This is a genomic window from Haloactinopolyspora sp., from assembly GCF_027324685.1.
In the GTDB taxonomy this organism is placed as follows: domain Bacteria; phylum Actinomycetota; class Actinomycetes; order Jiangellales; family Jiangellaceae; genus Haloactinopolyspora.
In genome coordinates, this window is record NZ_DAHVSH010000026.1 from 1 (window position 1) to 55251 (window position 55251).

Consider the following 55251-nt stretch of genomic DNA (forward strand, 5'->3'; position numbering starts at 1 on the left):
TGAGCAAGACGATGAGGTCGATGTCGACGAGCACGACCCGGATTGGGGGACGGAGTCCGTCCGTAATGCTGACGTTCCACGAAGCCCATCGCCGTATCTCCGTGACCGGGTCTTTGCTTGGTCCGCCAGAAGCGTCCTCGCACATCGTGCCCGGTCGGTGAGCTGGGTTGTTGGCCCGATCTGCTATCTCGTGTGCGTTGCCGTGTTGGTCTTTCCCGACTTGATCCGGCCCGCAGCGGCCGAGTCTGATGCCTTCAGTTGGCTGTTGCAGTTGCCGCCGCTTACATTGCTTGTCGTCGCGGCGTATTCAGCATTCGTCAAGCCCTTGATCGTTGTCGTTCTCGAGGCGCTAGTCGTTCCGCATGGTTTGGCACTACTGGGATTTGCTGTGTGGCCCGTGGCGTACTGGGACATCGCGACTGGTGGGGAGCGGGTGACCTACGGAGCGTTCTTTGCGGTGTTCCTGCTCTACCTCGTTGCCCTGTCGATCATCTGCATCGTCAACGAGGCCGATATGGAAGCTAGCCCGGCCTGAGCTCGCCATCGAGTGACGTGCTTGGCACGGCGGATGCATTGCCTGGCACGCTGAATGGTCGTGATCCGGTCCGGAATGCCGGAATTGTGGAACCATTCAGCGTGCCAGGCAACTGACGGCCGTAACAGCGTGCTCCGAGCCAAGGCGCAAGGCCGCCCGACCACAGCCCGCCGGCCGGCCAAAGTACTACGAGTCGAGGTACACGCCCACCTCCCAGAGCGAGAACGCTTGCGGCGTCCAGGTGGACGACCCGGCCTTGACGCCGCTGGCGGCGGGCCGTTCGGTTGCTGAGATCCGTACGTGCTGGGCGGTCACCGGTTCGTCGAGAACGATCTGCTCGACGGGTTGAGGCTCTGGCTCCAGACGGACGGCGTCGGTGGCGTCGGCCACCGCACGCCAGTTCTCGCCGTCGTCGGAGACCTCGACCGTGTAGTCGGCGGCCCAGTACTCCCAGTTCAGCTCGATTCGGTCGAAGGGTTGCGACTGACCCAGGTCGACGGCGAACCACTCCGGATCATCGATGAAGATCGCCGAGGCCCACCGGGTGCTGTCGTCACCGTCGACGGCTCGACTGGCGAGGTAGTCGTCGGTTTGCCAGTCGACGTCCTCGGTGGCGAAAGCTTCCGACGAGGCGAAGGCGCGCTGGTCGATGGCCAGGTTCGGCGCGGGCGCCAGCTCGGCCTGGCTGCCGGCGACGGGGATCTCCAGCGCCACCGCCGAGTACGACGGCACGGTCCAGGTGAACTCACCGGACACGTCGTCCAACAGCTGCCGGCGCAAGCCGTAGTCACTGAGGTGGTTCGGCTCGACGGCACCGTCCAGAAGCCATGCCGCAGCATCGCCGCGCGGCCGGAAGCGCCCGAGGTCGAAGTCGACGGTCAGGTCGGCGTCGCGGCGCTTGTTCACCAGCAGGACGTACATCGTCCGGCGATCCTTCGACAGGCTGGCGTACGTGGACAGCTCGTCGGTGCTGGAGGAGGACTCGATCAGGTTCTCGCCGAAGTGGTTCGCCCACAGCGCCGCGGCCTCGCCGATCACGTAAGGCTTCATCTCCGGACTGAACAAGCCGTAGTCACCACGACCGGGCGGGTAGGGGTTCATCATCGCCCAGCTCGCCGCGGCGTCCACACCGGCGGTGGCCATGGTGCCGTACATGTCGGCCGCCCACAGCCCGGCGGGGAGCGCGTTCACCGTCCAGTCCTCGGGCCCGGACCACACTGGCGCCCACGACCCCAGGTGGTACTCGTAGGTTCCGCCAGGATGCCGCTCATCCACCCAGCCGCGCACGTCGGCGAATTGGGCAGCCATGTCGTCGGGGGTGTTCAGCAGGTCTGCGTAGAACGCTTCCTTGTCGTCCGGGCTGTACGGCGACGACGGATTGATGGCCTGCGATGGCGGCAGTGGCAGGAAATGAATGGACCACACGTCGGTGAGGTCACCGACGGCCTCGATGACCTGATGGCTCCAGTCAGGGTTGACCGCGGAGATGTTGGTGACGATCTTGATGCTGGGGTCGGCTTGCTTCATCACCGGAACGAACTCGCGCATCGTGGCGATGAAATCGTCGGCGCTCATGTGCAGGTACGGCTCGTCCACGACCTCCCAGTACCGCACGTCGGCGCCGAGTTTGCCGTTGACGTGGCGGATCCAGTCGGCCGCGAGGGTGGGCGACTCGTTCGGATTCACCGAGATCTTCGCGGTGGCGTCCAGCGAATCGACGATCTGCAGGAACTGCTCGGTGGTCATCTCGTTCTCGGAGTTCGGGTCGTTCCAGACCCAGTCCAGCCCGAAGGCGCCGCCGGGGAACACCAGGAACGACGACCCGGAGCGTTCGAGGTTGCGCTGCAGCCGCGGATCGATTCCGCCATCGGTGAAGGCGATCTCGTTCCAAGCGGGCACGTGTACCCCGCTGAGCCGTGAGTCGATCCGGTCGACGACCTGCCGCGGATTAACCTGGACCGTGGCCTGCTCGAGCTTCGCCGCCTCGGGAGGATCGTCCGCTGGAGCCGGCCCGGCCCCGGCGGATCCGGCCGCGAAGACCAGAGCCACGCCGAGCAGGGCGGGTGTGAGTCGTTTCATTTCCACCTCCGTGGAAAGTCAGTTCTCAAACTATGCTCACCCGGGACCGGGCAGCGATGAGCGGCGTTGATCTCAGCGCATGACGCCGTTCTTTTGGTCGACGGCAGGCTAGCGCCACTCAAGAATTACCTTGTCCCGAGAGCATGTGCCATATTCTTCGGGTTCTCCTGTATCGCTGCCCAGCGACACCTCGTAACCCTTGTATACGTTTTCTCTCTTCATCGGGTCACCTTGCCCGTGGCAGAAAAGGAGAGTCTCGAAATCTGGTGACACAATCACCCAGCTGGGAAGATTCTTATCTGCGGCCAACGGCACCAATGGTTCAAGATCCACGGATTTCTTGGTGGGGTCGATTGTCATCCGCAGTACTGCACCCGTTTCTTGCGCACCCTGGCCATGCTCAGCCGCCATATCACCGATGGCAGCCATGATGAATTCAGTCTTGCTGACCCTCTTGATCACATCGTATTCATTACCCCTGCCATCGGCGTTGAAAGTCGCCAAGGAGGGCAAGACGACGCCGCCAACTTCATCAGGTCGGTAACCGAACCTATAGTCCCCTGCTCCTGGTTCACCGTCCTCCCAGCTGCTGCTGACGATCCTCTCGCTGTCCTTGAACAGCATCGGCTCGCCCGCTGTGTCGAACGTCCATTGATTCTTGCCAGCGTAGTCCTTTTCGAAAGTTAACTCGCTGTCGGTCAGTTCACTCGGGTCGGTCTCGGATGTGATGTCGATTGATGCGAGGCGACTCGTCCCATCGCTGACTTTCTCGACCCACAAGGTGGAGGTATCAGGAGCAAACCTAGGGTTCTCCAAAGAGTAGCCGACTTCGGAGTACCCTCCTTCTTCCGGGCTTAGTGCGATGAAGTCGACATATTCATTGGTCGCTTCATCGAACTGATCGATCTGGATGTTTTCCTCGCCGTATGCGATGAACATCCAGTCGCCGGAGAACGATGATCGTGTGATCTTTTTGTGGCTCGTGTTATCGGGCAATGAAACCGTTGTGTCCTCGGTTTCGTGATCCCCTAGTGAATCTTCGTCCTCGATTTTCAATTTCTGGACATCCGAGTTTAGGTAGAGGGAAATGATTCCGTCGAAGCTCGCGGTTGGCTGATCCGGCGTGGGTTCATCCGTCGGGGTCTCCGTGTGAAAGTCAGTGCTACCGATTGTGCTGTCAGCGGTTGGGCCGTCCTCCGCGACTTGTTCGTCAGTCGATCCACAGGCTGCCAATGACGTTGCCAACGACAACACTGTGAAAGCCGATGCTTTGCGGATAAGTCGCTTGCCAAGAGTCAGGTTTTTCACGACGGTCATGGTGTCATCTATTGCCGGGGTCATGCGTTGAACTCCAGGAATTCGGTGAACCGGTGGGCAGTGGGCGGGTGGTGGGGTCGAAGACGGGGCGGCGCATCTCGACGATCGTCCACGGGTCCGACGCCGACGGGCGCTCCATGTGCACGTACCATGTCGCGTCCTCGAGCTGACCGTTCCAGCCGTCGCGGCCCAAGGGGGTGAAGCTGACGGCGATCTTGCGCATCGCCGTCGTCTCGGTGTCGCCGCGTTCCTGCGGAGACACGGCGTCATTGGAGATGACGTCCTGGATCACGTTGATCGAGGCATAGCCGTCGTGATCGGCCCAGTCGTTCCAGTCGTCTTCGACTTCGTCTTCGAGGTCCTTGAGGTCGTACTCGCGCGATTTCCAGGTGTCGGCCAGCCACGGCTCCACGCGCTGCATGGCGTCGGCCGGTGACTCGTCGGTGGTCGTGTCCATCGAGTAGGCCGCCGTCAAGGCCGCGAGTGCGATCTGCGACGGCGACTGGTGGTCGACGGTGGCCGGATCGGGCGCTTCCGTCGGCCCGGGGCGTTCCATACCAGGTGGCAGCGGAGGCGGGGAGGTTTCGTCGTCGGCGGTCGTCGACGGTTCGGGAGATGACGTGACGTCGGGAGCACTGTTGGCATCATCGCCGTCACCGCCGTCATCGTCAGCGCCATCCGCATCGTCACCGTCGGCCTGGCTCGAGGGCTGTGACGTGCCGGGCTCGTCCGAGTCGTCGCCACCGAACCCGAAGATGAGGACCAGCCCGACGACGGCGAGCGCCGCGGCTGCGAGCACCAGTTGCGCGACGGTGAACTTCTCACGCTGGGGCGCCTCGTCAGGCATCGCCGTTACTCCTAGTCGGCCGGCTCGGCGTTGATGCGGCCGTATCCTACGAGTCCGGAACTCGTGCCTGCCGAGAACGTTCCACTGGTCTGCTGAACGGTGTCGGACTCGTTACCGCCGATGGTGACGAGCATGTCCCGCGATGGGTCCACGGCCACCACGATGTTGACGTGACCCGTGTAGATCGCGACGTCGCCCGGGCGGGGATCCTTCTGGTCGGGGGTGAAGAACTCGCTGCCGTGCGAGCCGAGGCGGAACCACCGTTGCATCCCGATGACGGCGGGGATCTGCCAGTCGTGGCGCCAGAAGTACATCCGCGTCATCGGCGTCGGTTTGAACGGCACGCCGGCCTCGCGGAAGACCCAGCTGACGAAGTCCGCGCACCAGGCTTCGTCGCCGTCGTCGATGTACTCGTCGCAGACGAAACCACACCCGGGTTCTTCCCGGGCACCGCGCTCGAACTCCCGACGGGCCACCTCGACGACAGCGTTGAGATCGCCGTCCGGTACGTCACAGTCGTCCCCGGAGCCACCGTCCTCGCCGTCGTCACCGTCGGTACCGCCGACGCCCAGGCCATGCGGATCGCTCCACTCGCGGAGGTAATGGCCGACGTGATCGGTGCGGCCTCCGGACAACCCGGTGTAGCCGTTCTCGCTGGTGACACCACTTTTGGTCAGGTTGGAATCCAGCAAGGCGTGGATGTTGTGCAGATAGCGGCGGACCTCCCACACCCGGGTCCACTGCGGATCGTCGAGGCCGTCGTCAGCACTGGTGTACTTCGTGATGGTGCCAGGACCGGCGTTGTAGCTCGCCGCGGCGTAGAGCAACGTGCCTGGCAGCCACGGCTTGCCGATCGACCCGGTCGCCATGTCCGGGGACGTGGAGCCGTAGATCGGCGGGCCTTTGTGGGGCGAAGCCGAGAACAGGCTGGCCGCGGTGTGGACGGCGTCGGTGGGGTCGGAGATGTCAGCGGTGCCGTCACCGTCGCCGTCGATGCCGTAATCGCTCCACGTCCCAGGCATGAACTGCATCGGCCCGGTGGCACCGGCAGGTGAGCTGGCCCAGTTCGAGTCGAGGGGCCGCCACGTGTTGCCGTTCTCCGTCAGGTAGATCGCTGCGAGGAAGTTCGGGTTGACGTGGAACTTGTCGGCGGCTTCAGCGAAAATTTCTCGCCACTCGTCCGGGATGTTGCCGGAGACCTCCACGGGCACCTCACCGCACTGATCTCCGTCCAGGCCTCCCTCGAGCAGGAACTCGCATTCGACGAACGGTATGTCGTCCATGGCTTCGCACGCGGCCGCCGAGACGATGCCGAGCGCGGCGGCGAACAGCACCATCGGTGCCACCAGCATGAGGAGTCCGCCACCGATGGCGACCTTCTTCCACATGGCGGCTACCTCGCTCGGGTCGAGGGCGGACTTGTCCTCGTGTCTGCTGGTGTAAGTGCGCGCAACGTCCGGTCTGTGACGTCTGGGGGGTGATGAACTCCCGGCCGACCTGTCACAGCGCGCCCCCTTACGGGACTTTCAGACGGTGAGGCCGAAGTAGCCGAGGCCGAAGGAGCGGAGGAGGTGTGCCGTGGCCCGACACGAACCGGCGGAAGCGTCGACCGCAACCGAGCACGAACCTGACGAGGCCGGCGCGCACGACCGTCGATTCGACGCCGCGAAACCGGCCGCCCCCACGCACAACGGTTTCAGCGCAGCCGGGCTGGCTCGCAGCGCCATGGCCATCGCCCTGCTCGGCGCAGCGATCTGGGCCATCCTCGCCGTGCTCGATCAGCCGGCCGTGGGCTTGGTCCTCGCCCTGCCGGTGGTGGCCGCTGCGGTCGGCCTGTACGTGCTGTCGGTGCGGCGCCGGTTGCGCGACGCTGTGGTCCAGGCGCTGGCCGATGCGTTGGCCAGCCACCTTCAGGTTCCTGGTGCGGAGTACCTCGAGATCGACACCCGGCAGTGGCGCGGCGGCTGGGTCGGCGTGCCACATCTTCTCAATGTGAGGTATCCGGCTGCGGTGGACGACTCGTCCGCCGATTGGGCCGAGCAGGTGGCTACGGCGGTCCACGCTGAGTTGGGCGAGCAGTACGTCGTCGCCCGGCACAATGTCCGCGACCGTCGTTTGACGCTTCGCGACCCCACGCGCTCGCCGGGGCAGTTGAGCCCGGAATCGGGCCCGGTGTCTTCGCGCCGAGCCGCTGCCGCCCGCCGCCTGCCTGACCACGTCAGTCGGACGGCGCCCTCAGCTGACGACCTCGCGGGGCAGGTGATCCCGCTGGGCGTCGACTCGTCCGGGACTCGCGTCGCGTGGGATCCGCTTGCGCCGCAGGGGCATCTGCTCGCGCTGGGCCGGTCCGGGTCCGGCAAGCGGGTTCTGCTGACCGGGCTGATCCTCGAGGCCGCCGCGCGTGGCTGGCCGGTCTGGGTCATCGACCATCGTCGAGTCGACCTGCTCGGCGTGCGCGACTGGCCCAACGTGCAGATCGTCGCGTCCACATTGGACGACCAGATCGTCGTGCTCAATCAGGCGTGGCGCGAGATGGAGGGCCGAGTCGCGCTCGTCGAGTCCGGCGCCGACCGGTCCGAACTGGAGCCGATGATGGTCGTCATCCATCACTTCCGCGAGTTCGCGACGGCCGCTGCCGAGGCCGCCGCCCGTGCCGGACAGGCTTCCGCCGGTGCCCCCACCGCGGCCGACCGGGTCGCCGACCTGCTCCGGCACGGTCGGCGCGTCAACATGATCATCGTGCTCAGCGTCCAGCGCTCCGACGACCCTCTGCTGCGCGACGAGTACGCCGACGACCTCGGCGCGGTCGTGGCCCTGGGACGCATGGATGCGCACTCGACGCCCGCACTGCGATCCTCAGCCGATGACGACGAAGACGGCACCGAAGCGGTCCCCGGGCGGGCCAAGCTGCGCCTCGGCGACGCGCCTCCCGTGACGCTGCAGTGTTACTGGACGCCCGACCCCCGCGAGGCCCGTCGCTCCGGCGATGCCGACGACGCCACGCTCGTCGAGGCGTTCCGCCCACACGTCGTGACCCACCCGGTGTTGCACGTGCAGCGCCCGCGGGTGTGGAACGACACCCCGGCCGCTGCGTGGAAGTCGCTCATGGAGGCCGACCTCGCCGAAGGGTTCTCCCACGGGGCGAGCGGGCTGGTGGACTGGAGCCGGGCGCGCTCATCCGGGTCGGCAGGAGCGTCCGGGTCGGCAGGACCGTCCGGGACGCGCGGCAAGGACGTCGAAGGCTGGTCCGAGGTCGTGATGGTGTCGCAGCTCGAACCCGGCCATCTGGCCCGTCTCGACGACGAGACCGGCTGGGTCGTCGTCGAGCAGGTCGAGGCCGTCGAGAACGACGGCACCAAGGTCTCGATCGGATGGCGCGGAACGGACGGAGCCGGATCGCTCGTCGTTTCACGGACCCGGACGGTACGCATCCGGCACATGAACGACGGGGTCTACTGACGATGGGCAGGTGAAGTGAACCGTGGCCGACTCGATGTCCGACAACGACGCGTTCATCATGTTGCTGGCCGTGCCACTCGCGCTGCCGATCCTCGCCCCACTGGGTTTCGGAGCGTGGGACGAAGGCCGGGAGTGGATGATCGAACGAGGCTTCATCGCCTCGGCCGACGACGCCACCTGGTCGGTTCCCGGGTGGGACGGCGCCGGGATCGGCAGCGCTCACGTGGTGCTGCTCGTCTGCCTCGTGGTGTTGATCCTGGTCATCGGGTCGGTGATCAGTCGCCACCAGCGCGAGCGGCAGATCAACACCGAAGGCTGGGGTAGCGACTGAACATCACTGCGGCTCACGGCGGGCGTACTCCGCCCCACCGGCCCAATCAAGCAGAACACAGGGTTCGGCACCGACCACCCAGCCGTCGTGGCCCGGCGACACCACGAAGATGTCGCCAGGACCGGCCACCGCCTCGCGCCCGTCGTCCATCCGAATGGCCAACCTGCCGGACAGGACGTATCCGGTATGGGCCACCTCGCATGACGCGGTCCCGGCCAACGGACGTACATGCTCCGACCAGCGCCATCCGGGTTCGAAGACCACCCGGCCCACGCTCACCCCGGCGACGTTCACGACGGCGACGGAACCGTGGTCGAACCGTCTGACATCGTCCGGCTGGTCGTGTGACTTCGCCGCCAGCGTCATGGTCATCACAGTCCTCCGGTGACCGGGTCGTGGAGTCCGGGGCCCAGCTCGTCGATGACGGCGTTGGACTTGGCCGAGATGCTCTCCAGTTCCGCAGCGGACATCCCGCCCACGCCGGGTAACTCTCGTTCGATCACGAACTTCGGCATGGTGCCTCCTCGATTCGGGCGGTCTTGCGACCGCGATCTGCGCGTTGCCCCGACCATGCCCAGTCGCGATGTTCGCCGTCATGAGGCATTCACCTCAGATTTCGAGTCCGTCACTCGATGGGTGTGAGCGTGGTCAGCAGACCGTGCTCCATCGCGAACAACGTCGCCGCCGACCGAGTGGTGACGCCCGCCTTGACGTAGATCCGTTCGACGTGGTTGCCGACGGTTTTCGGGGCGATCCCGAGAGCTCGAGCGATGTGGCGGTTGGAGGCGCCCCGAGCCAGAAGCATCAGCACCTCCAACTCACGTGCGGTGAGTCCGGCGGGGCCGGCCACTCGCCGTCGCCGGGGGCGGCCCGCGGCGGTGAGCACTGCGTCGACGGCCACCGGGTCGAGCCGGCCCGCTCTGGCGTCCTCTTGCAGAACCCGCTCGGCCTGTTGCGGCTGCAGCGCCTGGCGATGTGGACGCGCCTCCAACTTGGTGTGGTAGCGCTCCGCCGCGCCGAGAATCCGCGCGCCGAACGGGATGCTGGATCCCGCGAGACCACGGTGGTAGCCCGACCCGTCCAACCTCTCGTGCGCCAGCCCAGCGATCTGGCCGATCTCGGCGAGCGCCTCGGGTCGGGCCAGCATGCGCTCGGTGTAGTACGAGTGCAGCCGAACGCGCTCGGCTTCGCCTGAGGTCAACGGGCCGGGCTTGTCCCAGATCGAGTTCGGCACGCCGGTACGTCCGAGGTCGTGCACCAGTCCAGCCCGGCGCACGAGCCGCTGCTCGTCTTCGGTCATCCCGACGCGATGGGCCGCGGCAGCTGCCAGGTCGGCGACGCCGCGCGAATGGCCACCGAAGTACGGCGACTTGATGTCCACCCAGTCGGCGACGGTCTCGAGTGCGGCATCGAGCTCGTCCTCGGCCAGCGGTGGGCGCAGCGCCGGCTCGCTGGCGATCATGTCGTCCCAGCCGGTGTCGTCAGTCAATCCATCGAAGAGATCGTGGGCGTGCGTGACGAAGGCATCGACGACGTCGGCGTCGAACTGCGTTCCGCTCCGCTCTCGCGTCACCGCGATCGCTGCCGCGACGCCACTACGACGAAAATGCACCTCGGCGACGTCACATACGTGCCACAGCCGGACCGGGAACGCGATGTCGGTACCGCCGAAACCCTTCGGCAGGCCCTTGCCGTCCCAGCGGGTGAAGATGTGCTGAAGGGGCTGCCACACACTGGGCCCCAGCCCGAGCCGCCGGGCCACGTTGGTGGTGACCTGGCAGTGCGCGCGCAGCGCGTCCTGAACCCCGCGTGCACCCGTGGCGAGCACGGCACCGCGCTTGGCGAGGCGCCGCGGCACCGCCTCTCCGGACCCCGCACGGTGCAGGAGATATCCCAGGAACGGCAGCGGCTTCAGGTCGACGTCGTACACGCCGGCCCGATAGTCGATGTCGTCACCGAACCACGCTGCGGCCTCGTAGGAGTCTGCGATACATCCGACCCAGCCCAGCAGTGTGATGTAGAACAACGACGAGCGTTCGGCTTGGTCCAGATTCAGCCGGTCCCCGAGCCGGCCTGCGACGACACACGACCGGGCGACGTGTCCCATGGGTTGTCCGAGGCCGAGGTCGACGGCCAACGACAGGGTTCCTACCAGCTCGCACAGCCGGACCCCGCTCGGCACGGACTGAGCCATGCCGGTGATCCTATCGCCGCCGGCTCAGCTCCAGTTCGAGTTGTCGCAGTACACGACGCTTTTCGTGTAGTTCGGCCGTGACGCGCTTCAGGGCTCGGAGCAAGATGTCGCGGATCTGCTGCCAGTGCTCACGTAACGACTTGTCCGCAGCGGTGAAAGCCGTCGTGACCGCGTCGGTGATCCGCCGAGCGATGGCGGCATCGTCGGCCGAGGGCACGCATTGCTCGGTGGCGGCGACGATCCGTTTGCGGGTGGCCGCGAGGTGCTCGGCGCTGCGCTCGGTCGCCTGGCCGGCCTGAGAGACGCTCCGTTCGAGTGACTGGCAAGCCCGCTCGAGTTCGCGTACTTCGGTCTGGACCAGCTGGAGCCGGCGGTGCGGAGCCACGGACACCGTCGCTCACCTCCCTTCAATGGCGCGAGCTGCGAGGTGGCATTACCGCCGTGCGGCGTGGACGACCTCGCGGCCCCGGTCGCCGACGGTCTTGGCCGCGGTGGGGATCACCTGGCCCAGCTGTTTGCGGGCCTGTCCCAGCCCGGAGCTGACCTGGGTGGCGCTCTTGCCGACCTGCTGGCCGCCGGCCTGGAGCTGCTCGGTGTTGCTGCCGATGTGGTCGGCGCCGTCGATCAGACCGTCGACGGCCTGTTGCAGCTTGACCGCGGTCTCGCGCAGGCTGTCGGTGAACGTGGTGACCTGCGCGGCAATCGGCCGGATGCGTGGCTCGAACGTCGCGGCCAGGTCGGCGTCTCCACGTTGCAGGTTGCTGCAGGCCGTGTTCAGGACTTTCGCCGCCTCCTCGGCCGTGGATGCGGAGCGAAGCAGGTCGTCGAACGTGGCCCGCACCTCGGTGGCCTTCGCCTTCAGTCGAGCCGCGGCGGCCTTGGCCTCCTCGGCCGGCGCCTGTAGCCCGTTGAGCGCCTCGACCGCCGCGTCGGCCTTGCGTTGCAACTCCGCGAGACCGCGGGACGTCTCGTCACCGCCACGGACGAGGTCGTTCGAGACGCCGATGAGGATCTCACCGGACTCCTTGATGCTCGGCATTCGTCGCCCGTCCTTCCCAGGTCGATTCACTCCGTCCATGGCTGCATGGACGCCATTCCTCGGTGGTGCTTCTCGGTGATGTAGGTGCCCGGTCCGGTGTTTCTGTGACGCCGTCAGCGCAGGTCGTTCTCACAGCGCACCGGTGGCGACGGCGATGCCGATGAATCCGGCGGCCGCCACACCGGCCAACGCCGCGGCGAACCGGGACACCGCCGTGGCTTGTGGTTCACGGACCAAACTCGGCCCGGCACACAGCGCGGGCAGGCGGACGAGCACTCCGGTGGCCAGTCCGGCGGCGGTGACCACGACGACGCCGGCGAGCAACAGCGACAACGTCCACACCGGCGGAGCGGAGCCACCGACGATCACCATGGCGACGGCGCCGAGGACGCCGGCCGCACCCGCAGCGCCGAACACCACACGCTGCGCCTTCTGGTCGTGAGACTGCAGCCAGGTGTCGAACTCTGCCTCGGCGGCACGGAGTTCGTCGCGACGGCGAGCCAACGAGGTGAGCGCGATGCCGAGGTCGCCGCTGCTGGCCCGCCGGCGGATAGGCCGGCCGGTGGGGCCGTTGGAGTCGGCTCCGGTGACGCCGTGGGCCTCGCGAACCGTGGCGGTGTGCTCCAGACCCGCCTGCGCTTCGGCCCGGGCCCGCTCGACGCCTCGCAGCCGGGCGGCCGCGGCCTGGTCGACCTGGTCTGACTCGTCGGCGATGGTCGCTTCCTCGTGCCGCAGCATCAGCTCGGTGCTGTGGACCGACGAGGTGAACCGCGACAGGGTGGCACAGTACTCCTGCATCGCGGCAGCCCGCGGCGCGCGGTACCGGTCGGCGTCGGCACGGCTGGCCGATTCGACCCCGGCGTCGGCGGTCATCGCGCCGGCTCCGAGTCGACCGGCGTGCGCGGCAGCGGGATGTCGGCACCGATCGTCAACGGATCCACGAGGACCGGTTCGCCGTCACCGGCCAGATCGTGGAACCACATCCGGCCCCGAGTGGCCGGGAACGGCGGGCGCTGGCCCAGGAACGTCGCGGTGTCGATCAGATCCGAGCCGGCATCGGCCCGCAACTGCAGCCGTTCACCGTGCGGGCCCAGGGCGCGCTGCCGTTCGGGCGTGTCCAGCCAGATCAGCGGGAACACCGACTGGGACGGCGCGGTGCCGCACAACCAGCTCAACGGATGCACGTCGTCGTCGCCCGTGGAGTAATAGGGGACCTCGGTCGTGGCGTACTGCATCCCGAGGACCGCGACGAACGTCGGGCCGTCCGCGCGGGTGGCGACGTCGGGCAACGTGTCGAGGTCGGCTTCGGTCACCGTGCGTATCCGGCTCCCGAGCTGCGTGACCAAACGGTCCAGGACCCGACGGGCCGGTATGCCGTCAGGAAGCAGATCGACCACGACGAACCCGGCATCGCGGCAGCCTGGCTGGATGGCGAGGCCGGCCATGATGGCGCTGATCGCTGCGATGGCATGGCGCTCGTCGCGGCACGACATCAATAGCCCGCGCCCGTCGCCGGCGAGCGCCGGCACGCCGATCAACGGCGGATTCACCCCCACCGGTGCGCCCAGGTGGATGGTGGGCGTGGCGGTGGCAGTCAGGACGTCGGTGACGTCGCAGATGTCGACTGCGCCGGCGCCGCGGCTGACACGGATGCGCGAGTCCGGGCCGTACAACTCGAGAACGTCGGTGCGAATCCGCCGGCGCTCGTCCGGCCCCAGCATCCCCGCCTGGAAAAGTTGGTCGGCGTCTTTGTCGCCGCGGGCCTGGTTGAGGACGCCGGAACCGCGACGCCCGGTGTCGAGCCGCTCCCGCACGGTGCGGTCGAACAGGTTGGACAGTTCGTCGGGTTTGCAGCGTAGCCCGACGCGCAGCTCGAGTTGGTCGAAGACCGACGCCTTCTGCAGTCCGCGGCCGGTGCCGACCGAGTTGAGGCTCTGGGTGGCCAGCAGCAGGTGGATGCCCTGGCTGCGGCCTTGTTTGGCCAGGACGTCCAGGAGGTCCCAGGCGGCGTCTTCTGTGGGGCCGGTGAGCATGAGCTGGAATTCGTCGACGACGAACAGGATCCGCGGCAGTGTCTGGCCGGTGACATCGCGGTACTCGGCGATGTTCTTGATCTCCTGCCCATAGGTCAGCGACGCTTCCTTGAACAGCTGTTTGCGCTCGGCATCGACACCACTGAGATCCTTGAGCACACCGAGGGCGAACGTCGCGTCCGCTTCGATGCCGACCACCCGGACGTGCGGCATGGCCGGTCGGTCCGGCCGGGTCGCGTACTCGGCGAACTCGACCCCTGCTTTCATGTCCAGCAGGTACATCTCCAGCTCGTCGGGCGAGTAGCGGTGCGCCAACGCATGGATCAAGCCGTGCAGGAGCGTCGTCTTCCCCGACCCGGACGGCCCGACGATGATCCCGCCGATGGCCACGCTCTCGTCGTCGCCCACCCCGAGTTCCATCGTCGTGCCGTCGGCGCGCACACCGACTGGTGCCGAGATGGAGGTGAGGGTGCGTCCGGTCCCGGGTTCTTCGGTGGCGAGGATGTCGGCCAGGTGGACGGGGCGATTGGAGCCGCGCTGGGCCGCGGGAGCCACCGTGGTCGCCAGGAATCGATGCTGGGCTGAACCGGGTGGGTTCGGGCACCGGAGCCGGGCGTTGTGATGCAGGGTGGGCGGCGAGGACTCCCACGTCGCACCACCCTCGTGGTCGACGTGGATGTGTTCGGCGACGTCGGTGAGATCGGTGAGGTCGACGCCGGGCGGGAGATCGCGGCCGGTGTCGATGACGGCGACGACGCCGACGCCGCACCGGTTGCCGGTGCGGGCCAGTGCCCACAGTTGGGCTGCGTCGTCGGCGTGCATCCCGGTGTCGACACCGGCGGCGAAGACCAGCGTGCACGCGATGCCCTGAGCGGTGCCGGTTTGCCAACGCTTCACCAGGGAGTCGTCGTCGCCGAGCAGAACACGGCTGTTCAGCCGGTGCACATGGTCGCGCACCGCGGACAGCTCGGCCGAGATCTCTTCGTGGGTCGCCCGGACGCCACCGCTGACCAACGGCTCGGGCACGCGGCTGAGAATGCCGAGGTTCTGGCCCAGACCGCCGGCGTCGAGCAGGTGCACCCGAAGCGAACCGGGCAGCGCCGATGCCAAGGCCCGGGTCACGAACGCCTGCGCGAGGTTGTGCGCTGGGGCCCGGCCGCCGGTGGCGTGAGTGATGACGACGTTGGCGCCGAGCGTGGGCAGCACGAACGGCAGCTCGACGATGCTGTGCGGCGCCGCCAGGCCCAGTGTCGCCGCCTGGACCACACGTGGGGTCTCGACGGGTTCGTCGTACGGCTCGTCCCACACAGGAGCGTCCCAGGGGGCGTGCGAGTAGCGCGGACTGCGGCCGAGTAGGTCGGAGATGTCGAGGCGTACGCGATCGGTCGCGGCATCCAGCAGGGCGTTGGCGTGTGTCCGGCGACGTTCGGAGTCGCGCGTCAGCGCTTGCCGGTCCGCGTCGTGGCGCCGGTTTTCACCGTCGGCGGCGGCTTCGGCGAGATCGTAGAGGGCTCGCGCGGCATCCTCGGCCGCGCGCACCGCGTGGGCCAGTCGGGCGGGCGGGCCGGCGTCGCCTGCGCTGAGTTGCCCGATCCGTGGGGCGGAAACGCGCATGTGTGCTCTTCCTCCCGTCACAGCGGTACGTGTCGACTACGAAGGTGCGTCGAAGCGACGTTCTGTGACGCAGGTGAGCACACGGGTTCAGCGGGGCCCGTCGTCCCCGTCCGGCGGGACCCGAACGAAGCGTTCGAGTTGCTGGGCCTGAATCTCCCACTCGGGGTACTTGAACAAGATCGAGCTGGTGGTGGCGCCGGCCGCGAGCGCCACGGCGACGACCCACCATCCAGACGAGAACCAGCCGAGCAGCGCCACGACGCCGGCCGTGGTCAGCGCACCCTGCCCGGCGATCGTCGCCAGGCCGGCGACGTAGTCGTTGTCGCGGCGGCGGGCGATGAAGTCGATGGCACCGCAACCGAGGCCGACCGCGGCGACGGGTGCGAATCCGTCGTGCAATTCGGCTACCCCGAGAAGGTCGAGGACAGTGCCGGTCGCGGCCAACGCGATCGCCACGATCGAGGCCATCATCGTGGTGATGCCCAGCAACAGCAGCATCGTGTGCCGGACGGCCATGGAGGTGTAAGCCTCGATGGCCGCGCTCTCTGCGTTCGAGAAATCGTCTCTGTATTCCATGCATACCTCTTCGCGATGGCGATCACGCGTTTCAGCGAGCCGATGCCAACGTAGGTGTCCGTGCAAGGACTTCCGTGACGAGATGATCCGGTACAACGAGTTCATCGGCAAACGGAGTGGCTTGTTTGAGCGGATATGCCATTGAATGACTGATCGGCGTGATGAGCAAGAGGTCTGGACGATGTAGTTACGACGAAAGCTGGTCGCTTTGTCTAGATGACCCCGATTTGACCGCGACTGCACAGGCCCTCGACGCGCGACGCCCGCCGAAGGCTGGAGCCCTCGGCGGGCGTGCGAGAGATTGAACGTCCGTCGAAATCAGTTCACGTAGTCACCGAGCTCGTTGAGCAGAGCCGCCTTGGGCTTGGCTCCGATGATCTCCTTGACGACCTCACCGCGGTCGAAGACCTTCAAAGCGGGAATGGACGTGATGCCGTATTTGGCCGCGAGCTCGGGGTTCTCGTCCGTGTTGAGCTTGACGATGTCGAGTTTGTCCTGGTTGCTTGCGATTTCTTCGAGTACCGGGGCAATCATTCGGCAGGGTGTGCACCATTCGGCCCAGAAGTCGACAAGTACCGGTTTGTCGCTTTTCAGGACTTTCTCGTCGAAGTCGGCATCGGTGACGTGCTGGATGTTTCCCATATTCACTCCTTGTATGTGGCTCGAGGTGTCACGAGACGACGAGTTCGGCCTTGACGTTCTGCGCGACCTCGATGTCGGCGAGGTACCGCTCGGCATCGAGTGCCGCCTGGCAACCGGTGCCCGCAGCGGTGATCGCCTGCCGGTAGGTGTGGTCGACGAGATCTCCTGCCGCGAAGACCCCGGGGAGATTGGTTCGCGTGGACGGTGCGTCGACGAGCACGTACCCCTCGTCGTCGAGCTTGACCTGGTCCTTGAACAGCTCGGACCGGGGATCGTGGCCAATGGCGACGAACAGTCCCGTGACGTCGAGCGTGCGCTCTTCGCCGGTGACCGTGTCGCGCAGCACCAAGCCGTTCACCCTGTCGTCACCGATGATGTCGGTGACGACGGTGTTCCAGATGAACTCGATCTTCTCGTTCGCGAAGGCCCGTTCCTGCATGACCTTGGAGGCACGCAACTCGTCGCGACGGTGAATGACGTAGACCTTCCGCGCGAACCGAGTGAGGAACGTGGCCTCCTCCATGGCCGAGTCACCGCCGCCGACGACGGCGATGTCCTGGTCGCGGAAGAAGAAGCCGTCACAGGTGGCACACCAGGACACGCCGTGGCCGGAAAGCCGCTTCTCGTTCTCGAGTCCGATCTCGCGATAGCCGGAGCCGGTTGCGAGAATAACGGCGCGGGCATGGTGAACGTCACCGTTGCTGTCGGTGACGGACTTCACGTCGCCGGTGAGGTCGACCTCGGTGGCGTCGCGGGTGAGAATCTCGGCGCCGAACCGTTCGGCCTGTGCGCGCATCTCTTCCATCAGCGCCGGGCCCATGATGCCGTCCCGGAAGCCGGGGTAGTTCTCGACGTCCGTGGTGTTCATGAGTGCACCGCCCCACGTGACCTCGCCTTCGAGGACCAGTGGATCGAGCCGTGCTCGTGCCGCGTAGATGGCGGCGGTATACCCGGCCGGGCCGGAACCGATGATGATGAGATTCCTCGTGTCCGTCACGCTGGCGCCTTCCGTTACTCGCCTGTCACCTGCCACAACCGATCCTAGGCCGCCGACATTCCCCGAGCGCGGCGTGCTCGATCTCACTACGGCCGGGGAAGCGTGACCGGCACGGAAAGCTCCTCAGTCGTGGTCGAACCACACGTCGGGACCAAGTGACCGTGCAGTTGACCAGCTGCTTCGTCCTCCAACACGACGAGCACACCCGGTCCGGAATCGGTCGACCCGACCAGGCTCAGCCCGAGTTCGGCAGCGAGCGCCGCGCCACACTCGGGCGCGAGCTCGGCGTCGTTCTCCCACACGTCATTGACCGCGCTGCGGAGATCAGCGGGCGCGGGAGCCGCTGCGCCGGACCCCGCTGAATCGGGCTCCGCCGAATCGTCGTCCAGCACTTCTGATTCGTCCTGGGCCTGGTTGTGCTGTTTCGGCCCGGACTCGAGCTCGCTGGATTCGCCCGCCTGGCCCGAGCTCCCCGCGGACGTCATGTCGCCGCCGCCGTCGTCCGACGTCACGGCCACGTATCCGGCCAAACCGACGACGGCCACGCTCGCAGCCAAGGCCAGCGCGCGAGGGGCGCGTCGTCGGAACCACGCGACGGTGCCGGGGTCGGCGTCTCCGCCCGGGACCGACGCGCCGGAGGATTCGCCGCGACCGGCTGCCTCGGCCGAGATGGCGGCGGACAGCCGAGCCGACACGTGCTCCGGGACCGGCTGCTCTGCCGGAAGGTCGCGCAGTGCGACGCGCACGGCGTTCAGCTGCTCCATCACGTCCTGGCAGTCCGAGCAACGCTCCACGTGGGCGGCGACGGCCGTGGTGTCGTCAGTCAGGCTGCCTTCGACGTACTCGGCGAGCACCTCGGAGGACGGATGCGGTCCAGTCGTACTCATCGGTGCTCACCTCCTTGCCCATGCGTGGTCGAGGATGGGACGTCGGCCCCGGAAGGTTGGTTCCCCTCGGGAGCGGACCATCCGGGCGAAAGCAACGGCAACAGTTTGGCTCGGGCCCGTGCGCAGCGGCTCTTGATGGTGCCGACCGGCAGTCCGAGCAGTTCTGCGGCTTCGGCGACCGGGTAGCCCTCGACATCGACCAGCACGAGCGGGACTCGTTGGTCGTCGGGCAGTGTGGCCAGCGCTTGCTCCAAATCGAGTCGCAACGCGGTCTGCTCGGCAGGATCGGCCCGCGGTGCCGTCGTCGGCATCGCGCCGGGGACTTCGGTGCCGTCGAAGGCCACGGGGTCGGCCGGGCGAGCGGCGTTGTGCCGCACCCGGTCGAGGCAGGCGTTGACGACGATGCGGTGCAGCCACGTGGTGACCGCGGATTCCGAGCGGAACGAGCCCGCGCGGCGGAAGGCGTTGATCATGGCGTCCTGGAGTGCATCGGCGGCCTCATGGGGGTCGCCCAACGTGCGCAGGGCCACGGCCCACAATCGATCCTGATGTCGTCCGACCAACTCGCCGAAGGCTGCGGAATCGCCGTCGACGTGCCTGCGAAGCAGCTCTGCGTCACTGGCCGCTGGCGCGGACGAGGGTCCTGTCACCCCAGCACCTCCGCATTCGTGATGCCGCCACGATAGTTGTCGCCGTCCAGTGGCAACGCAGTGAACCACACGAGCACGTAGCGCGTCGTGACGGCCTCGTCCAGACCGTGCACGACATTTTGATCGGCTCCCTCGATCTCGTCGATGACGGTCCAGTCGTCGAGATCGTCAGGGGCGTCGTCGGCGTCTTCGGCGGCCACGCGAAGCTCGAGCGACGACCCCTCGTTGAGCAGATCGAGGCGGATCTCTCGTACGTCGACGGCTTCACCGAGGTCGAGGTAGAGCCCGACGCCGGCCTTCTGCGCCTCCATCGGGTCGTAGTAATTGACGGTGGTCCAAGCGGTCTCATCGTCACCGTCGAGAACGTTGCCGACGTCGCTGGGGTTCTCTTCGCCGTTGCCGTCGGGATCGAAGTCCTTCGCCTCGGCCACCTCGAGCGGTGTGGGATCGGCCGCGGGTGTCTCCTCGCCGGACGTGGTGTCGCCGGCCGAGGGCGTGTCAGCCGCCCCAGGATCGTCGTTGGTCGCATCGTCGATGGCGCCGAGCAAGAGCTGAAGACCCACGAGAGTCGAGCCCACGAGCAACAGCGTCGCGGCCATGACGCCGAGTACCCGGGACGCCCGTCCGGACTTGCGCCGTTCGCGGCGCGGTTCGACCCGCCCGACGGTGCCGGCCGCGCCGGGCTCGTCGAGAACAGCGGGTCGGTCGTCGGCGTACACGTTCGGCTCGGCCACCATCGGCCGCCAGCCCCGCGAGCCGGAACTCAACTCCGCTGCGACCGCCAACGGCGTCACCAACGGCGGGGCGTGATGGCGCCGGGCGTGCCCGATGGCCCGGTCGGTCACGGCGTCGAGCATCGTCGGAACTCCAGGCCGAACCTGGCGGGCCGAGCAGAGACGACCGTCGATATGCGGGGCCGGCGCCAAGCCGCCGCATGGGCCCGCCGGCCAGCGAGCCGTCAGCCCGGCGTAGAGCACACTGCCGATGCCGATCGCGTCGAGCTCCGCGGGATCGGGATGCGCCGGGTCGCTGGGCGGGTTCGGTACCGGGCTCGGTCCGCGCAGCGCATGTTCAGTCTCGAGGCCGGCGATCTTGATCGATCCGTCGGCTGTCACGAAGACCAGGGTGGGGTCGATGCGGCGGTGCGACATGCCCTGGGAATGGGCCGTGGCCAGCGCTTCGGCGACCTCGCGCCCGATGGCCGCGGCCTGGTCCGGCGCGAAGGCGCCGGCGCCGAGCAGCATGGCGAGGCTCTGCCCAGGGGTCCATTCGCGCACCACGTAGGCGACGTCGTCCGTCCCGACATCGAGCACGCGGAGAAAACGCGGGTCGGAGACGGTGGACGACACGCGCGCCGCGGTGACGAATCCCAGCGCACGCGGGTCGTTCGCGTCGACGGACTGGATGAACACGGCGCGGCGCAGGACGTCATCCACCGCCTGCCAGGAGTGCACGCCGTCGGAATCGTCGAGAAGTCGTTCGAACCGGTAGCGTCCGGCCAGCGTGCGGCGTTGACCAGGCTGGACGGTGCCGCCCGGTGGGGGCAGCGAGCCAGCATCGCCGGACCGGTTCGGCTGGGTGTCGGCCGGTGGCACGGCCGGCACGATCGGGCTCGGCGGAGCCGGGGGGTGGGTGCTCGCGGTGCGGATGCCCCCGGCCGCGGTGTCGAAGAAGCTGGGGACGCCGGGCAGGGTCTCGTCGAGGAAGAACTCCGAGGTCATGCCGGGGTCGACCGGTCGGCGGAAGATGCTCAGCGTGCCGGTTTCAGCTGGCAGCTGGTATTCCGCGGTGTCCTCGAGCAGGTCGCCGATGTCGACCTGCGCCGGGGCCACGGGCGGGGCTCCGCGCAGCTTCGCCATGATCATCGCGATGGCGCGCCGCACTTCGTCGACGCGGAAGGCGTAGGCGAGGCCGATGAACACGGTGACGCCGACGAGGCCGCCGATGACCAGTTCGATCAGGCGGACGATCAGCGTCGGCGCGCTGCTGAGCACGCCGAGACCGGTCCAGCCGCGCCACACCAGCCACGCGATCCCGGCGGCGATCAGCGAGTGCATCGTCAGCCGGACCGTGTGCTGGACGATCCGGCTGCCGCCCAGGGTCCCGATCCGTCGTTGCAAACGCAGGACGCCGATGGTCGATCCGACGATGTACGCGAGGCTGTAACCGCCGGCCAGGGCCATGGTGACGTACTGGGCGGCCGGCGCGACCACCGCGATGCCCACCGCCGCGGCGATCATCACCGCCGACACCCAGATCTGGGTGAAGAACGGGGTCTTGGTGTCCTGCAGCGCGTAGAACCCGCGCAACGCGAGATAGTGGACGGTGAAGCCGACGAGTCCCGGCATGAGCAGGATCAGAGTGAGCGCGAGCCGGCCGGTCTGCCCCTGCGCGGAGCCGTGGTCGAAGATCATCGCCGTGAGCGGGAAGGCCAAGGCGGCCATCAGCGCACCCAGCGGGATGATGATGGCCAGGCACATCCGGATCGCGGAGACGAGCTTGGTGCGGACGTCGTCGAGGTGGCCCTCCGAGGCGAGGTCCGACAACCGGGGGAGCAGTGCCGTGGCCAGCGACACCGTGATGACCGAATGCGGCACCATCATGATCAGCATGGCGTTGGCGTACACGGAGTAGCCGGCCCCGGCGTCGCCGGCCGCTGCACTGCTCGCACCCGAGGCGACGTTGACGACCACCAAGTACGCCAACTGGTTGGCCACGACGAAACCGAACGTCCACAGGCCCAGCCGGATCGGCTCGCCCAGCCCCTGGCCACGCCAGTCGGTCCGGAACCGTAACGAGAAGCCGGTCTTGCGCAGGACCGGCAGGAGGACCAGCGCCTGCGCCACGACCCCGAACGTGGAGCCCAGCCCGAGCAACAGGGTCTGATTCGTCGTGAACGGCTCGAAGCCCTGCTTCCCGTAGACGACCAGGAACGCGGCGAACACCGCGATGGCGACGACGTTGTTGAGGATCGGGGACCACATCATCGGTCCGAACCGACCCTTGGCGTTGAGCATCTGCCCGATCAGCACGTACAGGCCGTAGAAGAAGATCTGCGGCAGGCAGAAGCGCGCGAAGGCGACCATGTTGTCGAAGTACGGGCGCATCTCGGGTTCGAGATAGCGGTCGTCGACGATCACCTGCATGATCCACGGCGCCGCCAGGACGGCCGCGATCGTCGCCAGCCCGAGGACCGTCACCGCCAGGCTGAACAGCCGTTGAGAGAACGCCTGGCCGCCGTCCGCGTCGTTCTTGATCGCCCGAACCAGGACCGGGACGAGCACCGAGTTGAGAACGCCACCGCCGACCAGGATGTAGATCATGTTCGGGATGACGTTGGGCACGTTGAACACGTCCGCCGTGGTGGCGGTCAGGCCGATGGCGGCCGCGATGACCGCAGCCCGGGCGAAGCCGGTCAGCCGCGAGACCACGGTTCCGGCGGCCATGACGGCGCTCGAACCGAGCAGTCCCGGCGAGCGGGGCTCTTGGGTCGACGTCACCTGCTCGCCTCCTGAACCGGATCGGCGGCAGGGGTGTCTGCGTCGTGCTCGGCATCGGGTTCGTCCGGCGTTCGGCGGCTGCGCACGGCACGGCGGACGAGCGTCACGGCGAACAGCGCCCCGGCCCCGGCGACGATGACCCATCCGATGGTGCCGTAGTCGGTGGCGTTCACCACGGTCGGGCGCATCGGCCCGATGGCGACACCATCGCTGGTGGTCAGCTGGACATTGATCGGGACCTTGCCGTTGGCGGCGGCCTGAGCGGTCACCTGGACGAGTTCGCGGGCGCCAGGCTCTATCTGCTGAACCTCGACATCGTCGATCTGCAAGCGGTCGACGTTGGCCGAGTCGATGTCGAGGCCGACGGAGATCGCCTGCGGAAGGTCGTTGGTGACCGTCAACGGGAAAGTCCCGTTGCGGCTCGAGAGCGTGACGGACTCCGGCACGGTGACGCTCACGTCGTCGAGATGACGAGAGAGGTCGTCGTCGATGGTCTGCGCGTAGGCTTCGCCGGCGGCTGGGTCGTCGCGCCACCCGCTCGAGGTGGCGCGCACCGGCGCCAAGGGCAGGCCGTCGGGTGCGTCGTCCGGATCGGCGAGCAGGCTGGCGTACTGGCCGGCCCGCTCGTGAACGTCGGCTGCGGCGTCGACGTTGGTCGCGGGAAGCAGATTTGCGCTGTCGTCAGGTTGCGGCTCGACCGGCTGGGGCTCTCGGGCGTTCGCACCGGCGACAGCGTCGTCGAGCGACATCGGCTCCACCCACGGAATCGACGTCCAGGCGCGGACGACGGCCCGTGCGGTGGTGGCCTCCGGCCGCCAGCGCAGGGGAGGCGCAGCCACGACCGGGGCGGGACTGGCGTCGTCGTCGGTGGACATGGCGATGAACGCGGTCTCGGCGAACCACCGCTGCCGTACGTCGAGAGCGCCGGCCTGAGTGTCAGTGGCGGCCACGGCGTCGCTGATCGCGTCATCGAGCCCGACGTCGGTGACCACGGCGTCGAGGGCCGCCTCACCGAGGCTGAACGTGGCCGCGGTGGGTCCGGGCCGTGGAGACACGGCGTCCCCCGGCACGATGACGGTGTTCACCCCGGCGACGGCCAGCGCCCCGAGGGCCCGCCCGGTGACCGAGCTCCGGTCGAGCCACCCCACCGGCGCTTTCGTGGTGGCCAATGAACCGGGACGCAGCCCCTGGGCGGTCGATACGGCGATCGAGCGGCGCATGACCGTACCGGCCAGATCGGCGTTGGTGGCGGCTAGGGCTTCGATGTCGGGAACCGCATACGGCAGGTTCACCACCTGGTGGCCGGAGGCCGCCTGGCGCAGCGCCGACAGCCAGTCGCGCGCGGTGTCGCTGTCGGCTTGGGACCCTTCGATCGGGCCGGATGCCGACATGACCTGGTAACCCTGGGCCATCACCTCGGCGGTGTCGAGCAGGTCGGGGTCGATCGCCCAGGTCACCGGGGCGTCGGCGGCCGCCTTCACCAGTTCGGTCAGCGGCTCGCCGGCGCCGATCTGGGCCGCGAGAGAGTTATCGAGCAGGGTGGCGTCGGGCAGCATCGCCGGTCGGGCGGCCAGCGGCCACAGCATGCTCACCGGCACGCGCGGCAGTGTGTCGTCGTCAGGTAGCCAGGGCACGACGGTGCGTGCCGTGTCCAACCGCAGCCGGTCTTCGCTGTCCTGCGGTGAGCCCATGACGTCGACGCCGACGACATACACGCCGGTGTCGCCGAAGTCGAGAAGCTCAGTCGGGATGGTGAGGGAGAACGGCTGCGACTCACCTGGTTCGAGGGTGTCGTCGATGGGGTCGTAGACGTCGCTGTACCGTGCGCCCCAGTTGAGAGTGTCGTCGGTGCCGACACGGCTGATGTCGGCGCGCGCTTGGACGGGTACCCGGCTGAACCGGGGCAACACCTGTGCGTTCTGGATGGCTTCGTCGCCGGCGTTCTGCACCGTCCCGCTGAGCACCAGAGTCTCATCGGTGCTCGTCAAGGCGCTTGGCGCGACGGTGTGCAGTGCGGCGACGACCATCGGGCCGGGCGGTCCGGTAGCCGGATCTGCGGCACCGGCCGAGCCGGCCGCCGCGGGAAGGACCGTGGCACTGAGGAGTCCGGTGGCCAACACCGCCCGCCGGACGCGACCGAGCCACGTCATGGACAGTCCCTGCTCGAGTACGTGGACAGCAGGTCGGGGAGCCTACGGGCCAGCCGGCGCTCGGACGCGTAACGCATCCGCCCGGCCAACTCGCCCAGCGGCACCCAGGCCACTTCACTCACCTCCACGTCGTCGGTGCTCAGGCTCCCACCCGTGGCTTCGAGGAGAAAGTGATGCACCGTCTTGTGGATCCTCCGGTCGTCCGCCACGAACCAGTAGTCGATGTCGCCCACCGCGGTGATGACCCGCGATGTCAGACCAGTCTCCTCCGAGACCTCCCGAACCGCAGCCTGCTCTGCAGTTTCACCGTCCTCCACGTGTCCTTTCGGCAGCACCCACTCCAGCCGACCGCGTCGATCGATCCGCCCGATGAGCACGACGCACGACGCGCACTCGACCCGGTCGACCACGAGACCTCCGGCGGAGGTCTCGGTGACCGTCCGAAGCCTCGGGCGGTTCCCGCGGCGACGCCTCTGGCCGCGGCGTCGCCGGTGGTGCGAGCCGTCGGCTGGAGGAGACGGCTCGCCGGGCATACGTCCAGACTAACCGTATTGCTCCTGCTCGATCCGGGTCGGCGCGCCGCCGCCGGCCTCGCGCGGGCCACGAGCCGTCCCGTCCACGGCGGCTCATCTGCACCTCGTACCCTGGTGCGTCGTGACCGAACGTAACGACCTGACGCAGCAGCTGTCCGTGGCACAACGCCAGGCGGTGCGCCAACTGTTACGCATCTCTCCGGTCGCCGACGAGCTCGGCCGGCGCTTCGAAGCGGCGGGCCACCAGCTCGCGCTCGTCGGCGGTTCGGTGCGCGATGCGCTGCTCGACCGTCTCGGTCATGACCTCGACTTCACCACGTCAGCCCACCCGGACGAGACGAAACGCCTGCTGTCCGGGTGGGCCGACGCCGTCTGGGACGTCGGGCGCGCGTTCGGCACCATCGGTGGGCGCAAAGGTGAGTTCCAGATCGAGATCACGACGTACCGTTCGGACATCTACGACCGCGACAGCCGCAAACCCGAAGTGTCGTACGGCGACTCGATTCACGACGACCTGATCCGGCGCGACTTCACCATCAATGCGATGGCCGTGACCCTGCCCGGGCACGACTTCATCGACCCCTACGGCGGATTGGGCGACCTGAGCCGTCGAACCATCCGGACCCCGGGCACCCCGCAGCAGTCGTTCTCCGACGACCCGCTGCGGATGATGCGCGCTGCGCGCTTCGCCGCCCAACTCGACTTCGACGTGGCTCCGGACGTCGTGACGGCGATGAGTGACATGGCCGACCGGATCACCATCGTCTCAGCGGAGCGGATCCGCGACGAACTGACCAAGCTGCTGCTCTCGCCGCGACCCCGGGCTGGGCTGACCCTCCTGGTCGACACCGGCCTGGCGGACCACGTCCTGCCCGAACTGCCGGCGCTGCGCTTGGAGATCGACGAACACCACCGGCACAAGGACGTCTACGAGCACTCCCTGACGGTGCTCGAGCAGGCGATCGACCTGGAGCATCGCCTCCCGGACGGGGGCCCGGACCTGGTGATCAGGCTCGCGGCGCTGTTGCATGACATCGGCAAGCCCAAGACGCGCAGGTTCGAGCCGGGCGGCGGGGTCAGCTTCTACCACCACGATGTCGTCGGCGCGAAGATGGCGAAGAAGCGTCTCACCGCTTTGCGGTATCCCTCGTCGGTGGTGCAGAGCGTGACCGAACTCACCGCACTTCACCTGCGCTTTCACGGCTACGGTGGCGGCGATTGGACCGATTCGGCGGTGCGGCGCTACGTCCGCGACGCCGGTGACGAGCTCGAACGGCTGCACATCCTGACTCGGGCGGACTGCACCACGCGCAACAAGCGCAAGGCACAGGCGCTGCAACGGGCCTACGACGACCTCGAGCAGCGCATCGAGCGGCTGCAGGCCGAAGAGGAACTGGCGGCCATCCGCCCGGATCTCGACGGCGACCAGATCATGCAGATTCTCGGGATCCCACCTGGGCCGGTCGTCGGGCGCGCCCGCAAGCACATGCTCGACATCCGCCTCGACCGCGGCCCGCTCGACGAAGACGAGGCGCGCGAGGAACTGCTGCGTTGGTGGGCCGAGCAACCGGAGAGCCGGTGATCGTCGGCTGAGCGGTCCCGCGATGCTCTGCTGTCAGCAGAGCATCGCGTTCAGGCTTGCTGGATCAGCGACATGGCGTGTTCGACCAGAGTGACCAGAACGGTCTTCACCGACTCGCGCTCACGAGCGTCGGTCACCACGAACGGGACCTCGGGGCCGACCTGGAGCGCGTCGCGGACGTCTTCGGCGTCGTGCTCCTGAACGCCGTCGAAGGCGTTGAGCGCGACCAGGAACGGGATACCGCGCTGCTCGACGTAGTCGATGGCCCCGAAGCAATCGGCCAGCCGGCGGGTGTCGACCAGGACGACCGCGCCGATGGCCCCGCGCGTGATGTCGTCCCACATGAACCAGAACCGGTTCTGACCCGGCGTGCCGAACAGGTAGAGGACGAGGTCGTCGGCCAACGTGATGCGGCCGAAGTCCATGGCGACGGTCGTCGTCCGCTTCTCGGGCAACATGCTCAAGTCGTCGACGCTTGTCGACGCCTCGGTCATGAGTGCCTCGGTGCGCAACGGCTCGATCTCGCTCACCGCACCGACGAACGTCGTCTTGCCGACGCCGAAGCCGCCGGCCACGACGATCTTGACCGAGAGCGCGTCCTGGTCGGCGTGTGTGCCGCCGGACACCTCAGAGTCGACGAAGCCCATCCCTCACCCTTTCCAGCACGCTGAGGTTTCGGGCCGGTTCAGAGGAACCGGCGTAGGCCGCGTGTGGGTCAGCGACCCGCACAAGACCCTCGGTCTCGAGATCGGCAACAAGCACACGGGCCACTCCGAGAGGCATCGACACGATGGCCGCCACCTCGGCGACCGAACGGGGAGAATGGCACAGGCGCAGAATCCGCTCGCGCTCGGGTTCCGGGTCGGCCCCGGCGCTCCGGCCGGTGCTGGTTGTCGACACGAGCGCCTCGATGGCGATGTCCTGAACCGGACGTGTCCGTCCGCGCGTCGCGAGATACGGTCGCACGCGCCGCCCGTCGGGTGTAGCCATCGTTTACCTCCAGCTCCCTGAAGGGATCGTCAGATCGTCGGTCGTCTCGATCCGATCCCACCACATCCGGCCTCTGCGCACGGCACGATCACCCCACGCGGCTGGCCGGGTTCAGCGCTGCGCCGACACGCTCGACGAGCAGCGCCATCTCGTATCCGACCTGGCCGAGATCGGCGTCGGCTGCCGCCAGAACCGCCAGGTGCGCACCGTCGCCGACGGCCATGACCAGCAGGAAGCCGTTCGCCATCTCGACCAACGTCTGCTGGACCTCGCCAGCGCCGAGAATCAGCGAAGCCCCCACGGTCAAGCTCGCCAACCCGGAGACCACGGCCGCGAGCTGCTCACCACGCTCGCGGGGCATGCCGGTGGACCCGGCCAGGTGCAGACCATCGGCTGACACGACAACGGCGTGCGCCGCGCCGGTCGTGCGATCGACGAACCGGTCCAACAGCCAACCGAGCTCGTCATGGGACGCGTTGGTCACTTATTGCTCCTCTCGGGGTCGCCAGGTCGCTTGGGAACCCAGCCACCGGTCTCTTCACGGCCGCGGCCGACGCCTCGCTGCAGGCTCGACAGCGTGGAGGCGACCGTCTCAGCGTCCTTGGACTGCGCGGCCGGACGTTTGGGCTGCTCGGCCTCGGGCTGAGCGCCGATGGAACCAGGCACGAGCGACGCGCCACGGCGACGCACCGGCAACCCGGAAGCGTTGATGGTCGGCTGCGACTGCTCGGCGACAGGCTCCGGAGCGCGCGGCGGCGCCTCGGGTCGACTGGGAGCGGCCGGTGGGCGGGTGGCGTCCGGAATCGGCTCGGTGTCGCGCTGGCTGCGGCGAGCGCTCGCGGCCTCCTCGGCGGAGCGCAGGGCTTCAGCGGCCTTGCGCCAGCCTTCATCAGCCGGGCTCGACCAGTCGCGTGCCGTCGTGGACTTGCTGAACCACGCCGACGCGACCGAGTCGAAGATCGGCGAGTCGCTTTCGGGGAGCTCAGGCTCGGGCGCGCGCAACGACGGCCGAGCGGCTGGTTCCGCCGGCGGACGGGTGGCCTCCGGGCGGGTGCCCGAACCGGCCAGCCCGTTGTCGCCGGACTGGTGTGAGGCCGCAGGCGAGCGCCACGTCGACTGGTCGGCGGGAGCGGGCTCGCTGGCCTGGTCGGGAGCGTCGTCGTAGATCGACCGGACGGACTCGCTGGGTGATGCGAGTGGCTGGTCGCTGCGTGCGTTCACCGGCTGTGGGCCCGTAGGCGCGGAGTCCGGTGACGTCGGGTGAACCGCGGGCCAGGTCGGCCGGTCCCCTTCGCCGGGCTGACCGGAGTCGTAGGCCGGGAAGCTCGTGTCGGTGTCCTGCCGCTCGTGCGCCGCCCGACGGGGCAGTCCGGTGGCCGTCAGCGGCGAGACCGCAGGCGTTTCGCCATTGACGCCATCCAGGGAGCCGAATCCGTGATCGGTCGAGACCGCCGAAGGTGCGTCGTCGACCTCGGTTTCCGCGGTCACCGGCGCGAGGCCTTCGTTCGTGTCCAACGGCGACAAGATCAAGTGAGCCGGGAGGTCGACCTGAGCGGCGGTACCGCCCTCGGGTACGGCCTCCAGTCGTACCTGGACGCCGTGCTTGGCCGCCAGGCGAGCCACCACGTAGAGACCCAGGGTGCGAGAAGCCGCGACGTCGATGTCTCCGGCGTTGCGCAACCGCTCGTTGAGCTCGGCGAGCTGGGCCTCCGGGATCCCCAGCCCGGAGTCGGTGACCTGCAGACGCAGCCCGCCACCGAGCAGCGGCTGGCTGGTCACCCGCACCGGCGTCGCCGGCGCGGAGAACTCGGTCGCGTTGTCGATGAGCTCGGCCAGCAAGTGCGCGATGTCGTCCACGGCACCGGCTGCGACCAGGTCGGTGGGCATGACGCCGAACTTCACCCGCGGGTACTGCTCGACCTCGCCGACCGCGGTACGCACGACATCGAGGACGCCGGCCGCGCCGCTGTGCTTGCGCATCTCTTCGACCCCGGCGAGAACCAGCAGACTCTCGGCGTGCCGCCGGACGCGGGTGGCCATGTGGTCGATCCGGAACAGGGTGCTCAGCTGGTCGGGATCACGCTCGCGCTGTTCGAGACCTTCGATCTCACCGAGCTGCCGGTCGACCAGCGACTGTGTACGGCGGGACAGGTTGACCACGATGGTGTCGAGGTTCTGCCGCAGCAGGGCCTGCTCGGCCGCGACGGTGACCGCGGTGGAGTGCACGTCGTTGAACGCCGTGGCCACCTGCCCGATCTCGTCGCGGCCCTCGGCGCGCACGGCCTGCTCGGTGTCGCGGGCGGCCGCCGGGCCGTCGCGCTGTACGCGATCGACCAGCGCCGGGAGGTGCGTCTGAGCGGTCTCGAGCGCCGAGGCCCGCAGCCGTCGCAGCGGGCCGATGATCGACCTCGCCACGACGATGGTCAGGTAGACCGTCAACCCGAGAACCAGCAGCACTGCGAGTGCGCTGAGGCCCGCAGTGAGGCGAGCACTGTCGGTCTCGGACGATGCACGCGTCAGAACGCGCTCAGCGGTCTCCTGCTCGATGTCGCGCAGGCTGTCGATGCGGTTCGTCGCCGCCGAATACCACTCTTCCTTGGTCGTGCGCGCCGCCACCCCGTTGCTGATGTCGCTACGCGCGGTGGCGATCTCACGGTTGCCGACGAAGATCTGGTTGGAGTAGATGCGGGCCTGGTCGGTGAAGCCGAAGCCGCTGATGAACCGGCCCGTGAGCAGCAAGTCCTGCTCGCCTTGGAGGATGGTGGCCTGGTCGCGGTTGGCGGGGGTGGGCTGCTCGCCCGGTTCGATGAAGAACGCGACGATGCCGCGCTCCATCGACGCGGACTCCACGGCCTGGGCGATGTCGGCCAGCGAATTGATGCGGCGGGTGAGCAGCGGGTCGTCCGCCACCGATCCGGACGCGGTGATGATGCGCTGCAGCGCCTCGGCGAAACGGTGGTAGCCGTTGGTGCCGCCCTGGTCGAACGGCGGGTTCTGCGCGTCGCGCTGCGAACGGTACCCCTCGAGGCGCTCGGTCTCGCGATCGAAGGCAATGATGGCGCCCTCGAACGACGAGCCGAGGTCGTCGTCGCGGCGCTCGTCGAGCTGCTCCTTGAGATCGGCGAGGGCTTCGTCGGTAGCCGCCCGGGCGTCGCTGACCGCGCCGGCGCCGGTGCCCCCACCCTCGAACAGGCCGGTGACGTCCCGCTCGTTCTGAACCGCGCTCAGGGCGTCGACGGCGGACAAGCCGACTTCGGCCAGGCTCTCCACCCGAGACGCCGACGATGCGTCGTCCAAGGCGCCCCGGAAGAACAGCGTGCCCAAAACAAGGGTGCCCAGCAAGGGCACCAAGACAAGGGCCGCGACCCGCGATCGCACGCTTCGGTCGTGCAGGAACGAATGCCACGCCGACTTGGAGCGTTCCCGTCCCGACGAAACCCCCTTCATCCGGCTGGGCTTGTCGGTGGGGCGCTCGTTCGCGCGCGCCCGCTTCGTGGCGCCGTCGTTGCCACGGCGTCCTCGCGCGGTCCGCGTCATCGATGCATCCTTCCTCTGTCGTCCCCCGTGGCCGCTCTCGGGTGAGCGACACAGGCTCCTCGTGGCCGCAGTTGTGCACCGGGCCGCACATGCGCCGCTAGACGACGCTTGCTTCCCAGGTGCGTTCTGTCAATAGGCGACCGATGGATGGAACACCGAATCTCGCCACCCCAGCCATCCGAGCATGACGGAAATGGTAGACGAGGCCTCCAAATCCGCCTGCACGACGAGGGTCGCGGGCGGGCAACTGGGCGGCGCGATCGATGATCACGATCGCCAGAATGCCTGCCTCGGGAGGTCTGAACAGCTCAGAGCGGACGAACGGTGCACATGCGCCAGCCAGGAGTAGACGTTCGGGCACCCGATGCTGTCCAAATGGTGGATACCGGGCGGGTCGCACGCGTGCCCGCCCTCGTCACTTCTGGAGGGTCATCCACCTCTCGACACGCCTCGAAGCGTGGACAACCCTCCAGAACACGAGGTGGGCTACGCGCTCAGCGCTCGATCTCTCCAGGCTCGCTGGGTCGAGATCTCGGCTTCGCTCGGCTCCGGCAGCGGCTGCTCCGCGACGCCGCTACCTCCGCTCGCTCAGCGCTCGATCTCTCCAGCGATGAACTGTTCCACCTTCGCCCGGCACACATCGTCGGAGTACTGCTCGGGCGGCGACTTCATGAAGTACGACGACGCCGACAGGATCGGGCCGCCGATGCCACGGTCCTTGGCGATCTTCGCCGCCCGGATGGCGTCGATGATGATTCCCGCGGAGTTCGGGGAGTCCCAGACCTCGAGCTTGTACTCCAGGCTCACCGGGGCATCGCCGAAGTTCCGGCCCTCGAGGCGGATGAACGCCCACTTACGGTCGTCGAGCCAAGCCACGTAGTCCGACGGGCCGATGTGGACGTTGCGATCATCCAGACCGTTTTCGAGCTGCGACGTCACCGACTGGGTCTTCGAGACCTTCTTCGACTCGAGCCGGTCGCGCTCGAGCATGTTCTTGAAGTCCATGTTGCCGCCGACGTTGAGCTGGTACGTGCGGTCGACCGTGACCCCGCGGTCCTCGAACAGGCGCGCCAGCACGCGGTGCGTGATGGTGGCACCGATCTGCGACTTGATGTCGTCACCGACGATCGGCACGCCGGCGGCGGTGAACTTGTCCGCCCACTCCTTGGTGCCGGCGATGAACACCGGCAGCGCGTTCACGAACGCCACGCCGGCATCGATCGCGCACTGGGCGTAGAACTTGGCGGCTTGCTCGGAGCCGACCGGCAGGTAGCACACGAGCACGTCGACCTGGGCGGCCTTGAGTGCCGCGACCACGTCGACCGGCTCGCTGTCGTCCTCGGTGATCGTCTCGCGGTAGTACTTGCCCAAGCCGTCGAGTGTGTGACCGCGCTGGACGGTCACCCCGGTGGGCGGCACGTCGCAGATCTTGATGGTGTTGTTCTCGCTCGCGGCGATGGCGGCGGAGAGATCCTGACCCACCTTCTTGGCGTCGACGTCGAACGCGGCGACGAACTCGACGTCGCCGACGTGGTAATCGCCGAACTGCACGTGCATCAGCCCAGGGACCTTCGTCGCCGGGTCGGCGTCCTTGTAGTAGTGGACGCCTTGCACTAGTGACGCGGCGCAGTTACCCACGCCGACGATGCCTACACGAACCGAGCTCATCGGCCGTTCTCTCCTTCGTTTTCAGTGGGGTCTGCCGGCGGCTCGCCGGCGGTGGCGCGCGGCTTCGTCGCGCGCGCCTGTGCGGTCGTGGTGCCGATCGATGCCTGCTCGGCACTGATGAGGTCGTCAAGCCATTTGACCTCGCGTTCCACCGACTCGAGCCCGTGTCGTTGGAGCTCGAGGGTGTAGGCGTCCAGCCGTTCTCTGGTGCGTGAGAGCGACGACCGGAACTGGTCGAGGCGTTCTTGGAGCCGGTTGCGCCGACCGAGCAAGATCCGCATCCGAGTCTCGGCGTCCGCCCGCCCGAAGAAGGCGAAGTGGACGCCGAAGCGCTCGTCGTCCCATGCCGAGGGCCCGGTCTGAGCCATCAGGTCGGCGAACCGTTCCTTGCCCTCGGGCGTGAGCTTGTACACGATCTTGCCGCGACGGCCACTGCGTGCTGGCTGCGTAGCAGTCGCATCGGCAGGCGCGTCCTCGGCCAAATAGTTCCGCCGGACCATCTCCTTCAGCGCCGGATACAACGTGCCGTAGGAGAACGCTCGCCCCCATCCGAGCAACGAGTTGACCCGCTTACGCAGCTCGTAGCCGTGCATCGGGGCGTCGTGAAGCAGGCCCAGCACGGCCAGCTCCAGCGCCTCAGCACGTCGACCCACGCAGCACACTCCTCGGTACCCGGCGGAATACTTGACGGAAACCTCTCGATCCGATGTATCGGAATGATACATCGGGCAGATAGTCACCGTCGACAGAGTGACAGACGTTCGCGCCGGAAGCTTGGGCTTCCACGATGAGGTGGGCGTATCGTGTCGGAGGTTTGAAGCACGCACTGTGGGAGCAGGATCGAAACTGCCGCACGTGAGAGCGTCGTAGGCTCTGCGTCTGTCAGGCGCGCTCGGTGCGTGCACGCTGACCGAACCGATGTCCCCGACCCGACCGAGAGTTCTGTGACCAATCAAGGGCGTCGCCGCGCGGGTGGCGATCGTGGTGGCCGCGCGGCCGGACGACAGTCGTCGTCGCGCACCAAGGCCGGCGCTGCCGCGTCGACCGGAGGCCGGTCCGGTCGCCGGTATGCCGCCGGCAGCCAGGGGCCCAACGGCGCCAAGCGGCGCAAGCGCGGCTGGCGGAAGTTCGTCTCGCTGAAGGCGTTCGGCCTGTACTTCCTCGGCATGGTCCTCGCTGTCGTCGCCGGAATCGGTATCGCCTACGCCATGACCGACATCCCCGAGGCGAACGACTTCGCGCGGTCGGAGTCCACCATCGTCTACTGGAACGACGGCAAGACCGAGTTGGGACGGTTCAGCGCGGAGAACCGCGAGAGCGTGGACATCTCCGCCATCCCGCAGACATGCCAGGACGCCGTCGTCGCCGCCGAGGACCGCAGCTTCTACGAGAACAGCGGCTTCGACCCGGTAGGCATCATGCGCGCCGGTGTGGGATACATCCGCAACTCCGGGTCGACCGCCGCCGGCGGTGGTTCGACGATCACCCAGCAGTACGTCAAGAACTACTACCTCACGCACGATCAGACGGCGACGCGCAAGGTCAAGGAGCTGTTCATCGCGGTCAAGATCGACCGGCAGCTCGACAAGGACGACATCCTCGCGTCGTATCTGAACACCATCTGGTTCGGCCGCGGTCTTTACGGCATCCAGACCGCGTCGAAGTCGTACTTCGGCAAGCCGGTCTCGGAACTCAACCTGTCCGAATGCGTGGGCCTGGCCTCGATCCTGCGGTCTCCACACCGCTATGACCCCACCCTCGGGGCGGAGAACGAACAGCGCTTCGCCGAGCGGGTCAGGTACGTGGTCGACGGCATGGTGTCGATCGACGCGCTCGACGAGGCCGAGGCGAACAAGGTCAAGCCGCCGCCGGTTCAGCCGGAGAAATCGACCAACCGCTACGGCGGGCCCAACGGCTACCTGCTGAAGATGGTCCGCGACGAGCTCCTCGACAACGGATTCACCGAGAACGACCTGGACACCGGTGGCCTGCGAATCGTCACGACGTTCGATCGCAAGGCGCAGCGAGCGGCGCTGCAAGCCATCAAGAACGAGCGCCCGACTGAGAACGCCGAGGACGTGCGAGTGGCGCTCGCCGCCGTCGAGCCTGGGGACGGGGCCGTCCGGGCGCTGTACGGCGGGCCCGATTACGTCAAGCAACAGTTCAACGACGCCGTCGACGGCGCCGTGCAGGGCGGCTCCAACGTCAAACCGTTCGCCCTGGTGGCAGCGCTGGAGGAAGGCATCTCGCTGGAGAGCCGGTTCTCAGGCGACACGCTCGACGACCCGAGTCTGGGCCCCCCGGTCCACAACCAGGATGACAAGGACTACGGCGAGCCCGTCGACCTCATCAGGGCCACGGAGAGCTCCATCAACACCGCCTACGTCGACCTCACCATGACCATCGGCGCCGACAAGGTCGTCGATGCGATGGAGGCCGCCGGCCTGCCGATGCCGCCACCGGAAAGCGACGGCGACAATCTCAGGGACAACCCTCGAGTCTCGATCGGCATCGCGCCGACCCCTGCGGTCGAGATGGCCGAGGCCTACGCGACCCTGGCCGCGGGTGGACGGCACGCAGACTGGTACACCGTCAAGTCGGTCACCGAGCCCGGGGGCAACGTCCGCTACGAGATGGACCAGTCGCCGCAAGCGGTCTTCGATCCCAGCGTGGTGGCCGATACGACCTACGCACTGACCAGAGTCGTCGAGAACGGCAGCGGTGAGGCCGCGCAAGCACTCGGGCGGCCGTCGGCAGGCAAGACCGGAACCCATGAAGACCTCACCGCCTGGTACTCCGGCTACACGCCTCAGTTGGCGACGTCGGTGGTGTACTTCAGAGGCGATGGTGAGAAGGGCGGGACCGTCTCGCTCGACGGCGTTGGCGGCATGAGCACGTTCAGCGGTGGTGGGTACCCCGCTCGCACGTGGACGGCCTTCATGGCCGGGGCGCTGGAGGGCACGGACGTTCTCGAGTTCCCCGAGCCCGCCGAGGTCGGTGAAGCCGTGAACCCGTCGCCGACGTCCACGCCGACCCCCACGGACGAGCCGACGGAGCCCGATGACGGGGACGAGTCCGGCGGGGACGAGTCTGGCGGGGACGACTCCGGCGGCGATGACTCTGGCGGCGATGAGTCCGGCGGGGACGACTCCGGGAGCGATGAGTCTGGCGGAGACGACTCCGGCGGCGATGACTCCGGGAGCGATGAGTCCGGCGGGGACGACTCCGGCGGCGATGACTCCGGCGGCGACGAGACCGGAGACCAATGGGGTGAAGGCGGCGGCGACGGGGGCACGGACCGCGGAAACGACCGCGGAAACGAGAACGGATCCGAGTCCGGCCGTGACGACGGGGACGACGATGGTGGTGACGGCGGCGGCGCCTGGGGTGGTGCGGCCGGAACCGAAACCGGCTGACATCGGCTCGCACCCGAGGGCTGGGCGCCCGAAGACCGGGCACCGGAATCAGGCACGATGTCCGGCGTGAACGAGCCGATCGCCGCGCCCAGCCGCGAGGACCCCGTCGTACAAGCGGCCAGTGAATGGATCGGAGGCCCGTTCGGTCGGCGGGGCATGGTGCGACGCCGCTGGTGGACGCCGCTGCGAATCGCTCTCGCGGTCGCGAGCCTGACCCTGGCGCTCGGCTTCATCGCTGATCAGCCCTGCCGGTCCGACGGATGGGCGGATCGAGCAGACCGCTCGATGTGGACGTCCATGTGCTACAGCGACGTCGCCTTCCTGTACCGCGAGCGCGGATTCGCCGACGACCAGATCGCCTACCGTGACAACGCCCTGGAGTACCCGGTGCTCACCGGCGCGGTGATGCAGGCGACGGTGTACGCCGCAGGTTCCGTCGGTTCGGTGATCGACGATGCCACCGATCCGGTCACCCAGAGCACCAGGTTCTTCGACGTGACGGCGATCCTGATGGCGTTGTGCGCCCTGGTGACCGTCGTGGCCACCGCCCGGACCGTGCCGCGTCGCCCCTGGGACGCCATGCTGGTCGCGGCCTCGCCCCTGCTGTTGTTGAGCGCGACGATCAACTGGGACCTGCTGGCCGTGGCTCTCGCCGCCACTGCCATCGTGGCGTGGACGCGGGAACGATCGATTCTCGCAGGCGTGCTCGTCGGCCTGGGAGCGGCCGCGAAACTGTATCCCGTGCTGCTCCTGGGGCCGATGTTCCTGGTCGCGCTGCGCGCGCCGGATCGTCGCGGCGCCCTCGGCCGGTTCGCGGCCACGGCGGCGACCGCCGCGCTGACCTGGGGCGCGATCAACCTTCCCGTGGCATGGTGGGCTCCGGACGGCTGGCGCGCGTTCTTCGATTTCAACGCGGACCGACCGGCTGACTTCGGCTCCATCTGGTACGCCCTGGACCTCCTGTCGCCCGGCCTGGTGGCTGGCAAGGTGGACACGCTGGCCGTGGTGGGCGGGGTGATCGCGCTGGTGGTCATCGTGGGGCTGGCGCTCGCCGCGCCGGAACAACCTCGGCTGGCGCAGCTCGCGTTCTTGGCTGTCGCTTCGTTCCTGCTGGTCAACAAGGTGTGGTCGCCGCAGTACGCGCTGTGGCTGCTGCCGTTGGCCGTCCTGGCCCGGCCTCGCGTTCGAGATCTGGCGATCTGGCAGGGTGCGGAGGTCGTGTACTTCGTCGGCGTGTGGTGGTACTTGGCCAGCCTGTTCGCCCCCGACGACCCGCTCATCTCCGACCGCACGTACGCTCTGGTGACCGTGGTCCGTGTCGCCGCACTCCTCTGGTTCGCCGCCATGGTCGTCCGCGACATGTTCCGGCCCGAGGGCGATCCGGTCCGCCCGTTCGTGTCGCCGCGCGTGCCGACAGTGCCCGAGGTCGCGACGTGAGAGCAGCCGAGCTCGTCGGCCGGCTGCGGGATGTCGACCGCGCTTCGCTCGGCGTCTGGCTCGCCAGCCGAGTGTCGATCTGGGTGATCGCCGGCGCCACCGGGTGGATGTTCGCGGCCCAGGGTCAAAACGTCGTTCCCGCCCTCGATCGGTGGCGGCAATGGGACTTCCACCACTACTGGGGCATCGCTCTGCACGGCTACGGCGGCGAGCCGACCGGTGTTCCCAACGAAGCGTTCTTCCCCGGCTTCCCGGCGCTGTTGTGGCTCGGTGACGTCTTCGGGCTGCGGTACGTCCTGACCGGGCTACTGGTGTCGCTCGTCGCCGGGGGCGTCGCCGCGGTGGCGCTCGGCCGGATCGGGGCACTCGACGGTGGTCCGCGAGTCGGCCGGCTGGCTGTGCTCGCCTGGGTGACCGCTCCACCGGCGGTCTTTCTCGCAGCGCCGTACACCGAAGCGCTGTTCCTCGCTTTTGCGTTCCCGGCCTGGCTGTCCGCGCGTCGGGGCCACTGGCTGGCGGCTGGGGTTCTCACCGCACTGGCCTGTACCGTGCGGGTGAACGGCGTCTTTCTCGCGGTCGCGATCGGCGTGCACTGGCTCGTGACCCGAGGAACCGGCGGGGTGCACGATCAGAAACCGCTCGAACCAGACCCGTCAGACACCGCAGATGGCGCGGCCGAGACTCGGCGCGGCCACGGGTGGCGGTGGGCCGGGTTCGGCTGGTTGTTCCTGCCGGCGCTGCCGATGCTGGCGTGGTCGGTGTATCTGCAGCAGCGCACTGGTGACTGGCTCAGGTGGCTCAGCGCGCAATCGGAGGGCTGGGACCGGGAGTTCACCGTCCCGTGGGAAGCCTTCGACCGGACCTGGCAGGCCGCCTTCGGCGGCACGCAGTCGCCGGGTTTCGCGTGGATGTTCCGGGCCGAGATCGTCGCGATGCTCGTCGGAGTCGTGGTGACCGTCGTCCTGCTTCGGTTGCGCCGCTGGGGCGAGGCGACGTGGGTGGGGTTGCACGTGGTCGCCCTGGGGACGTCCACGTGGTATTTCTCCGTGCCGCGCGCCACGTTGCTGTGGTGGCCGCTGTGGGTGGGGATCGCGGTTCTGGCGGCTCGACGGCGTTGGCTGCTGTGGGCCTACCTCGCCGTGAGCGTGCCGTTGATGAGCGTGTGGGCCGCAGCCTTTCTCACCGGCCGGTGGGCCGGCTGACGTATCAATCGTCCCAGCGGATCCGGTCGAATGTCGTGGTCGTCAGCCGCACGTCGAGATCGATCTCCGCACCGATGGCAGGTGGCTCCACGTCACCCGGCAGCCAGATCATGGAGCATTGCATGTGCGGAGGCTCGGCGAACCAGCGCTGGCGGCCTGCGACGCGGAACGGCGATAGTGCTCGTCCCGCCGACTCCAGCCCACCCTTGGCCAGCGCGACAGCCCGCTGTCTGACGGTCGTCGCCGGCGTCGGTGCCTCCAGAGCGATGCCATGCGCGGTGCCACCGTCGATGACGAGAAGCGTCCCGTCCCGCCGTGCCCGCCGCTGCCGGTAGCCGAACGTCTCGCCGCGGCGCACCCGATGAACGTCGAGCACCGTGGCGCGTGGGCGCAAGGCGGACCGCTCGCCCAGCCACAGTGCAGTCGCGACGCGCAGTCGGACGTCGGCGGAGAACTCCGTGGCCAGGGCGGAAGCGGCCGTGGGTGCGAGGTGACTGACCCAGAGTTGCCGGCCGTCGTCGTCGGGCCGAGTGTCGAAGGCGGCTGCGGCCAGGTCGCGAGCCTCGCTGAGATGGTCCCCGGCCAGCGGCAGGTGCAGCGCGAACCCTTCGAACTGCACGTCCGCCAAGGCCGAGGCGGCTTCCTGTAGTTGTGCCGGAGGGATCCCGTGTCGGCGGATACTGGTGCGGATCTCGACGACGACGCGTGGGCGCGGCGAACCGGCCGCGGCGAGCTCATGCAGGTCGTCGAGCCTGGAGACCGTATGGACGATGCGTGCCTCACCGTCTACGTCGTCGTACCACGGCCGCCATGGAGACAGGACGAGGATGTCGCCGGTGAACGCCGTCGCGACGTCGGTGACCTCGCTGTAGGTGCCCACGGCCAGCGTGGGCACGCCGAGCTTCTGGGACTCGGTGGCGAGCACGGCGTTACCGAAGCCGTATCCGTTCCCTTTCGTCACCGGTACGACGACGACGCCGTCGTTCCCGGTGGACTGGTCGACGTAGCGCCGGACGTGATCACGCCAGCGCGCGGCGTCGACGTGCAGGGTCAGCGGCATGGCTCAGCTCCGGCGTTTCATGTACAGGTCGAAGGCGGAGTAGAGCACGCGCGAGATCGGCAGATCCCATTCCCCGAGGTACTCCACGGCGTGCCCGCCGGTGCCGAGTTTGAACCGGATCAGCCCGACGTGCGGATCGTTCTCACTCAGGGTGTCGGTGATGCCGCGCAGATCGTAGATCCGGCAGCCGTCGGCGATCGCGTCCTGGATCATCCGCCATTGCACCGCGTTCGAGCCACGGACCTCGCGCTTGGCCGTCGACGATGCGCCGTAGGAGTACCACGCGTGCTCGCCGACGCGGACCATCGTCGTGGCCGCCACGAGGTCGCCCTCGTGCTCGGCGAGATACAGACGCAGCCGCTCCGGAGCTTCGGCCGTCATCGCTTCCCACATGCCGTGGAAGTACGAGATCGGACGAGGAGTGAAGCCGTCCCGCTTCGCCGTCTCGGTGTACAGCTCGTGAAAGGCCGCGAGGTCGTCCGCGGTGCCCAGGCGTACGGTGACGCCGGCCTTGTCGGCCTTCTTGACGTTGCGCCGCCACAGCTGATTGAAGCCCTTGAGCACGTCGTCGGTCGAGCCGTTCAGCGGCAGCTGGAACACGTACTGCGGCTGCCCGGCGCCGAATCCGTCGGCGGTGTCCGGAGGCCGCCATCCCGCCGCGGTGAGCTGGTCGGCGATGGACGATGCGGTCGCGAAGGTCTCGTCCGCCGGCACGTCGTCCAACCGCTCGACCTCGGCATCGGCCAGAGCCGCCTTGACGGTGGCGTTGTTCCAGCGACGCGCGATGACTGGCGGCCCCATCCGGACACCGAACGCGCCTTGTGCCTTCACGTGGTCGACGAGCGGGTCGAGCCAGCGGTTCACGTCACCGGCTTTGGCCGCGCTGTCCCAGTCGATAGCCGGGCCCTCGGGAAGGTAGGCCAGCGATCGCCGAATCCGCGGCAACTTGCGGTAGAGCACGAGCCCGATGCCCACCAGGGTGTCACCGTCGAACCACCCCAGCGATTGCGATCGCCAATCTCGCTTGACCGCGCCCCAGGCCGGCGTCTGCAGGAAGCTGACGGCGGGGCGCTGCGCGATGGCTGCGAGGTGTTCGGTGCGTGAAATCTCTCGTACGACGAGAGCTGGGGGGTGCGTCACGCGGCGAGGGTACCCGTTCCCTCGCGCCGTTTGAGAATGATCATGTTCAGCATGCGAATCCCTACTCCACCACCCTTCCACGCCTCATGATGCAGCAGAAGACCTCGTGGTGCTCCGCCGGGCCCCCACCACGGTCAACATTCCCGACGTCAAAAGTTGATACGGTCAACGGCCATGACGTCGCCTCTCGACGATGACCGGCTCACGGCCTTCGGCCTGCTCCGGGAGGTCTACCAGGGCCTGTCCGACAAATGTGCGGCCAGCCTCGCCGCACACGGCCTGTCGGACAACGAGTTCGAGATCTTGCTGCGGCTCGGCCGCACCCCGAGCGGCCGAATGCGGATGTCCGACCTGGCCGCGCAGACGACCTTGACGACCAGCGGAGTGACCCGTGTGGTCGACCGGCTTGAACGCGCCGGCCTTGTCGATCGTGAAAGCTGCGACCGCGATCGTCGAGGCACCTGGGCAGCGATCACCAGTGCCGGAACCACCACGGTGTCAGCGGCGGTGACCGACCACGTCGCCGACATCGAGAAGTCGTACACCGGATTGTTGACGCCGGACCAACTGAGCGAGCTCATCAACGCCTTGCGAATCGTGCGCGACGCGGTACGTCCCGATGCCGTGGCCGGAGCGCAAACCTCCGGCACGTGAGCAGGCGTGAGTCCTGGCAGACCGTTCGTCAGGCGCCGTGGACGTACTTCTTCAAGTAACTGACGTCGGCGGTCTGCCCGTCCGCCGGCGTCTCGACGATGGCGTCGACGCCAGCCGCACGGACGACGGCTGCCACAGCCTCGGCGCCGATGGTGCCGGAGCCGAGGTTGGCGTGCCGGTCGGCGCCGGAGTCGAATGGGTCGCGGCTGTCATTGGCATGTACCAGGTCGATGCGACCGGTGATCGCCATGACCTGGTCGACCACGTCGGAGGGGTCGATGCCCGCTGCGAAGGCGTGACACGTGTCGAGGCAGAACCCGAGGCCGCTGTCGCCGATGGCGTCCCACAGCCGGGCGATGCGGTCGAGCCGCCGCGCCATGGCGTAGTCACCGCCGGCGGTGTTCTCGACGAATACAGGCACCTTGGCGTCGAGCCGCTCGGCACACTTGCGCCAGTTGTCGAAGCCGATCTCGGGATCGTCGTCCTTCAGGACATGTCCGCCATGGACGATCACACCCCGCGCGCCGACCTGGGCGGCGAGATCGACCTGTTGCTGAAGCAACTTCCGGCTCGGGATCCGGATGCGGTTGTTCGTGGTGGCGACGTTGAGGACGTAGGGCGCGTGTACGTAGACAGCGAGGTCGGCGGCCTCGGTGGCGGCCCGCAAGGCCTCGGCGCCGCCGGGGAAGTCGACCGTGGGCCCCTTCCACCCTTGCGGGTCACCGAGGAAGATCTGTACCGCGTTCGCGCCGCGGGCCTGGGCCTCGGTGACGGGATCGCCCTGCTTGACGTGGGCACCGATTCGTTGCTCGACCATGGATCTGACGGTATCGCGTGCTCCTGACAGCACACCGGCGCGACCGCCTCACGCATGGGGCGGCATACCGGGCTCCAGGCCGGCAGGCGACGATGGGACTCACCGCCACGCCGACGACGAGGTCGCGGTCCGGGCGGGCATCAGCGTGAGAGGCGGAAACCTTGGGCACTCGGACCACGATCGACGAATTCCTACGCAGGCTGGGCGAAGGCGACCCGGAGCGGGTCGCCGAGTTGTTCACCGACGACGTCGACTGGGCGCTGGACTGGCCCGAAGACCGGCACGGCGGGACGATTCCCTGGATCCGGCATCGCTCGAAGCGCGCCGACGTCGCCGAGCATTTCCGCGAGATCGCGCTGGCTCATGATCCACAGCGTGCGTCAGCCGAGGTTACCGGTGTGCTGGTCGACGGTGCGGACGCAGTCGTCTTCGGCGTGATCGGAAACACGGTGCGATCGACCGGCAAGAGTTACTCCGCACGAGTCGCACTGCACTTCACCGTGGACGACGACATGATCAGCCGCTATCACGTCTACGAGGACAGTCTGGCCGTCGCCGAAGCGTGCACATCGTGAACTTCGCTCCCGCCGTGTGAACGACGATGAGTGACGAGACGAGACGCGGGGAGGCCTGGCGCGACCAGCGTCGGGAGGCCTTCGAGGCGCATGCGGCGGCGCTGGCGCGACGCAAAGCGGCAGAGACCGATCGCGCGCGGGCCATCATCGCCGACTTCGTGGCCCGCATGTCGGCTCGGTCCGTGCCGGCCCACCCGTTGCGGGCCCGGGTTGCCGGTGGACGAGGCACGTACCGGACCGGGCTGACCGGTTGGTACGTGCGTCGCAACCACGCCTTGGGGGTCGGCGTGGACGGCGAGTTCTACATCCTGGACGTGCCGCCGAGTCTGCGCGCGAGGTTCTTCGGCGCTGACGTCGAACCGTCGGATCCGCCGCTGGTGGTGGGTGAAGGCGCCCGCGACGGCGAGTCGATCCCGCTCGACGAGCTGCTCGAGCAGCGCTTGGCGGCCGGCGCCGACTTCGACTGAATCCGCTGTCAGTGAGGTGACTAGCCCTGAGTTCGTGCCGAACTGCGGGCCCGTAGCCGTTCGATGGCCAGCAGCACCACCGTCGGAACCACGAGAAGGACGGCGAGGGCGTTCAGCCCGCCGTACCCCTGAAGGCCGAGAACGACGCCGGACAAGCCGCCGCCGGTCGCGGCCACGAGGTTCATGAGCAGGTCGGACACGCCTTGGATCGCCGGCCGGTGCTCGTCGGTCACCGACTCGGCAAGCAGCGTCGAGCCGGCGACGAGTCCAGCCGACCAGCCGAGACCGAGCAGCACCAGCCCGACCATGAGCCGCGGAGTGGAATGTCCGGCCGTGCCGGCCACGACCGCCGACATGATCAGCAGCAGTTGCCCGATGACGATCACCGGCCGCCGCCCGAGCCGGTCGGCCAGCCAGCCGAAGACCGGCGACAACGCGTACATGCCCGCGATGTGCAGGCTGATGACCAGACCGATGATCTTGAGCTCGGCGCCGTGGTGCGTCATCTGCACCGGGGTCATGGTCATCACCGAGACCATCACCCCGTGGCCCAGCACCACCGCGGACAACGCGACCAGCGCCGCTGGACTGTGCGCGAGCTCGCGCATCGCCGACCCGGAGGCTTGCGTCATCGCCGGGTTCACCGGGGTGTTGCGAGGATTGGACGGCAGTGTGACGAGCAATGGGTCGGGACGGAGCAGGACGGCGATCACGATGGCTGCTGCGGTGAACCCAGCAGTAGAGATGGCGAACGGGCCGGCGATCTCCGGGATGCCGAGCCACCGTCCGACCACCTCGCCCGGCCCGGTGAGGTTGGGTCCCAGGACCGAACCGACGGTGGTCGACCAGACCACGACCGACAGGTGCCGGGCGCGCGAGCTCGGCGGAGACAGGTCGGTGGCGGCGTACCGCGACTGCAGGTTGGTCGCGGTCCCGGAGCCGATCAGCAGCAACCCGACGAGGAAGAGCACGAACGACGAGGTGACGGCCGAGACCACCGCAACGGCTGCCCCGACGGCGGCGAGAATCCACCCGGCGCTGAGACTGACCCGGCGGCCGCGGCGCGCCGCCAGCCGAGCCAAGGGAATCGCCAGAGACGCTGCGCCGAGCGTGATCATGGTGCCGGCGAGCCCGGACCATTCGTCGGAACCGGACAGCTGCAGGGCCAGGACCGCGCCGACGGACACCGCCGCTCCGATGCCCAGCCCACCGACGACTTGCGCGCTCACCAGGAGGATCAGGGTGCGGCGTTGAATTGCGGCGATGGACTCGACGCTGTGGCCGACAGCAGCGCCCGGCCGGGCGTCGTCAGGTCCGGCGGTGGTCGGCACAGCAGTCTCCTCGAGCGGCAACGATTCGTGTTGACGCTAGCGGAACGGACATTCCCGGCCTTCCCAGCGGGGTTGTGGATAACCGAATCGGAGTTTGCCGACTTCGCTGATAGCCTTACTCACGGCCCGGTCACGTACGACATGAGTGCGTCGACCCGGGCCGCCAGACGACATAGCCCTCCTGCCACGGAGAGACCGTGGCCGCGAAGTCCACAGGAGGTGATCCGGCATGCGTCGTTACGAGGTCATGGTGATCCTGGACCCGGAGTCCGAGGAGCGCACCGTCGCCCCAAGCCTCGAGCAGTATCTCGGGGTCGTACGTGAAGCCGGTGGCTCGGTCGAGAAGGTCGACATCTGGGGCCGCCGCAAGCTCGCGTACGAGATCGACAAGAAGAGCGAGGGCATCTACGCGGTGCTCGACGTCAAGTGCGAGGCCGAAACCGTGGCCGAGCTCGACCGGCAACTCGGCCTTTCCGAGTCCGTGCTGCGCACCAAGGTCGTGCGGCCCGAGGCTCACTGAGCTTCGCCGGTTCATCCCAGCACTCTCGCGCCCGCAACGATTGGGAGCATCCATGGCAGGCGAGACCGTCATCACGATCGTCGGCAACCTGACCGACGACCCCGAGCTCCGGTTCACGCCGAGCGGGGCTGCCGTCGCGAACTTCACCATCGCGTCCACGCCACGTACGTTCAACCGGCAGACCAGTACCTGGGAGGACGGCGACGCGCTGTTCATGCGGTGCTCGGTCTGGCGGCAGGCGGCCGAGAGCGTTGCGGAGTCGTTGCAGCGAGGCATGCGCGTCATCGCGCAAGGCCGGCTTCGGCAGCGTTCGTTCGAGACCCGCGAGGGTGAGAAGCGAACGGTCGTCGAGCTGGAGGTCGACGAGATCGGCCCCAGCCTGCGCTTCGCCACGGCGAAGGTCACCAAGACACAGCGCTCCGGCGGTGGTGGCGGCGGTTACGGCGCCGGCTCGCTGAGCGGTGCGCCGGTCGGCAATGACCCCTGGGCCACGCAAGGCGCCGGCGCCCCCCAGGGCGGCGGCAACGACCCCTGGGCGAACCAAGGCGGCGGCGCGGCCGAAGAGCCTCCGTTCTGATCAACCACGTGCCACTCGGCGCATGCCGCTCGGGTAGGCACATCACACATCCGACCCCATCCCGGTCCGCCACGGCCAGCGAGGTGACCGGGCTCTTCGAAGGAGGAGCACCACGATGGTGAAGCCCGCTGTGCGCAAACCGAAGAAGAAAGTTTGCGCCTTCTGCAAGGACAAGGTCGACTACGTCGACTTCAAGGACACGTCGCTGCTGCGCAAGTACATCTCCGATCGCGGCAAGATCCGCGCGCGCCGCGTCACCGGCAATTGCACGCGTCATCAGCGCGACGTGGCGATCGCTATCAAGAACGCCCGAGAGATGGCTCTGTTGCCGTACACCTCGACGGCTCGCTGAGGAAGGTCGAGGACGTCATGAAGCTCATTCTCACTCAGGAAGTGTCGGGCCTCGGTGCGGCCGGCGACATCGTCGAGGTGAAGGACGGCTACGGCCGTAACTACCTGCTTCCGCGCGGGTTCGCCTTCCCCTGGACCAAGGGTGCCCAGAAGCAGATCGACTCGATCCGTCGGGCGCGCCAGGCTCGGGAGTTCGCCGACCTCGACAGCGCGCGCGAAGTCAAGACTCGGCTGGAGAACACGACGGTGCGGCTGTCGGCCAAGGCCGGCGACGCGGGCCGACTCTTCGGTGCAGTCACGGCGGCCGACATCGCCAAGGCGGTCACCGACGCGGGCGGCCCGGAGATCGACAAGCGGCGCGTCGAGCTCGGCAAGCCGATCAAGACCGTCGGAAAGCACAACGTCACCGTTCGGCTGCACCCCGAGGTGGCTGCCGACATCGAGATCGAGGTCGTCCCCTCGTCCTGACGACGTGTGTCACCGCGCAGGGGCGACGCAGACGGCGAGGTGCCGTCCGCGTCGCCCCTGACTTTCCTGGTGAAGGCGTTTGCTGGCCACGGTGGCTCGTCAGAAGCCGATCGCCTCGCGGACGAGTATCACGGTCGCGCGGTCAGGCAGTGCTTCACGTTCGAAGATCAAGATCTTGCCGATGAACGACGGTTGCCCGGTGGCTTGCCGACTTCGTCGCCACTCCAGCGGCAGGCTGTACGAACGAACTCGCCGCAGCGCGGTGTCGAGGTCGGGGACCACCTTCTGCGCACCGACGATCCAGATGGCCCGCAGCGCTCCGGCGGCATATGACGCGAGCTGGCTGCCGGTGGCTGACGCGGCCACCATCTGACCTTGTTCGGTGATCGCGTGGACGCTGCCCACGACGACGTCGGGCGCGGCCCCCAGCTTGAGCTGAGCGGCGAAGTCGTCGCCAAGTCGCGCCGCGCGCCGGCGGACGGACTCGAAGTCCGCTGACTCCTCGATGTCGGCAGCTATCCCGGACAACTGCAGTGTCTGGCTGTTGGCCGTGAAGATTCCCTGGTCGCGGGGGAGCAGGTCACGTACCCGGGCTCGCGCTTCGGCCACCGTGTCGACGATGTCGACGGTGAAGCCGTTACCCCGCAGCGCTTTGGCGGCACGTTCGAGCTGGTCGGCGTCCGCGGGCTCGGCGAACGACATGTCGATGTCGGGTGCATCGATCGTCATGGTGGACCCCTTCGAGAAGATCTCCTGGCGGCTGCCGCCATCATGAAGAATGGCGTCCGGGGTGGGGAAGACCGCACTTTCGAGTGCCTGAGTGACGCGGAGGTAACCGTGCTGGACCCGAAGCCGGACACCGAGCCGGCGCAGTTGCCGCGAACCATCCGGGCAGACGACCACGACGACGTGTCCTGTCGGGCCAGAGAGATGCTGGACCGAATCGGCGACAAGTGGTCGTTGGCCGTCGTGCACCAACTCGGGTGGGGCCCGCGTCGTTTCACCGAGCTCAAGTACAGCGTCGAGGGCATCAGCCAGCGCATGTTGACGGCGACGCTGCGCGGGCTGGAACGCGACGGCCTGGTGAAACGGACGATTCACCCGGTCGTGCCGCCGCGCGTGGACTACGAACTGACGCCACTGGGCGTCGGCCTGGTCGAGACGGTCTGCGCGATGCTGCGGTGGACTGTGGCTCAGCGCAACGCGATCGAACGCGCTCGCGCCGACTACGACCGTCGCCGGGCGGCGGAGCGCCAGGAGGCGAGCAGCGCCGCGCTGACCAGCTGACACCACAGCGGCTCAGCTCGCTGCGACGGTCCACCTGGAACAATCGAGCCGTGGGCCTCGACCGGAACACGATGACGAACGTGGTGCGCACGACGCTGCGCCGCGGCGTCCACCTGCTGCTCGGTGGCGTCATCCTGATTCCGTACCTGCTGCTGGGTGTGGGGTTCGTCCAGATGTTCCTGGAACCGGACGTCCCGAAAGTTCCGCTCATCGTCCTGGTCGCTGTCACGGTGCTCATCGGCGCGATTCCGCCAGTGCTGCCGGCGATGCGACATCTCGAGATCACCGCTACGCGGAACCTGCTGGACGTCGACTTGCCCGATCCCGTGGCCGACCCGCCGTGGGAGACCCGGCTGCTGGGTGCCGCCTGGTACGTGCTGCATCTGTTGTGTGGCGGACTCGCGATCCTGACCGTCCTGATCGTCGCGCCGCTGGCGGTGATGCTCATCGCGCAGGGATTCGGTGCTGACGAGGGCTGGAGCTCGACGGCGTCGATGCCGATCGTGGATCGCATCGATGGGCCGCTCGCGTTCCTCGCCGCACCGGCACTCGTTCTGGCGGCCTTCGCCATCTTCGCCTTGCTCGGTGCCGGCCTGGCGCAGCTGGCGCCGTTGCTGCTCGGCCCGTCCCCGGCGGAACTGATGGCGGCCCTGGAGACGCAGGCCGAAGAGTTCGCCGAGCGCAACCGACTGGCGAGGGAGCTGCACGACTCCGTCGGGCACGCCCTGACGGTGACGACGGTGCAGGCCGCTGCCGCGCGGCGGGTGCTGGAGACCGACCCGGAGTTCGTCCGCCGAGCGTTGAGCGCGGTCGAGGAGGCCGGGCGCAGCGCGATGGAAGACCTGGATCACGTCCTGGGGGTCCTGCGCACCGGTTCGGCCGCCGACGCAGCAACCGATGACCCGGCAGGCCCGCAACGCACCCTCGCCGACCTGGCGCGCCTGGTCGACGACACGCGCGCCGCCGGTGTCACCGTCGACGCCGTCGTCGAAGGCGACCTCGACACGATTCCACCGGCGGTGTCCAGAGAGGCGTATCGCATCGTCCAGGAATGCTTGACCAACGCGATGCGGCATGCTGGACCGGTGCCCGTCGTACTCCGCGTCGCCGCCACCTCCGCCGGCCTCGACCTCCAGGTGTCCAACCCGATGCCGCCCGGTATGCCGCGTCGCAGTTCTCGCGGTGGGCGCGGCTTGCGGGGCATCCGTGAACGGGTGCGCCTGCTCCGTGGCGAGTTCAGCGCAGAGGGCCAAGCCGGCCAGTGGCGCGTGCACGTCCGGTTGCCGGCGCGCAGCGACGCGCGCGGTGGTGCGTGATGAGCACCGAATCGATCACCGGATCGACCACCGTCATGCTCGTCGACGACGAGCCGCTGGTACGCGCGGGGCTACGGGCCATCATCGACGTCGAGCCCGACCTCAGCGTGGTGGCCGAAGCCTCCGACGGTGCCGAGGTCGGCCCGATCGTCTCGCGGGATCGCCCCGACGTGATCCTCATGGATGTCCGGATGCCGGCCGTCGATGGCATCCAGGCGACGCGACTGCTGATGGACCGCTACGACGAGCCGCCGCGCATCCTGGTGGTCACGACGTTCGAGAACGACGACTACGTGTACGACGCGTTGCAGGCCGGAGCGCACGGATTCCTGCTCAAGCGAACCCGGCCGGAACAGATCGTTCAGGCGATCCGGACCGTCGTCCAGGGCGACTCGCTCGTCTTCCCGGCAGCGATCCGGCAGTTGGCCGCCTCGCGCCGGGGAGGCGGCGGGGACGCTTTGGCGAGCGCCGGGCTGAGCGACCGTGAGGCGGAGGTTCTGCGCCTGGTCGCGGCCGGACTGTCCAACGGCGAGATCGCGGAGAAGCTGTTCGTCGGCCACGAGACTGTGAAGACACACGTGGGCAACGTGTTGACGAAGCTCGGTGTCCGCGACCGCACGCAGGCGGTCATCGCGGCCTACGAGTCGGGGTTCATCAGCCCTCGGTGAACCGTCCCCCGGCAGAGGGACGGACGTCACCGCCTCGCGGGATCCGCCGCATGCTCAGCGAGGGCATCGTGGCCGGTATGAACACGACGACGTCGACCGCATCGAGCACGGCGAGTGCCCAGGACCGGCGCGGCTGGTGGCAGCTGTGGACCCGCTGGGCGCCGTACGCCGCGCTGGTATGGGCCTTCGGTTACGCCGTGATGGCATCGGCGTGGATGGTCACCGGTTCCGGCTTCCCGATGGGCACCAACGACCCTGGAGCCCAGATGTCCCTGCTGGGCGGCGTACCGGCGGACATCGGCGCGGTGATCTTCGCCGTCGCGGCCCTGACCGCCGTGGTGGTGGGACTTCGGATGCTCGTCCCCGACAGCAGGTTCGGGCGGTCGTGGCTCATCGGCTTCGGCGCTGCGCTCAGTGCGGTGCTGCTGTTCGTCATCCCGGACATGCGGGTGCTGGCGGTGCTCGGGTACCTCCCGATGATCATCGTGAAGGCACCATTCGACGCGACGATCCGCGCCGACCTGGCAGATGCGCTCATCATCCAGCACGCTCATCAGGCTGCGGCCGTGGTGGGAGGGTTCCTCTGGGCGGCGGCGACGCTGGTGTACGCACGGCGCACGGCCGGCACCTGCGTGCGGTGTGGGCGGGGCGAGCACCGTCGCCGGTGGACGACACCGGATGCGGCCGCACGCTGGGCGCGGTGGCCGGTGTACGTCGCCGCCGGCGTCCCGGTGGTCTACGCCGCGACGCGATGGATCTGGGTCGCCGGTTTCGCGCTGGGCATCGACGAGGACGTCCACGCTGCCGCCACGGCGGACGGCTCGATCTGGGCCGGTGCGTGGCTCGGCTCGTTCGCCTTGGTCGGCAGCGTGCTGACGACGGGACTGATCCAGCGATGGGGTGACGTGTTCCCGCGATGGATCCCGGTACTGGGCGGGAGGTCCGTGCCGATCAGCCTGGCCGTGGTTCCGGCGTCCATCGTCGCTGTCATGGTGACTTCGGCCGGGCTGGGCTTCTACAAGTTGGCCTTCTCCGCGGCCGGGTCGGCCGGTCTGGACTGGGACTCGTGGGCCGCGCTGGGGCCGGAACTGCTGTGGCCGCTGTGGGGTGTCGCGCTGGGCGCCGCCACCCTTGCGTACTACCTGCGTCGGCGCGGTGGGTGCGCGGATTGCGGTCAGAGCTGCTGAGCGGCTCTGGACGTGGGACGATGGGGTCATGCTTGTCGCCTTCTCCGTCGCTCCGTCCGGTACCGGTGACTCGGTGTCCGAGGCGGTGGCCGACGCCGTCGCCGTCGTCCGCGACTCGGGCCTGCCGAACACGACCGACGCCATGTTCACCACCATCGAGGGAGAGTGGGAGGAGTGCATGGACGTCGTCCGCCGGGCGTGTGAAGCGGTCGGTAAGCACGGCAACCGGGTCAGCTTGGTCCTGAAAGCCGATATCCGGCCGGGCTACACCAACGAGTTGACCGGCAAGGTCGAGCGCATGGAGGCCGCGATGGCCAACCGGCAGCCCGGAGAGACGCCCCGGGACTGACGGGGTCGGCGCTGGGGTTCGGGCTCGACCGCGCGACGCCGAGCGTGTAGGCGGCGCGACGGTGGACACCACGAGGTGTTCTGTTGCATCACCAGGCGTGCACGGGTGGTGCGGCAGGGAATTGCCAAGTGAACATGATCATTCGCGTTGGCGATCACGTCCTCACCGGACGGCGCCGGTGATCATCCACGCGTCCTGCCGCTCACGCAACGCCAGCGTCACCAGCCGGGCGATCATCCAGACACCGATCGCACCCCACAGGGCGACGATGCCGGTGGTGCCGGACAGGTCGAGTACGGCCACCATCGCCGCGGCGGGAAGGAAGAACATGACCGAAATGACCGACGCCCAGGCGAGGTAACGCCCATCACCTGCGCCGATGAGGACGCCGTCGAGGACGAACACCCAACCGGCTGCAGGCTGCATGAGCGCGGCGACGATCAGAGCGGCGAACAACAACGAGCGCACATCCGGATCGGAGGTGAACAGGCGCGCGTACACCGAGCCCACGGCCAAGAGCAGCACGGTTAGGGCGAATCCGGCGAGAACGCCCCACTGGACCATTCTGCGGGTGATCGAGCGTGCGCCGGCCACGTCGCCGGCACCCAGCGCCCGGCCGACCAGCGCTTGGGCTGCGATGGCCACCGCGTCGAGGATCAAGCTGAGCAGCGTCCACGTCGTGAGAGCAACCTGATGGGCCGCCAGTTCCGCGGTACCGAGCCCGGTGGCCACCACCGTGGCGGCGATCAGTGCGACGCGCATGGCCACCGTGCGGACGATGAGCGGGATGCCGGCGCCGAAGGCGCGCGCGACACCGCGTAGGTCCGGCCGGAGGTTGACCCCGTGCCGGCTGGCGCTTCGGGCCACGATGACGACGAAAACCGCAGCCATCGCCGTCTGGGCGATGACCGTGCCGATTGCCGAGCCCGCGATCCCCAGCCCGAAGCCGTAGACGAGAATGACGTTGAGCACGATGTTGCCGGCGGCGCCGGAGGCCGCCACGATCAGTGGGGTCCGTGTGTCCTGAAGTCCCCGCAGGATCCCGGTGGCTGCCAGCACGAGCAGCATGGAGGGCAGGCCCAGCAGACTGATCCAGAGGTAGGTTTCCGCGTGCTCGGCGACCTCGGCTGCCGGCCCGAACTGCGCGACGATCCACGGGCTCAGCGGCCAGCCCACGGCGAGCGTGGCGGCGCCCACCGCGAGTGCCAGCCAGCACCCGTCGCGCCCGGCGCGCAGGGCCCCGCGGAAATCGCCGGCGCCGAGCATCCGTGCGACGGCGGCGGTGGTGCCGTAGGCGAGAAAGATCGAGACGTTGACCAGCGTCGTCAGGACCGTCGACGCGATGCCCAGGCCCGCGAGTTCGGGTGTGCCCAGGTGGCCGATGATGGCCGAGTCGCCGAGCAGGAACAGCGGCTCAGCGACCAACGCTCCGAGCGCCGGCAGCGCAAGCCGCACGATCTCGCCGTCGGAGTGGTGGCGGCGCAACGGCCGAGTGAGCCGCGTGGGCAGAAATCGAGGCATGGCAGCACCGACGCTAGGGGTCGGACCTGACATCGAGGTACGCCGTCTCAACATTCGAGATCAAGATCTGGGGATATTCGTCCACACCCGGTGGATCAACATCGACCCAGGTGAGAGGCGGAGTCTGTCGGCTTTGCCCCGCCTGTGCCCAAGCGTTGTCCCCAGGACTGTCCACACCTGGGGATGATCGTCTTTTCGATCACCAGGAGACGGCTCGTGATCATCCACAGCCCGTACACAGAACGTGCACAGGGGCTGTGTACACAGGGTTGGACGCTGGACAGAGGTGGCCGTAGATTCACAGCGCGTGCAGGGGGCTGTCGCCGCCCGCTCGGGGTGTCGGCGTGGTGTTGTCGGCGGCGGCTGTTAGAACGCTTGTATGGATCTGCGCTGGGAGGGGGACTGGTGAGCGTCACGGAGTTGCCCGATCGGCACGACGAGGCGCCGCCCGCCGAATACGGCCGGACGCCTCCCCAGGATGTGGCTGCTGAGCAGTCGGTTCTCGGCGGCATGCTCCTGTCGAAAGACGCCATCGCCGACGTCGTCGAGATCCTTCGTGGGCACGACTTCTACCGCCCGGCGCACGAGGCCATCTACGAGGCCATCATCGACCTCTACGGTCGCGGTGAACCGGCTGATGCCGTCACCGTCGCGGCGCAGCTGCAGAAGAGCGGCGAGCTGGGCCGCGTGGGCGGCGCGCCGTACCTGCACACGCTGGTGTCGTCGGTTCCGTCGGCGGCCAACGCCGGCTTCTACGCCGAGATCGTGCGCGAACGGGCCATCCTGCGCCGGCTGGTCGAGGCCGGCACGCGCATCGTTCAGCTCGGTTACGGCGACGACGGCGACGCCGACGACATCGTCGACCGCGCCCAGGCCGAGGTCTACGCCGTCACCGAGCGGCGGGCGTCGGAGGACTACCTCCCGCTCTCGGAGATCATGGAGGGCGCTCTCGACGAGATCGAGGCCATCGGCTCGCGGGGCGGGCAGATGGTCGGCGTGCCCACGGGGTTCGCCGATCTCGATGCGCTGACCAACGGCCTGCACCCGGGTCAGCTGGTGATCCTGGCGGCCCGGCCCGCTGTGGGTAAGTCCACGCTGGGCCTGGACGTCGCCCGCGCGACCTCCATCAAGCACGGTCTGGCGTCGGTGATCTTCTCGCTGGAGATGAGCCGCAACGAGATCACCATGCGCCTGCTCTCCGCTGAGGCGAAGGTGCCGTTGCACCACATGCGCTCCGGGCAGATGACCGATGACGACTGGAACCGCATCGCCCGCAGCACCGGTGAGGTCTCCAGCGCGCCGTTGTACATCGACGACTCGCCGAACATGACGATGATGGAGATCCGCGCCAAGTGCCGCCGGCTCAAGCAGCGTAACGACCTGCGCTTGGTCATCATCGACTACCTACAGCTGATGACCAGCGGGAAGAAGGTCGAGAGCCGCCAGCAAGAGGTGTCGGAGTTCTCCCGCGCGCTCAAGCTGCTGGCGAAGGAGCTCGAGGTGCCGGTCGTCGCGATCAGTCAGCTCAACCGTGGTCCCGAGCAGCGCCAAGACAAGAAGCCGATGCTGTCCGACCTACGTGAGAGCGGGTCCATCGAGCAGGACGCCGACATGGTGCTACTTCTGCATCGCGAGGACGCGTACGAGAAGGAATCGCCACGGGCCGGCGAGGCCGACTTCATCGTGGCCAAGCACCGCAACGGCCCTACTGCGACCATCACCGTCGCCTTCCAGGGTCACTACAGCCG

At 68.1% G+C, this 55251-nt stretch carries 51 protein-coding genes; 20 read left to right on the forward strand and 31 right to left on the reverse strand.

Annotation, left to right across the window (positions count from 1 at the left end):
- The coding region (locus M6444_RS03845; RefSeq protein WP_298323349.1) for a hypothetical protein at nt 1–535 on the forward strand (535 nt) is incomplete at its 5' end.
- Nucleotides 536–721: 186 nt separating this feature from the next.
- Here the strand turns inward: M6444_RS03845 and M6444_RS03850 are convergent.
- The 4 genes from M6444_RS03850 to M6444_RS03865 form a co-directional block, all read right to left on the reverse strand.
- A complete protein-coding gene (locus tag M6444_RS03850; RefSeq protein ID WP_298323351.1) occupies nt 722–2614 on the reverse strand; it encodes a discoidin domain-containing protein in 1893 nt (630 codons plus the stop codon).
- A gap of 108 nt (nt 2615–2722) precedes the next feature.
- On the reverse strand, nt 2723–3922 hold the full coding sequence (locus tag M6444_RS03855) for a hypothetical protein (RefSeq protein ID WP_298323353.1): 1200 nt from the start codon (nt 3920–3922) through the stop codon (nt 2723–2725).
- 13 nt (nt 3923–3935) lie between these two features.
- Nucleotides 3936–4778, reverse strand: a complete 843-nt coding sequence (locus tag M6444_RS03860) for a hypothetical protein (RefSeq protein WP_298323355.1) — start codon at nt 4776–4778, stop codon at nt 3936–3938.
- An 11-nt stretch (nt 4779–4789) separates the two neighbouring features.
- Complete coding sequence (locus M6444_RS03865) at nt 4790–6166, reverse strand: lytic murein transglycosylase (RefSeq protein WP_298323357.1); 1377 nt, start codon at nt 6164–6166, stop codon at nt 4790–4792.
- A 190-nt stretch (nt 6167–6356) separates the two neighbouring features.
- On the opposite strand from M6444_RS03865, the gene M6444_RS03870 reads away from it, so the two are divergent.
- Both M6444_RS03870 and M6444_RS03875 read left to right on the forward strand, forming a co-directional pair.
- Complete coding sequence (locus M6444_RS03870) at nt 6357–8237, forward strand: hypothetical protein (protein WP_298323359.1); 1881 nt, start codon at nt 6357–6359, stop codon at nt 8235–8237.
- A 22-nt stretch (nt 8238–8259) separates the two neighbouring features.
- Complete coding sequence (locus M6444_RS03875; RefSeq protein ID WP_298323360.1) at nt 8260–8568, forward strand: hypothetical protein; 309 nt, start codon at nt 8260–8262, stop codon at nt 8566–8568.
- Nucleotides 8569–8571: 3 nt separating this feature from the next.
- Here M6444_RS03875 and M6444_RS03880 read toward each other — a convergent pair whose 3' ends face one another.
- The 15 genes from M6444_RS03880 to M6444_RS03950 all read right to left on the reverse strand — a co-directional run bounded on the left by M6444_RS03880 (nt 8572) and on the right by M6444_RS03950 (nt 25383).
- Nucleotides 8572–8934: a cupin domain-containing protein gene (locus M6444_RS03880; protein ID WP_363326229.1), complete on the reverse strand. Its 363-nt coding sequence runs from the start codon at nt 8932–8934 to the stop codon at nt 8572–8574.
- A gap of 5 nt (nt 8935–8939) precedes the next feature.
- Nucleotides 8940–9083: a hypothetical protein gene (locus M6444_RS03885; RefSeq protein WP_298323364.1), complete on the reverse strand. Its 144-nt coding sequence runs from the start codon at nt 9081–9083 to the stop codon at nt 8940–8942.
- Nucleotides 9084–9193: 110 nt separating this feature from the next.
- Complete coding sequence (locus M6444_RS03890; protein WP_298323365.1) at nt 9194–10762, reverse strand: HD domain-containing phosphohydrolase; 1569 nt, start codon at nt 10760–10762, stop codon at nt 9194–9196.
- 10 nt (nt 10763–10772) lie between these two features.
- Nucleotides 10773–11153, reverse strand: coding sequence for a hypothetical protein (locus tag M6444_RS03895; protein ID WP_298323366.1), 381 nt, complete (start codon nt 11151–11153; stop codon nt 10773–10775).
- A 42-nt stretch (nt 11154–11195) separates the two neighbouring features.
- Nucleotides 11196–11801: a hypothetical protein gene (locus tag M6444_RS03900; protein ID WP_298323367.1), complete on the reverse strand. Its 606-nt coding sequence runs from the start codon at nt 11799–11801 to the stop codon at nt 11196–11198.
- A gap of 129 nt (nt 11802–11930) precedes the next feature.
- The gene (locus M6444_RS03905) at nt 11931–12674 is read right to left on the reverse strand and encodes a hypothetical protein (protein ID WP_298323369.1); all 744 of its coding nucleotides are present in this window, start codon (nt 12672–12674) and stop codon (nt 11931–11933) included.
- Entirely contained in the window at nt 12671–15448 is a 2778-nt protein-coding gene (locus M6444_RS03910) for an FtsK/SpoIIIE domain-containing protein (RefSeq protein ID WP_298323370.1), read from the reverse strand. The genes M6444_RS03905 and M6444_RS03910 overlap by 4 nt, the downstream gene beginning before the upstream one ends.
- An 87-nt stretch (nt 15449–15535) precedes the next feature.
- Nucleotides 15536–16024, reverse strand: a complete 489-nt coding sequence (locus tag M6444_RS03915; RefSeq protein ID WP_298323371.1) for a hypothetical protein — start codon at nt 16022–16024, stop codon at nt 15536–15538.
- A gap of 318 nt (nt 16025–16342) precedes the next feature.
- On the reverse strand, nt 16343–16666 hold the full coding sequence (gene trxA / locus M6444_RS03920; RefSeq protein WP_298323372.1) for a thioredoxin: 324 nt from the start codon (nt 16664–16666) through the stop codon (nt 16343–16345).
- Nucleotides 16667–16694: 28 nt separating this feature from the next.
- Nucleotides 16695–17663, reverse strand: coding sequence for a thioredoxin-disulfide reductase (trxB, locus tag M6444_RS03925; protein ID WP_298323374.1), 969 nt, complete (start codon nt 17661–17663; stop codon nt 16695–16697).
- Between the two features lie 86 nt (nt 17664–17749).
- Entirely contained in the window at nt 17750–18550 is an 801-nt protein-coding gene (locus tag M6444_RS03930) for a hypothetical protein (protein WP_298323375.1), read from the reverse strand.
- Nucleotides 18547–19200 carry an RNA polymerase sigma factor SigM gene (sigM, locus tag M6444_RS03935; protein ID WP_298323377.1) on the reverse strand — a complete coding sequence of 218 codons (654 nt, stop codon included), beginning with the start codon at nt 19198–19200 and terminating at the stop codon, nt 18547–18549. The genes M6444_RS03930 and sigM overlap by 4 nt, the downstream gene beginning before the upstream one ends.
- Nucleotides 19197–22700 (reverse strand): murein biosynthesis integral membrane protein MurJ, encoded by a 3504-nt coding sequence (murJ, locus tag M6444_RS03940; protein WP_298323378.1) that lies wholly within the window; start codon nt 22698–22700, stop codon nt 19197–19199. Before murJ ends, sigM begins: the two co-directional genes overlap by 4 nt.
- Entirely contained in the window at nt 22697–24850 is a 2154-nt protein-coding gene (locus M6444_RS03945; protein ID WP_298323379.1) for a DUF6049 family protein, read from the reverse strand. The genes murJ and M6444_RS03945 overlap by 4 nt, the downstream gene beginning before the upstream one ends.
- Nucleotides 24847–25383 carry an NUDIX hydrolase gene (locus M6444_RS03950; protein ID WP_363326228.1) on the reverse strand — a complete coding sequence of 179 codons (537 nt, stop codon included), beginning with the start codon at nt 25381–25383 and terminating at the stop codon, nt 24847–24849. The genes M6444_RS03945 and M6444_RS03950 overlap by 4 nt, the downstream gene beginning before the upstream one ends.
- 121 nt (nt 25384–25504) lie before the next feature.
- On the opposite strand from M6444_RS03950, the gene M6444_RS03955 reads away from it, so the two are divergent.
- The gene (locus tag M6444_RS03955) at nt 25505–26965 is read left to right on the forward strand and encodes a CCA tRNA nucleotidyltransferase (protein ID WP_298323383.1); all 1461 of its coding nucleotides are present in this window, start codon (nt 25505–25507) and stop codon (nt 26963–26965) included.
- A gap of 50 nt (nt 26966–27015) precedes the next feature.
- Here the strand turns inward: M6444_RS03955 and M6444_RS03960 are convergent, their stop codons facing one another.
- From M6444_RS03960 to M6444_RS03985, 6 genes are all read right to left on the reverse strand, one after another.
- Entirely contained in the window at nt 27016–27612 is a 597-nt protein-coding gene (locus M6444_RS03960; RefSeq protein ID WP_298323385.1) for an ATP/GTP-binding protein, read from the reverse strand.
- Nucleotides 27593–27955, reverse strand: a complete 363-nt coding sequence (locus M6444_RS03965) for a DUF742 domain-containing protein (protein ID WP_298323387.1) — start codon at nt 27953–27955, stop codon at nt 27593–27595. Before M6444_RS03965 ends, M6444_RS03960 begins: the two co-directional genes overlap by 20 nt.
- A gap of 88 nt (nt 27956–28043) precedes the next feature.
- Nucleotides 28044–28439 (reverse strand): roadblock/LC7 domain-containing protein, encoded by a 396-nt coding sequence (locus M6444_RS03970; RefSeq protein ID WP_298323389.1) that lies wholly within the window; start codon nt 28437–28439, stop codon nt 28044–28046.
- On the reverse strand, nt 28436–31492 hold the full coding sequence (locus tag M6444_RS03975) for a sensor histidine kinase (protein WP_298323391.1): 3057 nt from the start codon (nt 31490–31492) through the stop codon (nt 28436–28438). Before M6444_RS03975 ends, M6444_RS03970 begins: the two co-directional genes overlap by 4 nt.
- 588 nt (nt 31493–32080) lie before the next feature.
- The gene (locus tag M6444_RS03980) at nt 32081–33160 is read right to left on the reverse strand and encodes an inositol-3-phosphate synthase (RefSeq protein ID WP_298323393.1); all 1080 of its coding nucleotides are present in this window, start codon (nt 33158–33160) and stop codon (nt 32081–32083) included.
- Complete coding sequence (locus M6444_RS03985) at nt 33157–33813, reverse strand: PadR family transcriptional regulator (RefSeq protein ID WP_298323395.1); 657 nt, start codon at nt 33811–33813, stop codon at nt 33157–33159. Before M6444_RS03985 ends, M6444_RS03980 begins: the two co-directional genes overlap by 4 nt.
- A gap of 291 nt (nt 33814–34104) precedes the next feature.
- On the opposite strand from M6444_RS03985, the gene M6444_RS03990 reads away from it, so the two are divergent.
- From M6444_RS03990 to M6444_RS04000, 3 genes are all read left to right on the forward strand, one after another.
- The gene (locus tag M6444_RS03990) at nt 34105–36576 is read left to right on the forward strand and encodes a transglycosylase domain-containing protein (protein ID WP_298323397.1); all 2472 of its coding nucleotides are present in this window, start codon (nt 34105–34107) and stop codon (nt 36574–36576) included.
- 66 nt (nt 36577–36642) lie between these two features.
- A complete protein-coding gene (locus M6444_RS03995) occupies nt 36643–38013 on the forward strand; it encodes a glycosyltransferase 87 family protein (RefSeq protein WP_298323399.1) in 1371 nt (456 codons plus the stop codon).
- Nucleotides 38010–39215, forward strand: a complete 1206-nt coding sequence (locus M6444_RS04000; protein WP_298323401.1) for a mannosyltransferase family protein — start codon at nt 38010–38012, stop codon at nt 39213–39215. The genes M6444_RS03995 and M6444_RS04000 overlap by 4 nt, the downstream gene beginning before the upstream one ends.
- 4 nt (nt 39216–39219) lie before the next feature.
- On the opposite strand, the gene M6444_RS04005 is transcribed toward M6444_RS04000, so the two are convergent.
- On the reverse strand, nt 39220–40275 hold the full coding sequence (locus M6444_RS04005) for an alanine racemase (protein WP_298323403.1): 1056 nt from the start codon (nt 40273–40275) through the stop codon (nt 39220–39222).
- Between the two features lie 3 nt (nt 40276–40278).
- Complete coding sequence (locus tag M6444_RS04010) at nt 40279–41415, reverse strand: peptidoglycan bridge formation glycyltransferase FemA/FemB family protein (protein WP_298323405.1); 1137 nt, start codon at nt 41413–41415, stop codon at nt 40279–40281.
- Nucleotides 41416–41589: 174 nt separating this feature from the next.
- Here M6444_RS04010 and M6444_RS04015 point away from each other — a divergent pair, with 174 nt between their 5' ends.
- Nucleotides 41590–42069: a MarR family transcriptional regulator gene (locus M6444_RS04015; protein WP_298323407.1), complete on the forward strand. Its 480-nt coding sequence runs from the start codon at nt 41590–41592 to the stop codon at nt 42067–42069.
- A 28-nt stretch (nt 42070–42097) separates the two neighbouring features.
- Here M6444_RS04015 and M6444_RS04020 read toward each other — a convergent pair whose 3' ends face one another.
- Entirely contained in the window at nt 42098–42886 is a 789-nt protein-coding gene (locus M6444_RS04020) for a deoxyribonuclease IV (protein WP_298323409.1), read from the reverse strand.
- Nucleotides 42887–43047: 161 nt separating this feature from the next.
- On the opposite strand from M6444_RS04020, the gene M6444_RS04025 reads away from it, so the two are divergent.
- Nucleotides 43048–43461 carry a nuclear transport factor 2 family protein gene (locus M6444_RS04025; RefSeq protein WP_298323411.1) on the forward strand — a complete coding sequence of 138 codons (414 nt, stop codon included), beginning with the start codon at nt 43048–43050 and terminating at the stop codon, nt 43459–43461.
- Between the two features lie 26 nt (nt 43462–43487).
- Complete coding sequence (locus M6444_RS04030) at nt 43488–43928, forward strand: hypothetical protein (protein WP_298323413.1); 441 nt, start codon at nt 43488–43490, stop codon at nt 43926–43928.
- 20 nt (nt 43929–43948) lie between these two features.
- On the opposite strand, the gene M6444_RS04035 is transcribed toward M6444_RS04030, so the two are convergent.
- Nucleotides 43949–45259, reverse strand: coding sequence for an MFS transporter (locus M6444_RS04035; protein ID WP_298323414.1), 1311 nt, complete (start codon nt 45257–45259; stop codon nt 43949–43951).
- Nucleotides 45260–45488: 229 nt separating this feature from the next.
- On the opposite strand from M6444_RS04035, the gene rpsF reads away from it, so the two are divergent.
- The 4 genes from rpsF (at nt 45489) to rplI (ending at nt 47175) form a co-directional block, all read left to right on the forward strand.
- Entirely contained in the window at nt 45489–45779 is a 291-nt protein-coding gene (gene rpsF, locus M6444_RS04040) for a 30S ribosomal protein S6 (RefSeq protein ID WP_298323415.1), read from the forward strand.
- Between the two features lie 52 nt (nt 45780–45831).
- Nucleotides 45832–46356 (forward strand): single-stranded DNA-binding protein, encoded by a 525-nt coding sequence (locus tag M6444_RS04045; RefSeq protein WP_298323416.1) that lies wholly within the window; start codon nt 45832–45834, stop codon nt 46354–46356.
- Nucleotides 46357–46471: 115 nt separating this feature from the next.
- Nucleotides 46472–46708, forward strand: a complete 237-nt coding sequence (gene rpsR / locus M6444_RS04050; RefSeq protein WP_298323417.1) for a 30S ribosomal protein S18 — start codon at nt 46472–46474, stop codon at nt 46706–46708.
- A 17-nt stretch (nt 46709–46725) separates the two neighbouring features.
- Nucleotides 46726–47175, forward strand: a complete 450-nt coding sequence (gene rplI / locus M6444_RS04055) for a 50S ribosomal protein L9 (protein WP_298323419.1) — start codon at nt 46726–46728, stop codon at nt 47173–47175.
- Between the two features lie 99 nt (nt 47176–47274).
- On the opposite strand, the gene M6444_RS04060 is transcribed toward rplI, so the two are convergent.
- A complete protein-coding gene (locus M6444_RS04060; RefSeq protein ID WP_298323421.1) occupies nt 47275–47904 on the reverse strand; it encodes an LUD domain-containing protein in 630 nt (209 codons plus the stop codon).
- Nucleotides 47905–48048: 144 nt separating this feature from the next.
- On the opposite strand from M6444_RS04060, the gene M6444_RS04065 reads away from it, so the two are divergent.
- The 5 genes from M6444_RS04065 to M6444_RS04085 all read left to right on the forward strand — a co-directional run bounded on the left by M6444_RS04065 (nt 48049) and on the right by M6444_RS04085 (nt 51982).
- Entirely contained in the window at nt 48049–48462 is a 414-nt protein-coding gene (locus M6444_RS04065; RefSeq protein ID WP_363326230.1) for a helix-turn-helix domain-containing protein, read from the forward strand.
- Between the two features lie 50 nt (nt 48463–48512).
- Entirely contained in the window at nt 48513–49778 is a 1266-nt protein-coding gene (locus tag M6444_RS04070) for a histidine kinase (protein WP_298323424.1), read from the forward strand.
- Nucleotides 49778–50446 carry a response regulator transcription factor gene (locus M6444_RS04075; protein ID WP_298323426.1) on the forward strand — a complete coding sequence of 223 codons (669 nt, stop codon included), beginning with the start codon at nt 49778–49780 and terminating at the stop codon, nt 50444–50446. The genes M6444_RS04070 and M6444_RS04075 overlap by 1 nt, the downstream gene beginning before the upstream one ends.
- A gap of 77 nt (nt 50447–50523) precedes the next feature.
- Complete coding sequence (locus M6444_RS04080) at nt 50524–51633, forward strand: hypothetical protein (RefSeq protein ID WP_298323428.1); 1110 nt, start codon at nt 50524–50526, stop codon at nt 51631–51633.
- Nucleotides 51634–51661: 28 nt separating this feature from the next.
- The gene (locus M6444_RS04085) at nt 51662–51982 is read left to right on the forward strand and encodes a thiamine-binding protein (protein ID WP_298323430.1); all 321 of its coding nucleotides are present in this window, start codon (nt 51662–51664) and stop codon (nt 51980–51982) included.
- A gap of 162 nt (nt 51983–52144) precedes the next feature.
- Here M6444_RS04085 and M6444_RS04090 read toward each other — a convergent pair whose 3' ends face one another.
- On the reverse strand, nt 52145–53503 hold the full coding sequence (locus M6444_RS04090; RefSeq protein WP_298323433.1) for an MATE family efflux transporter: 1359 nt from the start codon (nt 53501–53503) through the stop codon (nt 52145–52147).
- A gap of 420 nt (nt 53504–53923) precedes the next feature.
- Between M6444_RS04090 and dnaB the strand changes: the two genes are divergently transcribed.
- Nucleotides 53924–55251: replicative DNA helicase (gene dnaB, locus M6444_RS04095; protein WP_363326231.1), on the forward strand; the 1328-nt coding region annotated here is incomplete at its 3' end.

What these genes read in the sequence shown, in the direction of transcription:
- M6444_RS04005 (WP_298323403.1), bottom strand. Translation starts at nt 40,275, where the DNA reads ATGCCGCTGACCCTGCACGTCGACGCCGCGCGCTGGCGTGATCACGTC.
- M6444_RS03915 (WP_298323371.1), bottom strand. Translation starts at nt 16,024, where the DNA reads ATGGAATACAGAGACGATTTCTCGAACGCAGAGAGCGCGGCCATCGAG.
- M6444_RS04020 (WP_298323409.1), bottom strand. Translation starts at nt 42,886, where the DNA reads ATGGTCGAGCAACGAATCGGTGCCCACGTCAAGCAGGGCGATCCCGTC.
- M6444_RS03880 (WP_363326229.1), bottom strand. Translation starts at nt 8,934, where the DNA reads ATGACGCTGGCGGCGAAGTCACACGACCAGCCGGACGATGTCAGACGG.
- rplI (WP_298323419.1), top strand. Translation starts at nt 46,726, where the DNA reads ATGAAGCTCATTCTCACTCAGGAAGTGTCGGGCCTCGGTGCGGCCGGC.
- M6444_RS04085 (WP_298323430.1), top strand. Translation starts at nt 51,662, where the DNA reads ATGCTTGTCGCCTTCTCCGTCGCTCCGTCCGGTACCGGTGACTCGGTG.
- rpsF (WP_298323415.1), top strand. Translation starts at nt 45,489, where the DNA reads ATGCGTCGTTACGAGGTCATGGTGATCCTGGACCCGGAGTCCGAGGAG.
- M6444_RS03850 (WP_298323351.1), bottom strand. Translation starts at nt 2,614, where the DNA reads ATGAAACGACTCACACCCGCCCTGCTCGGCGTGGCTCTGGTCTTCGCG.
- M6444_RS03945 (WP_298323379.1), bottom strand. Translation starts at nt 24,850, where the DNA reads ATGACGTGGCTCGGTCGCGTCCGGCGGGCGGTGTTGGCCACCGGACTC.
- M6444_RS03980 (WP_298323393.1), bottom strand. Translation starts at nt 33,160, where the DNA reads ATGAGCTCGGTTCGTGTAGGCATCGTCGGCGTGGGTAACTGCGCCGCG.
- M6444_RS04045 (WP_298323416.1), top strand. Translation starts at nt 45,832, where the DNA reads ATGGCAGGCGAGACCGTCATCACGATCGTCGGCAACCTGACCGACGAC.
- M6444_RS04075 (WP_298323426.1), top strand. Translation starts at nt 49,778, where the DNA reads ATGAGCACCGAATCGATCACCGGATCGACCACCGTCATGCTCGTCGAC.
- M6444_RS04030 (WP_298323413.1), top strand. Translation starts at nt 43,488, where the DNA reads ATGAGTGACGAGACGAGACGCGGGGAGGCCTGGCGCGACCAGCGTCGG.
- M6444_RS03865 (WP_298323357.1), bottom strand. Translation starts at nt 6,166, where the DNA reads ATGTGGAAGAAGGTCGCCATCGGTGGCGGACTCCTCATGCTGGTGGCA.
- M6444_RS04015 (WP_298323407.1), top strand. Translation starts at nt 41,590, where the DNA reads ATGACGTCGCCTCTCGACGATGACCGGCTCACGGCCTTCGGCCTGCTC.
- M6444_RS03965 (WP_298323387.1), bottom strand. Translation starts at nt 27,955, where the DNA reads ATGGCTACACCCGACGGGCGGCGCGTGCGACCGTATCTCGCGACGCGC.
- trxA (WP_298323372.1), bottom strand. Translation starts at nt 16,666, where the DNA reads ATGGGAAACATCCAGCACGTCACCGATGCCGACTTCGACGAGAAAGTC.
- M6444_RS03975 (WP_298323391.1), bottom strand. Translation starts at nt 31,492, where the DNA reads ATGACGCGGACCGCGCGAGGACGCCGTGGCAACGACGGCGCCACGAAG.
- M6444_RS04090 (WP_298323433.1), bottom strand. Translation starts at nt 53,503, where the DNA reads ATGCCTCGATTTCTGCCCACGCGGCTCACTCGGCCGTTGCGCCGCCAC.
- M6444_RS03890 (WP_298323365.1), bottom strand. Translation starts at nt 10,762, where the DNA reads ATGGCTCAGTCCGTGCCGAGCGGGGTCCGGCTGTGCGAGCTGGTAGGA.
- M6444_RS03900 (WP_298323367.1), bottom strand. Translation starts at nt 11,801, where the DNA reads ATGCCGAGCATCAAGGAGTCCGGTGAGATCCTCATCGGCGTCTCGAAC.
- M6444_RS03905 (WP_298323369.1), bottom strand. Translation starts at nt 12,674, where the DNA reads ATGACCGCCGACGCCGGGGTCGAATCGGCCAGCCGTGCCGACGCCGAC.
- M6444_RS03950 (WP_363326228.1), bottom strand. Translation starts at nt 25,383, where the DNA reads ATGCCCGGCGAGCCGTCTCCTCCAGCCGACGGCTCGCACCACCGGCGA.
- M6444_RS03930 (WP_298323375.1), bottom strand. Translation starts at nt 18,550, where the DNA reads ATGAGTACGACTGGACCGCATCCGTCCTCCGAGGTGCTCGCCGAGTAC.
- M6444_RS04080 (WP_298323428.1), top strand. Translation starts at nt 50,524, where the DNA reads ATGAACACGACGACGTCGACCGCATCGAGCACGGCGAGTGCCCAGGAC.
- M6444_RS03910 (WP_298323370.1), bottom strand. Translation starts at nt 15,448, where the DNA reads ATGCGCGTTTCCGCCCCACGGATCGGGCAACTCAGCGCAGGCGACGCC.
- M6444_RS03885 (WP_298323364.1), bottom strand. Translation starts at nt 9,083, where the DNA reads ATGCCGAAGTTCGTGATCGAACGAGAGTTACCCGGCGTGGGCGGGATG.
- rpsR (WP_298323417.1), top strand. Translation starts at nt 46,472, where the DNA reads ATGGTGAAGCCCGCTGTGCGCAAACCGAAGAAGAAAGTTTGCGCCTTC.
- M6444_RS03960 (WP_298323385.1), bottom strand. Translation starts at nt 27,612, where the DNA reads ATGGGCTTCGTCGACTCTGAGGTGTCCGGCGGCACACACGCCGACCAG.
- M6444_RS03860 (WP_298323355.1), bottom strand. Translation starts at nt 4,778, where the DNA reads ATGCCTGACGAGGCGCCCCAGCGTGAGAAGTTCACCGTCGCGCAACTG.
- M6444_RS04060 (WP_298323421.1), bottom strand. Translation starts at nt 47,904, where the DNA reads ATGACGATCGATGCACCCGACATCGACATGTCGTTCGCCGAGCCCGCG.